The organism is Paraburkholderia silviterrae, from assembly GCF_004353915.1.
In the GTDB taxonomy this organism is placed as follows: domain Bacteria; phylum Pseudomonadota; class Gammaproteobacteria; order Burkholderiales; family Burkholderiaceae; genus Paraburkholderia; species Paraburkholderia silviterrae.
This window is the reverse complement of the sequence record NZ_SMRP01000024.1, coordinates 1-57,671: the sequence shown is the minus strand read 5'-3', so window position 1 is coordinate 57,671 and position 57,671 is coordinate 1. Positions and strand designations below refer to the sequence as shown.

General features: G+C 61.7%; 47 protein-coding genes and 1 riboswitch (1 of these 48 running past the window's edge). Of the genes, 36 read left to right on the top strand and 11 right to left on the bottom strand.

Translation table 11 applies throughout. The annotated features are described in order from the left end of the window. The 5 genes in view from pgaB to glmS are tightly spaced (at most 42 nt apart) and all read left to right on the top strand, a layout consistent with a single transcriptional unit that may run on beyond the window. Positions 1-1,961, top strand: partial view of a poly-beta-1,6-N-acetyl-D-glucosamine N-deacetylase PgaB gene (gene pgaB / locus EYW47_RS31790; RefSeq protein WP_133198778.1) — the 3' portion only. 127 nt of this gene lie to the left of the window's left edge; only the last 1,961 of its 2,088 coding nucleotides appear in the window; its start codon lies beyond the left edge, outside the window; its stop codon occupies positions 1,959-1,961. After that, positions 1,958-3,226 (top strand): poly-beta-1,6-N-acetyl-D-glucosamine synthase, encoded by a 1,269-nt coding sequence (gene pgaC / locus EYW47_RS31785; protein WP_133198777.1) that lies wholly within the window; start codon positions 1,958-1,960, stop codon positions 3,224-3,226. The genes pgaB and pgaC overlap by 4 nt, the downstream gene beginning before the upstream one ends. Next, positions 3,204-3,779, top strand: a complete 576-nt coding sequence (locus tag EYW47_RS31780; RefSeq protein WP_133198776.1) for a Biofilm PGA synthesis auxiliary protein PgaD — start codon at positions 3,204-3,206, stop codon at positions 3,777-3,779. The genes pgaC and EYW47_RS31780 overlap by 23 nt, the downstream gene beginning before the upstream one ends. A gap of 42 nt (positions 3,780-3,821) precedes the next feature. Beyond that, the gene (locus tag EYW47_RS31775) at positions 3,822-5,147 is read left to right on the top strand and encodes a hypothetical protein (RefSeq protein ID WP_133198775.1); all 1,326 of its coding nucleotides are present in this window, start codon (positions 3,822-3,824) and stop codon (positions 5,145-5,147) included. 11 nt (positions 5,148-5,158) lie between these two features. Next, positions 5,159-6,976 carry a glutamine--fructose-6-phosphate transaminase (isomerizing) gene (glmS, locus tag EYW47_RS31770; RefSeq protein WP_133198774.1) on the top strand — a complete coding sequence of 606 codons (1,818 nt, stop codon included), beginning with the start codon at positions 5,159-5,161 and terminating at the stop codon, positions 6,974-6,976. Between the two features lie 91 nt (positions 6,977-7,067). On the opposite strand, the gene EYW47_RS42735 is transcribed toward glmS, so the two are convergent. Next, complete coding sequence (locus EYW47_RS42735) at positions 7,068-7,355, bottom strand: DUF1330 domain-containing protein (RefSeq protein WP_133198773.1); 288 nt, start codon at positions 7,353-7,355, stop codon at positions 7,068-7,070. Between the two features lie 299 nt (positions 7,356-7,654). Here EYW47_RS42735 and EYW47_RS31760 point away from each other — a divergent pair, with 299 nt between their 5' ends. The 12 genes from EYW47_RS31760 to EYW47_RS31705 all read left to right on the top strand — a co-directional run bounded on the left by EYW47_RS31760 (position 7,655) and on the right by EYW47_RS31705 (position 24,985). Beyond that, positions 7,655-8,548: a LysR substrate-binding domain-containing protein gene (locus EYW47_RS31760; RefSeq protein ID WP_165976732.1), complete on the top strand. Its 894-nt coding sequence runs from the start codon at positions 7,655-7,657 to the stop codon at positions 8,546-8,548. A gap of 585 nt (positions 8,549-9,133) precedes the next feature. Then, the gene (gene leuC / locus EYW47_RS31755; RefSeq protein ID WP_133198771.1) at positions 9,134-10,552 is read left to right on the top strand and encodes a 3-isopropylmalate dehydratase large subunit; all 1,419 of its coding nucleotides are present in this window, start codon (positions 9,134-9,136) and stop codon (positions 10,550-10,552) included. Next, entirely contained in the window at positions 10,549-11,175 is a 627-nt protein-coding gene (leuD, locus tag EYW47_RS31750) for a 3-isopropylmalate dehydratase small subunit (RefSeq protein ID WP_133198770.1), read from the top strand. The genes leuC and leuD overlap by 4 nt, the downstream gene beginning before the upstream one ends. 46 nt (positions 11,176-11,221) lie before the next feature. Beyond that, entirely contained in the window at positions 11,222-12,289 is a 1,068-nt protein-coding gene (gene leuB / locus EYW47_RS31745; RefSeq protein ID WP_205710192.1) for a 3-isopropylmalate dehydrogenase, read from the top strand. Between the two features lie 48 nt (positions 12,290-12,337). Beyond that, positions 12,338-15,877, top strand: coding sequence for an indolepyruvate ferredoxin oxidoreductase family protein (locus EYW47_RS31740; RefSeq protein WP_133198768.1), 3,540 nt, complete (start codon positions 12,338-12,340; stop codon positions 15,875-15,877). Beyond that, positions 15,874-18,018 (top strand): 3-hydroxyacyl-CoA dehydrogenase NAD-binding domain-containing protein, encoded by a 2,145-nt coding sequence (locus EYW47_RS31735; RefSeq protein ID WP_240764000.1) that lies wholly within the window; start codon positions 15,874-15,876, stop codon positions 18,016-18,018. Before EYW47_RS31740 ends, EYW47_RS31735 begins: the two co-directional genes overlap by 4 nt. Beyond that, positions 18,015-19,199 (top strand): acetyl-CoA C-acyltransferase, encoded by a 1,185-nt coding sequence (locus tag EYW47_RS31730; RefSeq protein WP_133198767.1) that lies wholly within the window; start codon positions 18,015-18,017, stop codon positions 19,197-19,199. Before EYW47_RS31735 ends, EYW47_RS31730 begins: the two co-directional genes overlap by 4 nt. A gap of 154 nt (positions 19,200-19,353) precedes the next feature. Continuing rightward, positions 19,354-20,064 (top strand): dienelactone hydrolase family protein, encoded by a 711-nt coding sequence (locus tag EYW47_RS31725; protein ID WP_133198766.1) that lies wholly within the window; start codon positions 19,354-19,356, stop codon positions 20,062-20,064. Positions 20,065-20,156: 92 nt separating this feature from the next. After that, positions 20,157-21,596, top strand: coding sequence for an MFS transporter (locus tag EYW47_RS31720; RefSeq protein WP_133198765.1), 1,440 nt, complete (start codon positions 20,157-20,159; stop codon positions 21,594-21,596). Between the two features lie 454 nt (positions 21,597-22,050). Next, on the top strand, positions 22,051-23,238 hold the full coding sequence (locus EYW47_RS31715; RefSeq protein ID WP_133198764.1) for a porin: 1,188 nt from the start codon (positions 22,051-22,053) through the stop codon (positions 23,236-23,238). 181 nt (positions 23,239-23,419) lie between these two features. Further along, positions 23,420-23,899 carry a nuclear transport factor 2 family protein gene (locus EYW47_RS31710; protein WP_165976731.1) on the top strand — a complete coding sequence of 160 codons (480 nt, stop codon included), beginning with the start codon at positions 23,420-23,422 and terminating at the stop codon, positions 23,897-23,899. A 531-nt stretch (positions 23,900-24,430) separates the two neighbouring features. Then, the gene (locus EYW47_RS31705; RefSeq protein WP_133198762.1) at positions 24,431-24,985 is read left to right on the top strand and encodes a hypothetical protein; all 555 of its coding nucleotides are present in this window, start codon (positions 24,431-24,433) and stop codon (positions 24,983-24,985) included. A gap of 161 nt (positions 24,986-25,146) precedes the next feature. Here EYW47_RS31705 and EYW47_RS31700 read toward each other — a convergent pair whose 3' ends face one another. Next, positions 25,147-26,046 (bottom strand): LysR family transcriptional regulator, encoded by a 900-nt coding sequence (locus tag EYW47_RS31700; RefSeq protein ID WP_133198761.1) that lies wholly within the window; start codon positions 26,044-26,046, stop codon positions 25,147-25,149. Between the two features lie 811 nt (positions 26,047-26,857). Here EYW47_RS31700 and EYW47_RS31695 point away from each other — a divergent pair. From EYW47_RS31695 to EYW47_RS31620, 16 genes are all read left to right on the top strand, one after another. Beyond that, entirely contained in the window at positions 26,858-27,559 is a 702-nt protein-coding gene (locus EYW47_RS31695; protein WP_133198760.1) for an energy transducer TonB, read from the top strand. A 77-nt stretch (positions 27,560-27,636) separates the two neighbouring features. Beyond that, the gene (locus EYW47_RS31690) at positions 27,637-28,569 is read left to right on the top strand and encodes a MotA/TolQ/ExbB proton channel family protein (RefSeq protein ID WP_133198759.1); all 933 of its coding nucleotides are present in this window, start codon (positions 27,637-27,639) and stop codon (positions 28,567-28,569) included. Positions 28,570-28,583: 14 nt separating this feature from the next. After that, the gene (locus tag EYW47_RS31685; RefSeq protein WP_028220784.1) at positions 28,584-29,009 is read left to right on the top strand and encodes an ExbD/TolR family protein; all 426 of its coding nucleotides are present in this window, start codon (positions 28,584-28,586) and stop codon (positions 29,007-29,009) included. 20 nt (positions 29,010-29,029) lie between these two features. Next, positions 29,030-29,458, top strand: coding sequence for an ExbD/TolR family protein (locus EYW47_RS31680; RefSeq protein ID WP_133198758.1), 429 nt, complete (start codon positions 29,030-29,032; stop codon positions 29,456-29,458). A gap of 13 nt (positions 29,459-29,471) precedes the next feature. Next, complete coding sequence (locus tag EYW47_RS31675) at positions 29,472-30,677, top strand: tetratricopeptide repeat protein (RefSeq protein ID WP_133198757.1); 1,206 nt, start codon at positions 29,472-29,474, stop codon at positions 30,675-30,677. 247 nt (positions 30,678-30,924) lie between these two features. After that, positions 30,925-31,500: a cupin domain-containing protein gene (locus EYW47_RS31670; RefSeq protein ID WP_133198826.1), complete on the top strand. Its 576-nt coding sequence runs from the start codon at positions 30,925-30,927 to the stop codon at positions 31,498-31,500. A 243-nt stretch (positions 31,501-31,743) separates the two neighbouring features. After that, positions 31,744-34,539, top strand: a complete 2,796-nt coding sequence (locus tag EYW47_RS31665) for a TonB-dependent receptor (protein WP_133198756.1) — start codon at positions 31,744-31,746, stop codon at positions 34,537-34,539. A gap of 163 nt (positions 34,540-34,702) precedes the next feature. Beyond that, complete coding sequence (locus EYW47_RS31660; protein ID WP_133198755.1) at positions 34,703-36,589, top strand: extracellular solute-binding protein; 1,887 nt, start codon at positions 34,703-34,705, stop codon at positions 36,587-36,589. Positions 36,590-36,597: 8 nt separating this feature from the next. Next, complete coding sequence (locus EYW47_RS31655) at positions 36,598-37,650, top strand: microcin C ABC transporter permease YejB (protein ID WP_133198754.1); 1,053 nt, start codon at positions 36,598-36,600, stop codon at positions 37,648-37,650. Then, positions 37,604-38,716, top strand: coding sequence for an ABC transporter permease (locus tag EYW47_RS31650; RefSeq protein WP_133198753.1), 1,113 nt, complete (start codon positions 37,604-37,606; stop codon positions 38,714-38,716). Before EYW47_RS31655 ends, EYW47_RS31650 begins: the two co-directional genes overlap by 47 nt. After that, complete coding sequence (locus EYW47_RS31645; RefSeq protein WP_133198752.1) at positions 38,716-40,356, top strand: ABC transporter ATP-binding protein; 1,641 nt, start codon at positions 38,716-38,718, stop codon at positions 40,354-40,356. The genes EYW47_RS31650 and EYW47_RS31645 overlap by 1 nt, the downstream gene beginning before the upstream one ends. Next, the gene (locus tag EYW47_RS31640; protein ID WP_133198751.1) at positions 40,353-41,789 is read left to right on the top strand and encodes a TldD/PmbA family protein; all 1,437 of its coding nucleotides are present in this window, start codon (positions 40,353-40,355) and stop codon (positions 41,787-41,789) included. The genes EYW47_RS31645 and EYW47_RS31640 overlap by 4 nt, the downstream gene beginning before the upstream one ends. Further along, complete coding sequence (locus tag EYW47_RS31635) at positions 41,789-43,150, top strand: TldD/PmbA family protein (RefSeq protein ID WP_133198750.1); 1,362 nt, start codon at positions 41,789-41,791, stop codon at positions 43,148-43,150. Before EYW47_RS31640 ends, EYW47_RS31635 begins: the two co-directional genes overlap by 1 nt. 49 nt (positions 43,151-43,199) lie before the next feature. Beyond that, the gene (locus EYW47_RS31630) at positions 43,200-43,736 is read left to right on the top strand and encodes a GNAT family N-acetyltransferase (RefSeq protein ID WP_133198749.1); all 537 of its coding nucleotides are present in this window, start codon (positions 43,200-43,202) and stop codon (positions 43,734-43,736) included. Continuing rightward, complete coding sequence (locus tag EYW47_RS31625) at positions 43,733-44,296, top strand: GNAT family N-acetyltransferase (RefSeq protein ID WP_133198748.1); 564 nt, start codon at positions 43,733-43,735, stop codon at positions 44,294-44,296. The genes EYW47_RS31630 and EYW47_RS31625 overlap by 4 nt, the downstream gene beginning before the upstream one ends. A gap of 18 nt (positions 44,297-44,314) precedes the next feature. Next, complete coding sequence (locus EYW47_RS31620; RefSeq protein ID WP_133198747.1) at positions 44,315-47,473, top strand: multidrug efflux RND transporter permease subunit; 3,159 nt, start codon at positions 44,315-44,317, stop codon at positions 47,471-47,473. 69 nt (positions 47,474-47,542) lie between these two features. Here the strand turns inward: EYW47_RS31620 and EYW47_RS31615 are convergent, their stop codons facing one another. Together EYW47_RS31615 and EYW47_RS31610 are read right to left on the bottom strand one after the other, a co-directional pair. After that, positions 47,543-48,115, bottom strand: a complete 573-nt coding sequence (locus tag EYW47_RS31615; RefSeq protein ID WP_133198746.1) for a cupin domain-containing protein — start codon at positions 48,113-48,115, stop codon at positions 47,543-47,545. Positions 48,116-48,819: 704 nt separating this feature from the next. Further along, complete coding sequence (locus EYW47_RS31610; RefSeq protein WP_133198745.1) at positions 48,820-49,032, bottom strand: hypothetical protein; 213 nt, start codon at positions 49,030-49,032, stop codon at positions 48,820-48,822. A 435-nt stretch (positions 49,033-49,467) separates the two neighbouring features. On the opposite strand from EYW47_RS31610, the gene EYW47_RS31605 reads away from it, so the two are divergent. After that, positions 49,468-50,004: a Uma2 family endonuclease gene (locus tag EYW47_RS31605; protein ID WP_133198744.1), complete on the top strand. Its 537-nt coding sequence runs from the start codon at positions 49,468-49,470 to the stop codon at positions 50,002-50,004. 264 nt (positions 50,005-50,268) lie between these two features. Here the strand turns inward: EYW47_RS31605 and EYW47_RS31600 are convergent, their stop codons facing one another. The 3 genes from EYW47_RS31600 to EYW47_RS31590 all read right to left on the bottom strand — a co-directional run bounded on the left by EYW47_RS31600 (position 50,269) and on the right by EYW47_RS31590 (position 53,230). Next, a complete protein-coding gene (locus EYW47_RS31600; protein WP_133198743.1) occupies positions 50,269-51,144 on the bottom strand; it encodes an SDR family oxidoreductase in 876 nt (291 codons plus the stop codon). Positions 51,145-51,274: 130 nt separating this feature from the next. Next, positions 51,275-51,874 carry a short chain dehydrogenase gene (locus tag EYW47_RS31595; RefSeq protein WP_133198742.1) on the bottom strand — a complete coding sequence of 200 codons (600 nt, stop codon included), beginning with the start codon at positions 51,872-51,874 and terminating at the stop codon, positions 51,275-51,277. Between the two features lie 63 nt (positions 51,875-51,937). After that, positions 51,938-53,230: a D-amino acid dehydrogenase gene (locus tag EYW47_RS31590; protein ID WP_133198741.1), complete on the bottom strand. Its 1,293-nt coding sequence runs from the start codon at positions 53,228-53,230 to the stop codon at positions 51,938-51,940. A gap of 825 nt (positions 53,231-54,055) precedes the next feature. Here EYW47_RS31590 and EYW47_RS31580 point away from each other — a divergent pair. After that, positions 54,056-54,250, top strand: coding sequence for an Lrp/AsnC ligand binding domain-containing protein (locus EYW47_RS31580; RefSeq protein WP_133198739.1), 195 nt, complete (start codon positions 54,056-54,058; stop codon positions 54,248-54,250). 131 nt (positions 54,251-54,381) lie between these two features. Then, a riboswitch (SAM-I-IV-variant riboswitch) is annotated at positions 54,382-54,485 on the top strand. Between the two features lie 42 nt (positions 54,486-54,527). Next, positions 54,528-54,863 (top strand): hypothetical protein, encoded by a 336-nt coding sequence (locus tag EYW47_RS41100; RefSeq protein ID WP_165976730.1) that lies wholly within the window; start codon positions 54,528-54,530, stop codon positions 54,861-54,863. A gap of 291 nt (positions 54,864-55,154) precedes the next feature. Here EYW47_RS41100 and EYW47_RS31570 read toward each other — a convergent pair whose 3' ends face one another. The 4 genes from EYW47_RS31570 to EYW47_RS31555 all read right to left on the bottom strand — a co-directional run bounded on the left by EYW47_RS31570 (position 55,155) and on the right by EYW47_RS31555 (position 56,695). Further along, the gene (locus tag EYW47_RS31570; protein ID WP_133198738.1) at positions 55,155-55,496 is read right to left on the bottom strand and encodes an H-NS family nucleoid-associated regulatory protein; all 342 of its coding nucleotides are present in this window, start codon (positions 55,494-55,496) and stop codon (positions 55,155-55,157) included. A 116-nt stretch (positions 55,497-55,612) separates the two neighbouring features. Further along, on the bottom strand, positions 55,613-55,843 hold the full coding sequence (locus EYW47_RS42175) for a hypothetical protein (RefSeq protein WP_133198825.1): 231 nt from the start codon (positions 55,841-55,843) through the stop codon (positions 55,613-55,615). A 62-nt stretch (positions 55,844-55,905) separates the two neighbouring features. Continuing rightward, on the bottom strand, positions 55,906-56,211 hold the full coding sequence (locus tag EYW47_RS31560; protein ID WP_133198737.1) for a hypothetical protein: 306 nt from the start codon (positions 56,209-56,211) through the stop codon (positions 55,906-55,908). Positions 56,212-56,368: 157 nt separating this feature from the next. Then, entirely contained in the window at positions 56,369-56,695 is a 327-nt protein-coding gene (locus tag EYW47_RS31555; RefSeq protein ID WP_133198736.1) for a cyclic-phosphate processing receiver domain-containing protein, read from the bottom strand. Between the last annotated feature and the right edge of the window lie 976 nt (positions 56,696-57,671).

Here is a 57,671-nt window from a genome sequence, read left to right as displayed (position 1 = left end):
CCTTTCGCGTCATCTGCTTTCACGATGTGCGCGACAACCTGCGCGCGGAGTTCCATACGAACAGCATGATCGACCCGTATGCGGTCGACACGGGCACGTTGACATCGATTTTTTCGTGGCTCGATACGAACCACTACAACCCGGTGACGTTCAGTGCGATCGTGGCGTCGCGCAACGGCGGCGCGCCGTTGCCGCCGCGCTCGGTGCTGCTGACTTTCGACGACGGCTTCAAGAGCCATCATGACAAGGTGCTGCCGCTGCTCAAGCAGTTCAGGTATCCGGGTGTCATGGGGATTGTCACGTCGTGGATCGATACGCCCGCGAACTCGGGAATCCGGCTTTCGGACGCCGTTGTCGTGCCGCGCGACACGTTCATGTCATGGGACGACGTGCGCAATGTGGCGGCGTCTGGGCTCGTCGAGCTCGCGTGCCACACGCACGATCTGCATCACGGCGCCGTTGCCAATCCTCAGGGGAACGAACTGCCGGCAGCCACTTCGCATCTGTACCTGAAGGACCAGCAGCGCTACGAGACGGATGCCGAGTTCGAGTCGCGCGTGCACGGCGACCTCGGCAACTGCATACGTCAGGTCAAGCAGCAGACGGGCGTGACGATCCGCTCGATGGTGTGGCCTTACGGGGCGCAGAATCTGACCGTGCGCACCGTTTCGGCGCGTCTTGGCATGCCCACGCAGTTTACGCTCGAGTCCGGCCCGAATACGCCGGACATTCCGCTCGATCGCTTGCGCCGCATTCTTGCGACATATGACATCGACGTGGGCGATTTCGAGCGCTCGATGCGCGAGCCTGCGCAAAACCGCGGCGAAATCAATCCGGTGGAGCGGCCCGTCGTGGTCTCGCTCGACGATGTCTACGATCCCTCGCCCGACGCGCAGGAGAAGAAGCTAGGCGCACTGATCGAACGCATGTATCGATTGAAGCCGAGTTCGGTCTATTTGCAGGCCTTTTCAGACCCTTCGCGCTCGGGACTGGCGCGCGCGCTCTATTTCCCGAACCGGCATTTGCCGATGCGCTCCGATTTGTTCTGCCGCGCGGCCTGGCAGTTGAATACGCGCGCCAGTGTGGAGGTTTATGCCTGGATGCCGGTGCTCGCATTCGCGGTGCCGGAGAAGCTCAACGGGCGCGTCGAGTTCGTCACGGCGGCCGCGGGCAGCACCTTGCCGCCCGGCGCGTCGGGCGTGCGCCGGCTCAGTCCGTTCGATCCGGCGGCGCGCGCTTACGTGCGCGATCTGTATGAGGATCTTGGCAAATACTCCGCATTCAATGGCGTGCTGTTCGGCGAGGACGCGACGCTCAGCGATTTCGAGGACGACGGGCGGCACGCGCGCCAGACCTATGCGAGCTGGGGGTTGCCGGGCAATGTCGAGCAGATTCGCGCCAATCCGGAGATGATGAAGCGCTGGGGCGCGCAGAAGACCCGCTATCTGCTCGACTTCACGAAGGAGCTACGACAGATCGTACTCGACAGCCAGAACAGCGACGAAGTGCTGACCGTGCGCACGATCTTTCCCGATGTCTTGCTCGACCCCGGCAACGAGGCGCGCTATGCGCAAAACTATCCGACCTTTGTGAGTGCGTATGACTTCGTGGGGCTGCTCGCCATGCCGTCGCGACAGGGCATCACTTCGGTGGACAGCTGGCTCGACAAGCTCGGCCGGGTGGTGCAGGCCGTGCCGGATGGCCCGCGCCGGACAGTCTTTCTCCTCGAGGCAACCGATTCCCAAACGGGCGACAGTGTGCCGACTACGCGCCTGACCGATCAGATGCGCCATCTGCGCGAGGAGGGCATGGTGAGCTATGGGTACTACCCCGACAACTTCGCACACGATCTGCCGAATGCGGTCGCACTGACCGACGTCATGTCGACGCGCCAGCGCCTCGATCCCGCGTCTATCAATGTACTGCTCAAAGGCGCCCAGGCTGGAGGAGTACGGCAATGATGCATATCGTGATCAACCGGCTGCAGGACTTTATTTTCTTCTACCCGTTCTTCATGTCGTATCTGTGGATGATCGGGGGGGCAGTGCACTTCCTCGCGCTGGAGCACGGGCGGTCCCGTTCGCCGAATGCATTGAGAATGTCGGGGATGCCGAAGGTGGCCGTGATCGTGCCGTGCTTCAACGAAGAGATGAATGCGCGCCGCGTGTTTCAACATCTGGCGACACTCAAGTACCCCAATTACGAAATCATCGCAGTCAACGACGGCAGCCGCGACCGCACCGGCGAGGTGCTGAACCAGCTCGCCACAGAAATTCCGCATCTGACCGTCATTCACCATTCGAAGAACGAGGGCAAGGCGATTGGCCTGACCACCGCCGCGGCGCTCACTAACGCGCCTTACCTCATGTGCATCGACGGCGATTCGCTCCTTGGCGACGATGCGATCGAATGGATGCTGGAGCACTTCATATCCGACCAGAACGTGGGCGCGGTGACCGGCAACCCGCGCATCCGCACGCGCACGTCGCTGCTCGGCCGCATGCAGGTGGGCGAATTTTCGTCGATCGTCGGACTGATCAAGCGCACGCAGCAGGTCTATGGACGCATCTTCACGGTCTCGGGTGTCATCACGATGTTTCGCAAGAGCGCGCTCGCCGATGTTGGCTACTGGAGTTCCGACATGCTGACCGAGGACATCGACATCAGCTGGAAGCTGCAGTGCAACGACTGGCGTGTTGCCTACGAGCCGCATGCACTGAGCTGGATCCTCATGCCGGAGACGCTCAAAGGGCTGTACAAGCAGCGCCTGCGTTGGGCCAAGGGCGGCATTCAGGTGTTGTTCAAGTACGCGGGCAGGCTCCTGTACGGGCAGCGCCTGATGATGTGGCCGCTCTTCGTCGAGTACGCGCTCGGCATAGCGTGGGCTTATTCGATGGCGTTCATTTTGCTGCTCTCGGTTCTCAACGCGTTCTACACGTTGCCGCCGGACTGGCACGTCTCGCTGCTGCCGCACTGGCACGGCATGCTGCTGGTGGCGACCTGCGTGCTTCAGATCATCGTCGGCTGCGTGATCGACCGGCGCTACGACGAGAAGCTGCTGCTCTACGTGATGGACACCGTCTGGTATCCGCTTGCATTCTGGTTGATCAACATGGTCACCACTGTCGTTGCGCTGCCGACCATCGCCTTCGGGCGCCGCGGCAAGCGCGCAGTCTGGACTAGCCCTGATCGAGGTATTCAACATGAACAGCACGCCCGTCATTGACCTCTCCCTGCACGCCCCGCAACAGATCATCTCCGACAAGGGCATCGCTCGCGGTGTCCTGCTGGTGCTGTGGTTCCGGCTGCTGCGGCCGGCCTGCGTGGGTTCGATGTGGGCGGGCATTACGATCTACGCCTATCGATATCTATTGCCGTTCGAGGAAGGCGACCTTTCCTGGCCCGAATTGGTGTCGTATTTCGCGGCGATTGGCGCCATCGCCTCGGTTTTGACGATGTGGATGATTCTCGCGCGCGTGGCGCACCCGTTTGCTTCGAAGTCGCGCACGCAGCGTCTGCTGCGCCGCAAGGCTGGGCTGACGGTCGAGCCTGGGCCCTTCGCCGGGGCCGCTTCGCGCGAGCCGAACTCCGTAGCCCGGGTATTCGTGGCCTCGCATGACGCAAACGGGCTGATCGCGGCGCTGCGCGTGCTGTCCGTAGCGGGGCCGGCAGCGAGCGGTGCGGGCGAGCGCGAAGCCACGGGCGGCACCCACGGCAACGTGAAGCAGACGGTGTACACGTCTGCGGCCGCGCCGACGCGCCGGACGCCGCGGCATTGAGTTGACGGGCTGACGCAGCACCAGGGCAAAGCGGGCGCCGACATGGAGTGCATCATCGAGCGTGCTGGGCGCCGCCGCCGGTTCGGCTGGCTGGCGGTGCTCGGATTCATTCTCGCGGTCGCGGCGTATCCGGCGTCCAGCGGTCACGCCGGCGCGGTGGAGGTCAGTGCGCATCGGGCGCCGGCCGGGGCAGTTGTTGCCGTGCCGGCGCCGGGTCTCGGCGACGAGCGGCGCTTCATGCACGGCATCGGGTGGGCGAGCGCCAGCGGCAACAAAAGCTGGGTCTTCTTCAGCAGCTCGGGTTTGCCGCCACGCGGTGCGAATCGTGACGGCAGCTGGCCGCACGACGTCTATGTCGGCGCGTGGTCGCCGGGGCATCAGCGGCTGGCCAACGTTCATATTTTCATCAGCCGTCCGGAAGCGCAGGAGCCCGTGTCGGTCGCGCAAAACACACAGGGCAATATCTTTGTGAGCTTCGAGGACGGCTGGAATACGCCGAACGAAGTCAGCCAGCGGTACGGCGTCTATCGATCGAACCTGGTGCCCATCAAACCCTATCCGAACGATGTCGAGTCGGGCGGCCATTCCGGTCATGTGGCCGCGGTTGGCGAACACTTCGTCGTGTTCTATTCGGAAGACTGGGTGGACGGCGGCGGTGTCGACAACCTCGGCACCGGCAATGGCGTGTATGTGAAGGTCTACGACGGCTCAGGCAAGCTGTTGCGGCACGAGAACGTGGCGGCCCATGTTCGGGAGTGGTGGCCCATGATTGCGGGCTCGTCGACGAAGGCGCTCCTCGTCTGGCAGAAGTACATTCCCGGCGAGTTCGTCGCGCAACTGGAGTTTGCCGTGTACGACCCGGTGAGCGGCAAGCTCGAACGACCGGAGGATGGGGTCAATGTTTTCCGTGTGCAGTACTACACGTATGCCGCGGCCTGGGTGCCCGCCGTGAACCGCTTTGTTCTGGAGGCGACGCTGGAGAATGGGCGCACTTCGATCCTGCTGATCGACGAAGCCGGGCACGTCACGGCGAAACTCGAATGCCTGCCTGCCTCCGTGCGCGAATCGAGCATCGCGGTGGATGGCAGCGTCGCGTATGTGCCCACTCGCGACGGTCGTTTGATGGCGCTTGCGCTGACGGGAAGCACGATCGACTTGCGCGGCATGATGCGTGCTCCGTTTGCATGGGGCAACACGGGTGCGATCGGCATTCCGTATGGTCCCGGCGCGCTCCATTTTGTTTCGCTTTCGCCGGTTGGCTTGCGTGAAGCGAACTTCAACGTGCACAACGAGGTGCAGCCATCCGCATCGGATCGCTGCGGCCCCGAGAGTGCACAAAAGCAGTCGGACGTTTCGTCGAACGACTAAGGGAGGCGATCATGTGCGGAATCGTTGCGGGCGTGGCCCAGCGCAACATCGTTCCTTCGTTGCTGGAAGGTCTGAAGCGCCTCGAGTACCGGGGATATGACTCATGCGGCCTTGCGGTGCTCCAGCGCGGCGAAGCGCGCCGGGTACGCACGCTCTCGCGCGTGTGCACACTGGAGGCCGACGCGCGCGCGATCGATCTGGATGGCGTGACCGGCATCGCCCACACGCGTTGGGCGACACACGGCATGCCGGTGATCGACAATGCGCACCCCATCTTTTCCGGCGAGCAGATCGCCGTCGTGCACAACGGCATCATCGAGAATCACGAGCAGTTGCGCGAGTCGATGCGCAAGAAAGGCTATGTGTTCACGAGTCAAACCGATACCGAAGTGATTGCGCATCTGGTTCACGAACACTATTGCGGCGATCTTCTCACGGCGGTACACAACGCGACAAGGTTGCTGCAGGGCGCCTACGCTATTGCCGTGATGTGCCGTGATGAGCCCGGACGCGTGATCGGCGCGCGGCAGGGTTCGCCGCTCGTCGTCGGCATTGGGACGGAAGGCGTTTTTCTTGCGTCGGATACGTTCGCGCTCGCCGGTAGCGCCGACCGATTCATCTATCTCGAGGAAGGCGATCTCGTCGATATCGAAGGCAAGGACGTAAAGATCATCGACAAGGAAGGACAGGCCGTCTCGCGTCGGGAGATTGCCTTCGTGCGCCATGCGTCGGATGCGGAGCTTGGCGCCTACCGCCATTTCATGCAGAAGGAAATCTTCGAGCAACCGGTGGCCGTCGCGCGCACGATCGCGACAGTCACGGGGCGCGAAACGCATCAGGCGGGAATGCCGAGGCCGGAAGAACTGGCTGAAGTGACGAACGTGCTGATGCTCGGCTGTGGCACGAGCCATTACGCGGCGTTGACCGCTTGCGGCTGGTTCGAGCGCTTTGCCAACGTTGCCGCGCGAGCCGAAATTTCCAGCGAGTATCGATATCGCGATTATGTTTCGCCGGGTAATACGCTGGTTGTCGCGGTTTCGCAATCGGGCGAGACAGCCGATACGCTTGCCGCGCTGCGCTATACCCAGTCGATGGGCGAGCAGCGAACGCTGGCGATCTGCAATGTCGCGGCGAGCGCGATGGTCAGGCAATGCCGCTGGTCATTCATTACGGAGGCGGGCCCCGAGGTGGGTGTGGCTTCGACAAAGGCCTTCACGACTCAACTCGTCGCGCTCTTCATGCTGGCGATCCAGATGGGCAAACAGCGCGGGCGCGTGAGCGAGGACGAAGCTGCAAGCTATATACGTCAGCTCACCGCGCTGCCGGATGCGATGCGCAATGTGCTGGCGCGCGAGCCGGAAATCATGGCGTGGGCCGAAGCGCTCTATCAATCCGATCATGCGCTTTTTCTCGGGCGCGGCACGCACTATCCGATTGCACTGGAGGGCGCGCTCAAGCTCAAGGAGATTTCTTATATCCACGCGGAAGGGTACCCCGCCGGCGAACTCAAGCACGGGCCGCTCGCGCTCGTGACTGATGCAATGCCCGTGATCGTGACTGCGCCTAACGATGCGCTGCTGCACAAGCTGAAGTCGAATATGGAGGAGGTGCGGGCGCGAGGCGGACGCCTTTTCGTGCTCGCCGATTCGGACACGGGTTTGACGGTGGAGTCCGGCATGCGGCTGATCCACATGCCGGCCTGGTTCGGGGCGCTTTCGCCGGTGCTGCATGTGGTGGCGCTGCAGTTGCTCGCGTATCACGTGGCCTGCTTGCGCGGAACCGATATCGACAAGCCTCGCAATCTCGCGAAATCGGTTACGGTGGAATAGGGATTTCGGTTTTACGCTTATTGAGCGGTGCCCCACACGGCGGCACCGTCGCGGGCCGATTGTCCCGGCACCCAGGCTTTTCTTCAAACGGCTACGAGCCGGAAACCAAAATTGCCTGAAAACTCGCTGCCCCGATCCGATACGTCCGAGCCCGCTGGTATTCCGGAGATCGGTAGGAGCGGCGAGCCGCCTCCATGTCGTCGAATGCTGCAATCACCACACGACCCGGGCGACAGGCGCCTTCAAGCGCTTCGACTTCAGATCCTCGTGCGAGAAATCGTCCACCATTCTTCTGCACAGCCGGACCCGCGAGTTCGACGTACTTGCTGTACCCGTCGGGATCGGTGACATCGATAAGGCAAACAATATATGCGGTCATGTGAGTGAAGAGTTGATTGGCAGGCGGGGTTGGGCGTCGCTGGGGGGCATATCCAGAAGATGCCGGCGGCGAGCGCCGCCACAATTTGCTTAAGTCATGGAAATGGCCTCGTCGGCGTCCTGTTCCCGATCAGGAGGGCGTCACCGTTCAGAACACCTCAAGCTGAGTATACTGGTTGGCTCGGCCGCGCAGCGAGCGAGGTCCATGGACGCGGCGACAATAATTTGAGCCTTGACTCACAATTCCTTGCCCTTGGCGTACTAAACTTTGCCCAATCCTCAACTCCTTCATCCCTGAAAATGACTACTCGACGCAAACTTCCCCCTCTGAATGCAGTTAAAGCGTTCGAGGCGGCAGCGCGACTTGGCGGCTTTACTGCGGCAGGCGAGGAATTGTTCGTCAGCCCTGGGGCAATCAGCAGACATGTCGCGAACCTCGAGTCCTTTCTAGGGATCACGCTATTTAAGCGGGGGCATAACGAAGTCCGACTGACTCAGGAAGGGAGCGAATATCTGGCGAAAGTCGCCGGTGCACTGTCCGCAATCGAAGATGCGTCGCGACGCGCTTCCGCACCCAGTGGCACACAGAGTCTGCATATTCACGCGCTGCCTACTTTCGCTGAATTTTGGTTGCTGCCACGCCTGGGAGCGTTCCGGATGGCGCATCCGGATGCGCGCATTCAGTTGACCACTTCCATGGAAGAGACGGACTGGGACACGGATAGCGCGGACATCTCGGTTTATGCAAGCGAAGGGGGGTGGAACGAACGCGGTATCCACCTGTTTGATACCACCATTTCTCCGGTATGCGGGCCGCAATGGCGAGATGCAGCCGACCGCGACATGCGCATAAGTCCAAACGAGTTGGTTGACTGGCCGCTGTTGAGTTCAGTGAACAAGGCAGCAGATTGGTTGAGATGGTTCCACGCATGCGAGTTGCAGCCCGACTCTGCCAGACCGCAGTACCTTTTCGGGACGTCTTCCATGGCCTATAAGGCTGCGATGAATGGGCTCGGAGCCGTTTGCGCGGAACTGGCATTCGTGGGCCAGGCGTGCGCCGACGGGCAACTACTACGCCTCAGTACCGTGATTGCGCCGGGAAGCAGCTATTTTGTCGAGGCGCGACCGGGCAAGAAGGAGTCGGATCTGTCGCGTGCTTTCAAGGAATGGATTGTCGATCAGGCGGGTTCGTAGCCAGACCATAGAGCGGTTGCTCCAGGCTTCTCCTGCGCACGCAGGGTGACGATACTGGCCATGAACGCGCAGCGGAAATTGCCTTCGATAGTCGGCGATGCCGCCTGCGGCACCTTCGATGACCGAGGCGATATGGGTCGCTGGCTGTTCCAACGGCTTCAGCTGTAAGCGGTTGAGATGCTCTCCTTCCTCTCTCGCTACACCGTTGTATCTACTAATTAACTCGGATTCCTAATTTTTAGCGGCGAAACCTGCTTCGCTGAGAAATACCCGAAAGGGGCGCACGCTCTGGCCTCCCGCCTTGGGGGCCAAGCTCCATGCCAGAGCGCCGCTACGAATCAGACGAGGGAACTCACCTTCATCAGCCGGCGAGACAGTGGTTGAGCGGATCCTTGCCCTCACAACACCATGGCGCTGGCATCGCCATGCAAGCCTGTCCGCCGGCTTGGCATGCGCACGCAGAAGGACCTCAAGACGGCCTGCCAGCTGGGTCCGCTACGCGCAGCGAAGGAGGGCATCCTTTTCTCAGGCAACGCTCAATTTTAGTTTGTGTCCAACTTCCGTGTCCCTTCATAGAATGGGCACATGAACTCCTACTCTTCACCACTGACTCTATTCGAGAAGATCTGGAACGCACACGTCGTAGTGCAGAAAGGCGACGAGTACCTTCTCTACGTAGATAAACACATCCTCCATGAGGGTTCCACGCCGCTTGCTTTCTCGGGCCTTCGCGAGTCGGGACGTGAGTTGCGGCGACCGCAATCGATGATCGGCGTCATTGATCACACGATACCGACACGAGAGCGGCACCTGCCCCCGGCGGATCCACAGGCCCGGGCAATGATGGAGGCTTTTCATCGAGACACGTCCGAGCACGGCATTTCAATTTTCGATGAAAACGATCCGCGACAGGGGATCGTGCACGTGGTCGGACCGGAGCAAGGTTATAGCTTGCCGGGAACGCTCATCGTTTGCGGCGACAGCCACACCTCTACGAACGGCGCATTCGGTGCCTTCGCTTTCGGGATTGGCACTTCAGAGGTCGAGCACGTCTTTGCAACCCGGACGCTGTGGCGCAAAAAGCCTCGCAACATGCTTATCCGAGTAGATGGCGAGATGCCCGAAGGGACATCCGCCAAGGATTTGGCATTGCTGATCATTAATAGAGTGGGCATCGCAGGCGGTACGGGATATGTTGCTGAGTTTGCAGGTGCGACTGTCTACGGTCTCACGATGGAAGGGCGCATGACTCTCTGCAATATGGCCATAGAGGCGGGTGCCAGGGCGGGCTTGATCGCGCCGGATGACGTGACATTCGAGTATTTGCTCGGACGCCCCTTGGCCCCGACAGGGCCCGATTGGGATGCAGCCGTCGCATCCTGGCGTGCGTTGCGAACTGACGATGGCGCGCGCTACGACCGCATTGTGGATATCGACGCATCTTCGCTGCGGCCGATGGTTACTTGGGGGACGACACCCCAGGATTCGGTACCGATTAACGGATGCGTACCCGATCCCTCGGTTGAGCCGGACCCTGCACGTCGAACCTCGATGCAACGTGCGCTTGACTACATGGGCCTTCGCCCGGGTATGCCGGTCTCCGAGATTGAACTCGACTATGTGTTCATCGGCTCGTGCACGAACGGGCGACTGGAGGATTTGCGAGCGGCGGCCAATGTCGTACGCGGGCGTCGGGTGTCTTCGGGCGTAACGGCGATCGTGGTTCCAGGGTCCGGGCTGGTGAAATCCGCAGCCGAGGCGGAAGGTCTCGATACCGCGTTTCGCGAAGCGGGCTTTGAATGGCGTTCGCCGGGCTGTTCCATGTGCCTCGCCATGAATGACGACGTATTGGCACCGGGGCAACGATGCGCATCGACCTCGAATAGGAACTTTGAGGGGCGCCAGGGGCGTGACGCGAGGACCCACCTGGTGAGTCCGGCGACCGCGGCGGCAGCGGCGTTGACCGGTCGCCTGGCCTATCCGGATCTGGAGCAAGAGGAATGAAGGCGTTCAACGTATTGCGAGGGGTGGCGGTTCCTCTGCTCAAGGACAACATCGATACCGACCAGATTTGTCCGAAACAGCACTTGAAGCGGCTCGTGCGGACAGGTTTTGATCGAGCGCTCTTCTCGGATAGGCGCTTCGATGCGCAAGGATCCGAACGTCCGGACTTCATATTGAATCAGGATCCCTGGCGCAAGGCAGCGATCCTGGTTGCGGGAGAGAACTTCGGGTGCGGGTCGAGTCGCGAGCATGCCGTCTGGGCGCTCGTTGAGTTCGGCATACGCTGCGTGATCGCACCGAGCTTCGGCGACATATTTTTTCAGAACAGTGTGAATAGCGGTCTCCTGGCGGTGAGCCTGCCTCTTGAGCATGTTCAAAAGCTGGCCAGTGAAGCACAAGCTGACCCAGGAGCGGAATGGACTATCGATCTTCCGAACCAGAAAATAAGCACTGCTGATGGAGAAGCTATTGAGTTCGACATCGATCAATCACGGAAGTCTCGATTGAGTGAAGGGCTGGATGAGATCGGGATGACCCTTCTACACCAGTCTGAGATTGAGGCATTTGAAGTGCGTCAGCGCAATGTAGCCCCCTGGCTCTGGTATCCCGCACATCTGAAATAAAGCGAACTTTCAAAGGAGACATATTTTGCAAAAGAAGCGATTGCTCATGTTGCCGGGGGACGGCGTTGGCCCCGAGATCTTTTCCGCACTGAAGCCGGTAGTCGCCTGGTTGCAGTCGAGCATGGATCTCGATGTCAAAGAGGCGGTATCGGGATATAACGCCTATCTGGCGCACGGCGTGACTCTGCCTCGCGATACATTGTCCCTCGCACTTGATTCGGACGCGGTGCTCTTCGGGGCTGAAGACAATGAAGCCTTTTCCACGCTGCATCCTGCCGAGCGGCCGTCTTCCGCGCTCCTCGAGCTTCGTCAGAAGCTGGGCGTATTCGCGAATCTCCGGCCCGTGCGGATCAACCCGAGTCTCGTCAGCCGTTCACCTTTGAAGCCTGAAATTATCTCAGGGGCAGACTTCATCGTCGTGCGAGAGTTACTCGGAGGGCTGTATTTCGGTACCCCGAGAGGGATAGAGACTTTGCCCGATGGGAAGCGCCGTGGGGTAGACAGCCTGGTGTATTTCTCCGACGAGATTGAGCGGGTCGCACGCGTGGCTTTTGAACTGGCGCGCAGCCGGCGCAACAAACTGTGTTCCGTCGACAAAGGCAACGTGCTGGCCACCGGTGCACTTTGGCGCGATGTCGTGTCATCGCTGGGAAGGTCGGAGTATCCCGACGTCGAACTGAGCCACATGTACGTGGATAACTGTGCAATGCAGCTGGTCCGTCGGCCAAGCCAGTTCGATGTCATCGTGACGGAAAACACGTTCGGCGACATTCTCTCCGATTGCGCCGCAATGATTCCGGGGTCGATTGGCATGCTTCCGTCGGCATCGCTGTCCCAGCAGGACGAGTCTGGCCGCAGGCGGGGTCTGTACGAGCCCATTCACGGTTCGGCTCCGGATATCGCGGGCAAGAACCTGGCGAATCCGATCGGTACGATTCTCAGTCTGGCGATGGCGCTGGAGCATTCGCTTGGCACTCCAGAACTTGCAAAAAGGCTGGAGCAGGCGGTGGAAGAGGTCCTTGAGACGGGCAAGCGCACAAGCGATCTCGGTGGCGATGGGACATCGGGGACCAGGGAAATGGCCCAGGCGATCGCTGATCGGCTGCAAGCGTAGTGAGTCTGAACCAGAAGGCCAAGGTGGCGAAGGAATCGGGAGCGAAGTATGACTGAAGAGAAGCCAGTGGCTTTAAGAGCTGGGGAGTTGCGCGAGCAGGGCCTGGCTGCACGCTACGACATCAACGAAGCGGAGGTCCTCATCAATGGGTCACAAGCTTTGTTGCGCGTGCTCTTGGCTCAACGCGAGATCGACCGCCGTGCTGGATGGAACACGGCCGGATATGTGTCGGGATATCGGGGCTCGCCTCTCGGCGGGTTCGATCTTGCACTCTGGAAGGCATCAGGCCAGCTCAAGCAAGCGAACATCGTCTTCCAGCCGGGGATCAACGAAGAACTGGCGCTGACCGCTGTAGGCGGCACACAGCAGCTTCAAACCTATGGGGCAGCGCGCGTCGAGGGCGTTTTTGCCATTTGGTATGGCAAAGGCCCGGGCGTAGACCGCGCTGGCGACGCCCTGAAGCACGCGAACTATGCCGGTACGCATCCGAGAGGCGGCGCGTTGGCTGTCTTTGGCGATGACCACCCAGGAAAGTCTTCCAGTGTCGCGCATCACAGCGAGCAGGCGATGGCGGCGCACAGCGTGCCGGTCCTGTATCCGTCCAACGTTCAGGAGAGCATGGAGTTCGGGCTTCTTGGCTTCGCGATGTCGCGTTACAGCGGCTCCTGGGTGGGCGTGAAGATGGTAAATGAGACCGCCGAGCAGACTGCGGTCGCACACCTCGACCTGGACACGTTCAAGCCGACGCTTCCTCCGAATGACGATCTGCTGCCGCCGGCGGGCGTTCACTACAGAGGGGAATATGCGCCGCTTCTGGATGAGGAGATCGTGCACAAGCACCGGCTACCGCTGGTGGCGCGTTTCGCGCGTGCCAATGGCATCGACACGGTCGCGGTGGGGGCGGAGGGGCCTCTTGGCATCGTCACTGCCGGTAAGGCCTATCAGGATGTGCGCCAGGCGCTGCGCATGCTCGGCCTCAGTGATGAGCGAGCACGGCAATTGGGGCTGGCAGTCTACAAAGTGGGGATGATCTGGCCACTGGAGGCGTTGGGACTAAAGGAATTTGCAGTGGGGCGAAAGGAGTTGCTCTTCGTTGAGGAGAAAGCAGCCTTCATGGAGCTCCAGGCGGCTACGGTGCTGTACAACGATTCGCAACGCCCAGCTATCACAGGCAAGCTGGATTTGCAGGGCCAGCAGTTAATCCCTTCGGAAAAGTCACTTGAGCCGGTGGATGTGGCGTTTGCAATTGCTGCACGGATGGATGCCCTTGGCTTGAGTGACGCCGCGCTGGCGGAAAGGGTCCGGGGTCTGCGTTCGTACAGAGGGGCATTAATCAGCATTGTTGAGGATGCGGAGAAGCGGCTGCCGTATTTTTGTTCGGGCTGCCCGCACAACGCGTCGACGAAGCTCCCCGAAGGTAGCGCAGCGATTGCCGGTATTGGATGTCATGGCATGGCGATGTGGGCCAAGCCACGCACGCACCTGAGCACGCAGATGGGCGGGGAAGGCTTGAACTGGGTGGGGCTCCAACCATTCACGGAGACACGTCATGTGTTCCAGAATCTCGGCGACGGCACCTATTTTCACTCCGGATCGCTCGCCATGCGCGCCGCGATCGCGAGCGGTGCAAATATCACCTTCAAGGTTCTTTTCAACGACGCCGTGGCGATGACGGGCGGTCAGCCGGTTGACGGTCAGCTAAGCGTTGGCCGGCTCGTTCAACAGGCGTTGGCGGAGGGCGTGAAGCGTGTTGTGGTGCTCACGGAAGATCTGGCGCGGTACGGGAAGAATAGCGGACTGCCGGCTGGCGTAGACGTGTTTGACCGAAAGGAACTGCAGCGGGTGCAGAAGGAGTTGCGGGACCAGCAAGGCTGCACGGTGATGGTCTATGACCAGACGTGTGCGGCGGAAAAGCGTCGTCGGCGCAAGAAAGGCACCTATCCGGATCCCGAGAAACGCGTATTCATCAACTCGGACGTATGCGAAGGGTGTGGCGACTGTTCCGCGCGCTCAGGTTGCGTCAGTATCGAGCCGCTCGAAACCCCACTGGGTCGCAAGCGCGTGGTGAACCAATCCAGTTGCAACAAGGACTTCAGTTGTGCAGAGGGTTTCTGTCCTTCGTTCGTCACCGTGCACGGTGCGCAGCTGAGAGGAAGAGAGCAGATCGAGCTTCCTGCGCAGCTTCTGCAGGAATTGCCGACTCCGGAGGTGGCGAAGATCGTGGACGGCTCATACGGCGTAATGATGGCCGGAATCGGGGGCACCGGGGTTGTTACGGTCAGTGCCGTCCTGGCGATGGCCGCATACCTCGAACACAAGGCTCCGTCGTCGTACGACATGACGGGCTTATCGCAGAAGAATGGCGCCGTGTTCAGCCATCTGAGAATAGCTAACCGCCCAGAGGACATTCACAGCCAGCGGCTCGGTCAAGGCGATGCGTCACTTATCCTGGCCTTCGACCTGGTAGCGGGGTTGGGGGATGAATCATTTCGAACGACCGGGAAACAGAGTCACTTCGTCGGAAATCGCGGGGTACAAGAGACCGCGAAGTTCGTCGCCGATCCCGATGCCCGGGTGGATGGGGACTTGCTCCAGAGGAAAGTGCTGCAGCGCATTTCCGCCCAACATTGTGCCTTCGTCGATGCCACGGCCCTGGCGCAGGCGCTGTTCGGCGACGTGATTGCGGCCAACATGTTCCTGTTGGGCGTCGCTGCGCAGCGTGGCTGGTTGCCCGTCGGGATCGCTTCTTTGGAGCGGGCAATAGAGCTGAATGGGGTTCAGATCGATTTCAACAAGCGCGCGTTTCGGGCGGGGAGATTGTGGGTCGCGCAGCCCGAGTTCAAGTTGACCGCAGCGGCAAAGTTTGACCATCGGCCCACTTCGAGCGAGTCAACCCTGGGCGAGATCGTGGCACACCGTACCGCTCTGCTGACTGACTATCAGGACGCACGCTATGCGCGCCGATATCAGGCGCTGGTGCAGCATGTCACCAAAGCAGAGGAGTCCGTGGTGCCTGGAAGTCAATCGCTGGCTCGCGCGGTGGCGAAAAACTTTGCGAAATTGCTGGCTTACAAGGACGAGTACGAAGTTGCCCGGTTGTACAGCCGACCCGAATTCATGCAGAAACTCGGACAGGAGTTTGCCGGGAAACTGCGCATTGGCATCCACCTGGCTCCGCCGATCTTCGCTCGCCGTGATGCAGAAACGGGGCTTCTGCAAAAGCGGGAGTACGGTAGCTGGGTACTGGTTGCAATGCGTGTACTCGCGAGATTCAAATGGCTTCGTGGTACAAAACTCGACCCGTTCGGCAGGACTACGGAACGTCGCGCTGAACGCGCGCTCATAGACCAGTACGAGCAAACGATGAAAATGGTCGTCGAGAAGCTCCGGCCGGAGAACCTCGCCGAAGCGGCAGCGCTTGCATTGCTTCCCGAAAAAATTCGCGGATACGGCCATGTGAAGGAAGCTGCCATGGTGGTTGCAGCCGCCAAGCGCAGCGCGCTTCTTGAGGACTTTCAGGCCGCAGGGTCGGCGCTGCGCCGTCCGGCAGTGGCTGTCCAGGCGGTCACCTCGGGGAGGTCTGCATGATGATGCCGTTGCAGAGCGCGGCCCCAGTTCACGCGAAAGTGAGGTTGGAACGGTATGGCGAACTGGCGGTGGCGGTCATCGACAATCAACCGGTCAACGCGCTCTCGCGGGATGTCATTGTCGACCTTGACCGCGCCATTACCTCGTTTGAGGCGGATCGTAGTCTGCGAGCCTTGATTCTGATGGCCGAGGGACGAACCTTCGTGGCTGGTGGGGACATAGGGGCGTTCGACGAGCCTGGCTTTTCGACAGAACCTTTTAATCGCGTCCTCGAGAGGATCGAGGCGTTGGAGCGGCCGGTAGTTGCTGCGTTGCACGGCACCGTGTTGGGTGGGGGCCTGGAACTTGCACTGGCGTGCCATTGGCGCGTTGCCACCGAAGGTGTGCAACTTGGTTTTCCCGAGGTGAAGATTGGCCTGATTCCGGGATCAACCGGAACACAGCGACTGCCGCGTCTGATCGGTGTGGAAAAGGCGCTGGAGATGATTTCCAGTGGCCGCAGCATCGACAGCAGGGTGGCGCTGCGCGAGGGACTTGTTGACGTGGTAACCGGCGCCTCGCTCAAGGATTCCGCCTTTGCATTTGTGCGGGATCTGCTTGCGCGGGGCGCACGAGTGCCACGGTTGAGCCAGCTACCCGTTCGTTTCGACGCCGTGCCCGACGGCCTTTTCGCAACGGCGTTGGCCAGGGCACGCAAAGAGCGGGCAGCTTACCCGGCGGCTGTAGCGGCCGTTGAGGCGGTGCTCGCGTCCAGCCTGCCTTACCCGGACGGTGTGGAAGTGGAGGCACGTCTATTCGAGGCGCTACGGCATTCGCGCCAGTCCAGGGCACTGCGACACCTTTTCTTCGCGCGGCGCGAAGCACCCAGGATTCCCGGCCTGCCCCGGGACGTCGAACCACGCGAGATCCGGTCGGTAGGCGTGATCGGTGCAGGTACGATGGGGCGCGGCATCGCCGTGAACTTCCTCAATGCGGGAATGCCCACGGTACTAATCGAGACGTCCCAGGCCGCGCTGGATTTGGCGTTCGAGAGAATCGGCGAGCTCTACCTGGCGAGCGTCGCCAAAGGTAAGCTCACCCAGGCGCAAATGCAGCAGCGTATGCAGTTGCTGTCGGGCTCGACGTCTTATACCGCGCTGACTGGCTGCGATCTCGTGATCGAGGCGGTGTATGAGGACATGGCGCTGAAGAAGCAGGTGTGTGCGCATCTTGGTGCGGTTTGCGCTCCCGGCGTGATCATCGCAACCAACACGTCGACGCTCGATGTCGATGCGCTGGCGAAAGCAAGCGGCCGTGAGAGCGATTTCATCGGAATGCACTTTTTTTCGCCGGCACATGTAATGAAACTGCTGGAGGTCATTCGCGGTGCGCAAACGTCGGCGCAGGTGCTCGCGACGAGCATGCAGCTGGCCCGCCGCATCGGCAAGACTGCTGTTGTGTCGGGCGTGTGCTACGGCTTCATTGGCAACCGCATGGCCGAGGTCTACATGCGGGAGGCCGAGTTCCTCATGATGGAGGGCGCCTCGCCAGCACAAGTCGACGCTGCGGTGGAAGAACTCGGAATGTCTATGGGGCCGTGCCGGATGCTGGACATGGCCGGGATAGACGTTGGCGCCAAAACGGTGATCGAGTGCGGCTTGGTTGGCGGCTTGCCGCCGGATGCGGGCTATCGGGCCCTTGTGCGCCGTCTGTTTGAACTCGGTCGCTATGGTCAGAAGACAGGTGCGGGTTACTACCGCTATGAAGGGCGCACGCCGCTCCCCGATCCGCAGACGCAGCGGATTGCTCGCGAGCTGGCCATCGAGCACAACATCCCACAGCGAACCGACATCGGTTCCCAGGAGATCGTCGAGCGATTGCTCTACCCCATGATCAATGAAGCCGCCAGGATCCTGGAGGAGGGAATCGCATACCGGCCCGGTGACATCGACGTGGTGTGGACCGCCGGATACGGCTTTCCAGACCATCAAGGCGGCCTGCTGTTCTACGCGGATGAAATTGGCATTCGCACGGTTGTGGCGAGACTGGAGGCGTACGCGCGCAAACTCGGCAATCGCTTTGGCTACTGGACCCCCGCAAATCTGCTGGTGCAATTGGCCTCCAGCGGCAACAGAATCACAGAGTGGAGGCGCTCGTCATGAGAGAGGCCGTTATCGTATCTACCGCCCGTACAGGCATCGCTAAAGCGTACCGTGGCACGCTGAATTGCACAAAATCTCCGTCGATGCTGGGCCATGTAATTGCCCACGCTGTTGAACGAGCCGGTATCGAAGGATTCGAGGTGGACGACGTGGTAATCGGCACGGTACTCGCAGCGGGGACGGCCGGAATGAACGTCGCACGCAGCGCTGCGCTTGCCGCTGGGCTGCCACCCTCCGTGGCCGCGCAAACTACGGATCGTCAATGTGCGTCGGGATTGATGGCGATCGCGACAGCTGCGAAGCAGATTGTCGTAGACGGTATGGACATTGTGGTTGGCGGTGGGCAAGAAAACATCAGCGCGGTGCAAAAGCGCTATTTCGAATGGGCCTCTGCTGAACAGGATCCCGAAGTTATCGCTCGCGCCGCGCATGCCTACCTCCCCATGCTCCAGACCGCCGAACTGGTGGCGGCGAAGTATGGGGTGTCCCGCGAGTCACAGGACGAATATGCGTACCAGTCGCAGCGCCGCACGGCGCTGGCGCAGGCGACGGGGCGCTTTGACGCCGAGATTGTTCCATTCGAAACGACCATGTCTATCCGGAATAAGGATACCGGTGAGGTTGAATATCAAAAGAAGCTTCTATACAGAGATGAAGGGAACCGGCCAGAAACGGCGCTCGACGACCTGGCAGCGTTAAAACCCGTGGTGGAGCGCGGCACGGTCACGGCGGGCAATGCGAGCCAGCTCTCGGATGGAGCGTCGGCCTGTGTGCTAATGGAGGCGAGGGCCGCCTTGCGGCGTGGTCTACAACCCCTCGGTTTATACCGGGGAATGGCGGTAGCCGGGTGTGCTCCTGAGGAGATGGGAATTGGTCCCGTTTATGCCATCCCCAAACTGCTGAGGCAACATGGATTGCATCCCGACGACATCGATCTGTGGGAGCTGAACGAAGCATTTGCGTGTCAGGCGATCTATTGCCGCGATCGGCTCGGTATCGATCCCGAGAAGTACAACGTCAATGGTGGTGGAATTTCAATTGGGCATCCTTATGGAATGACCGGATCCCGCCTGGTCGGACATGCCCTGATCGAAGGAAAGCGCCGTGGCGCGAAGCGTGTCGTCGTGACCATGTGCGTGGGTGGGGGTATGGGCGCGGCCGCGCTCTTCGAGGTTGGGTGAGTGCCGGTGTCCAGCGACGAAGCTGGAAGGCCAGGGCGTGGCCAGGATGGCGAACCGGACGTCTGCAAAGGACAGGCCGGAGTGCCCGCATCCTTCATTTTGATCTCAACGCGGTGTTGGAGTCTCCGGTTGCTATTCGCGTAAGGAAAACGATATGGGCGATGTCTCGATTCCGACCCAGCATCACCAGCTCAAAGCGTATCTGGCCACGCCGGCGGGGCAGGGACCGTGGCCTGGCGTCATCGTGCTTCATGACATCTTCGGCCTGACGGACGTGACGCGCGGCCATGCCGACTGGCTGGCGCAGGAAGGGTATCTCGCGGTGGCGCCTGACCTGTTTTCATGGGGTGGACGCATCCGTTGCATCCGTGCCTTGATGCAGGATCTGGCGGCACGCAGGGGGGCGGCGTTCGACGATGTCGACGCCGTGCGACAGTGGCTTGCGGATCGCTCCGATTGCGGCAGCAAGATCGGCATCATCGGATTCTGCGCGACGGGCGGCTTCGCGATTCTGTTGTCGGCAGGTCACGGATTTTCGGCGGCGGCACCCAACTATGGCCAGGTTCCAAACGACATCGATGCGATCCTGAACGGCGCCTGTCCGATGGTCGCGAGCTACGGCGGTCGCGACAGGACGCTCAAAGGCGCCGCAGCGCGGCTGAGCGGTGCCCTCGAACGGCGCCAGATCGAGTGCGACGTCAAAGAGTACCCCAACGCCGGGCATTCCTTCCTCGACGACCACACGGGCCTGATTGGCGTGCTCGGTGCCGTCCTCGGATCGAGCTACAGGGACGAGGACGCGGCTGACGCGCGAAGCCGCATCCGGACGTTTTTCGCGCACCATCTCGCGCCGTCGACAAGTTGACAGCGCCGTGAACGCCATGGATCTGGCGGCAAGTCCACAACCGTACAAAAGCGAACACACCGGAAAACCGGTGTCATACAGGAGACACTCAGATGCAAACGAACATCACGGCGGACTCGCCCCCGCGTGCCACTCCCAGCCCGGGGGCCGATATCACGCTCGGGCCACAGATTTCCGCGCGCATCGATCGACTACCGGCCACGCGGCACATGTGGATGCTGGTATTGCTGATCTCCCTGGGCGGTTTTTTCGAGGTCTATGACCTGATATTTACCGGTTATATCGCGCCGGGAATGGTGAAGAGCGGATTGCTATATACCACGACAAAGGCTTTCTTTGGCATGACGGGTATTGGCGCGTTCATCGCTGCGACCTTTGCCGGGCTGTTTGTCGGGACGTTCGGGCTGAGCTGGATGCCCGACCGATACGGACGTCGCGCTGTCTTTACTTTCTCGCTGCTTTGGTATTCGGTCAGTTCGGCGATCATGGCATTGCAAACCACGTCGGATGGATTGCTGCTCTGGCGATTTATCACGGGCATTGGCATGGGTATCGAAATGATTACCATCGACACCTACGTGACAGAGATCGTGCCGCAGCAGATGCGCGGGCGCTCGATCGCCTTCAACCAGATGGTCATGCTGGTTGCCGCGCCGGTTGCCGCGATCCTTTCGTGGTGGCTCGTGCCTCAGACGGTTTTCGGACTGGATGGATGGCGCGTGGTTGTGTTGGCGGGTTCGGTTGGTGCCGTCGTTGTCTGGTTTATCCGGCGCAAGGTGCCCGAGAGCCCGCGCTGGCTCGCCGATCATGGCCGGGTGGCTGAAAGTGAGCGGATCATCAGCAAGATGGAATCGACCATCATCAAGCAGTCGGGGTTGCCGCTGGCGCCGCCCAGGACCGTCAGTGTTCAGCCTGCGCAACAGCCCATTACGCTGGTCGGCTTGTGGCGAACGCCTTACCGCTCGCGTTTGATCATGCTGACCGTATTCAACCTCTTCCAGGCGATCGGATATCACGGCTTCGTGAATTGGGTTCCAACGCTGCTTATTGCTCAAGGCATTACACTGACCAAAAGTCTCCTGTATTCGTTCATCATCGCCTTTGCGATGCCTGCGGGGCCTTTGCTCGGCATGCTGTACGCGGACAGGATACAGCGAAAATACCTCATCGTTGGCAGCGCGCTGGCCATCAGCATTTTCGGAATTGCATTCGGCCAAATCAGATCGACGGTTCCGCTAGTTCTCTGCGGCATCCTGATTAGCCTTGCTGCGCAAACGATGGCGGTCTCCTTCCATGCCTACCAGTCCGAGCTGTTTCCGACCGCTCTGCGCGGACGAGCCAGCGGGATTGTCTATTCGGCGAGCCGCATTAGTGCGATGTTCTCGGGATTCATTATTGCGGCCCTGCTGAAGGGGTTCGGCGTCAGCGGCGTGTTTGTTGGCGTTACGGCTGCAATGATTGTCGTTGTTATCTCTATCGGGGTTTTCGGCCCAAAAACCAATGGCGTTTCGCTTGAGCATTTGAACCCTTGAGCAACCGGGCGCGTCGCCCATTTCCGGAGCGCGAGACAGGGCGGTGGTGTGCTGTGCCACTGCCTTGGCACGGAGCTACGGATTTCGGGCCGGTGGGGTGAAGGCTTGTCACGCTGATCGGACGAATCCAGTCCTCGCGGAAAGTCCGCTGGCGCACTCGCCTTCATGACGGCACCGATTGCCGGGATCGGGTCGGTTGGAAGGGGCATTTTTGTCAAGCTACGCTCAACTTTAGTTTGTGTTCAGCAGGCGTGTCCCTTTCTAGAATGCGCACATGAACTCCCATTTTTAAAGGAGGTGAGCCGGAAAATGTTGTTGTGGTTGTAGATGTCACTGCATTCGTGAGAGCGCTGTCCTATTCCGGTCAAATCGCCGTTCTGCAGGTCAAGAAAAATACTGCGGCGACCGGCCAGGAGATCTGGCATTAGTCTATAAAATACTAAGGAATACTGATATGGTTTGGAGACAAGGCAGGAATATTCTGGGTGGGGCTGTGATCGGCGCGCTGTCTATTTCCGCGCAGGCCCAATCTAAAGTTACCCTTTATGGTCTGATCGACGAAGGCATCATGTATCAGAGCAACGTTGGGGGCGCGACCGGTGGGAAGAAGTTCTCTCTCGATGCGGCGAGCGGCATCCAGGGAAGCCGCTGGGGCATGTCGGGCGCGGAGGATCTGGGTGGCGGCCTGAACGCGGTCTTTACGCTCGAGTCCGGAGTGAATATCAACAACGGCGCGTTTGGTCAAGGTGGTACAGCATTCGGACGACAAGCCTTTCTTGGCGTTAGCAGTTCACGATACGGCAGCCTGACACTCGGGCGGCAGTACGACATGATCTTGTACTTTGGCCAGCCCTATACGACAGCTGGCATGGTGGGATCGGTCCTCTTCGACCATCCCGGCGATCTCGACAACACAGGCAATTCGATACGGGCGAACAACGCGGTTCGGTACATGAGTCCAGACTTTAACGGGCTTACGTTCGGCGGCGAATATAGCGTCGGCGGTGTGGCTGGCAACGTCACGGCCAGTAGCGGCTATTCGCTTGGTACGGCATACGCACGAGGGCCTCTCTCGGTAGGGGCCGCGTTTTCCTACTTCAAGAACCCGACATCGGCTACAGCAGGTGGGGGCTTTTTCACAGATAACGCCAATGGCGCGACGACGCTTGCCTATTCGCTGAACAGGGGCTATGCAAGCGCAAACGCCTATCAGGTGGCCGTCGTCGGAATCAAGTACACAATCGGGTCGGTCGAACTCGCCACGTCGTACTCGAACACCCAGTATGGGAATCTGGGGCCGTCTCTTCTGGGTGGCACAGCACGCTTTAACAATGTCGACTTCTCCGTTAAGTACACCTACGGACCGTCGCTGTTCCTTTCCGCAGGTTACGACTATCTGATCGGAAAAGGCGTCACCACGGCAAACGGGAGAACGGTTGGCAATCAACACTACAACCAGGTCAGCCTGATGGCGGATTACTTCTTGTCCAAGCGCACCGATGTCTATGCCGGAGCTGCATGGCAGCGTGCTTCGGGAACGTCTTCGACAGGTGCGCCAGCTGTTGCGGATATCACGAACCTGGGTGATTCGTCGAACAACCACCAGATCGTGGTGCGCGTGGCAATGCGTCACAAGTTCTGAAAGCGAGGCGAACCGGGGTCACTTGCTGACGGAGGCAATTACGCGTGGCGCCGGCGTCACGCGCGTGCTCCGATAGGTTGCTATGCGAGGGCATTTGGCCATTCGTTGGCGTTTAGGAGCATGACGAAGACAGCCAGCAATGCGCCTCCGTGGCGCGCATGCGATGACTCAGGAGATTGAAATGGCATTCAATTTAGAGGCATTAGAACAAATCCGGCAACGGAAGGCGCAATACTGTCGTTATCTGGATACGAAGCAATTCGATGCGTGGGAAAGCGTCTTCAAGCCCGACGCAAAGGTCATCTTCTACAGTCCCGATAGCTCCGTGATAGCCGAATTCAATTCGATCGCCGAGCTATCAGCAGTATCCCGCAAGCTCTTCGCCACCACGCAGACAATCCACCAGACCCATAATTCCGAAATTGACTTCAAGTCCCCCGTCGAGGCGAGCGCAATCTGGTCAATGGAAGACTGGCACGTCTACGCGCCCGAAGGCGACAATCCATCGAAGACCATGCACGGCTACGGGTTTTACTACGATACCTGGGAACTTGTAAGCGGCGAGTGGAAGATCGCCCGTCTGGAGCTTCGCCGCAATATCGTGATGTACGGTCGACTGCCAGGCAACGGGACTGGGACGCACGGGCTCGGCCAGAGTTGAGGGTCCCGGCCATTCCTGCGTGATAAACAGCAACGAGGCTAACGTGCGTGCCTTTGCGCTTCCCAGCTTTGGGGAGGTCACAACATCAGCATGAATTCAGTGTCGGTGATCGCCAAGATCGACTCAGGAGATGCCAACGTATACAGCGACGAGAAAAAGGTGACGCTCACCTGCGAGTTCTCAGATTCACCTGCCGACCTTACCTTGGACGTAGGGAGGGCAACGACGCTCGTGGCAGAGTATTGTCAACGGCCGCCGGCACTCTGAAGATCTGGAAGGTTTTCGACTGCAAAGGCAGCAAGCCGACCGAGGACGCTAGAGCTGTTGGCGCACCATCCAACGGCGTTTGGCGTGGAAAGCCTGCTCGACCTTAAGGAGAGGATCTGCAGGCACTGCCCATCCTGCGGTGAAATATCTGCAGATGAGGGGTATTGTTAGCAACTCTGTTGCAAGCAATGTACTTTTCCCTCTCCGTCGAAGTCCCCGGCTATTCTGAATGCTGGTTATCAACTTTACTGTCACGAATCACTTATGAAGCCGTTGATTGCAGCAATCGCGACCTGTCTCGCACTGTCAGCCGGTGGGGCCTTGGCTGGAACTGTCGACGTCGACTACAGGAATGCAACCTTCCGCATCGACAACGAAGAGGTGAAGTTGTCGAACGGCGAGCGAGCAGTGCCGGCTGCGCCTGGCTCGGCGATGCAGCACGTGACGCGTGTGTTCGGCAAGCCCGTCGGTGGCCGGCCGGACTCGAGGCCTGCTACTGCGGTATTCCTGGCGGACGAACCAGGTGGTAGCGGCATCTTTTACTACGTTGCGGTGGCGTCCAGTGACTGCAGCAAGACCAACGCTGTCTTCCTTGGCGACCGCATCGTGCCGCGGTCGATTGTGTTCCATGGCCGCTCCATCGTCGTCACCTACCTGGACCGAAAACCGGACGAACCCATGGCTGCCGTACCCAAGGTGACGAAGAGCATGACGCTTGGCTTTGATTCCAAAACTTGCCAGCTCGCCGAATACGAACACGGAGGCCAGCAGACTGGAGCAAATCATGTAAGCGGGGCCGGCCGTCAGGCGCTCCGGTAACCGCGCGCGAACCAGCCTCCCTTGCGGGAGGGGCGGGCTCTTGCGCCTCCTGCTGTCGCGTCGCTTTTCAATGTCTGCGACGGTTTCGTCGTCTCCTCAAATAAACCCCCAGGTGCTCACGCTCGCTGACCCGCCTGGAGCCGTCGATATGCGAGCTAGCTTCAGTCGGCAAGGTGAGCCGAATACAGATCGACTAACCAGTCGATAAAAATGTCTACCCGCTTTGGCTTGGTTCGATTCGGCAAATACACGATGGACAGAGGGCGGGGACTCAATGGATAGTCCCTCAGAACTTTGCGTAATCGGCCGGCTCGCACATGAGCGTCGAGTATCAAGGTGCTTCCTTGTATCAAACCAATGCCCGCAAGTCCGCATGCCACATAGGCATCCTGGTCGTTCACCAGGACCGTGCTCTTCAGCGAAACTGAACGTACCTCGTTGTCCTCAAGAAATTCCCAATTTCTGATGCGGCCTGACTTCGTGACGTAACTGATGCCGATGTGATCGCGGAGGTCCTCCGGCGTGATGGGCTCGCCATGGTGCTGGATATAGTCGGGTGAAGCGAACGTTAGTGTTTTGTAAAGTCCCACTGTTTTCGCGACCAGTCCAAGATCGCTCACAGGTCCCACGCGCAGGGCGCAGTCCAGCCCTTCTTCAACCAGATCGGGGTGCTGATCGGCAATGCTGATGTCCAGCCGAATATCTGGATTACTGGCGAAAAATTTTGGCAGTTCCGGGATAACGCTCGACTTCGCGATTAACGCCGGCATGCTGACGCGGACTATGCCGCTTTGGCTTCCCCTGGAAGCCTGAACATCGGCATCCATTTCGTCTAAATCCCGAAGAAGCGCCACGCAACGCTCGTAGTAGCGAAGGCCGGCATCTGTCGGCCTGCTTCGACGAGTCGTGCGGTTAAGCAGCTTCACGCCGAGATCCTGCTCAAGAGCTTGAACCATACGGGTCACGTGAGTTGTCGACGCGTGCAGTACTTCGGCGGCTCCGGTGAAGCTGGTCGCTTCGACTACCTTCACGTACACCTTCATTGCGGAGATCTTGTCCATGGCGTTGTGGTCTTGTCGCGGTCGTAGATTGCATGCTGGGCTTTACTCACATTCTCGACTATCGCCTGTGCCGAAGTGTCCTCGTTGGGTCATTTGAAGCTCAGGCTCGCCGTTCAGCGGATAAGTGTAAGGTCCCTGGCTCGCCCAGCGGCCTGAACGGTACATAGGCGATGCTGGGCGAGGGTGTCGACCAACGGCTCGTCACTCGCGATGCTTTGCGCAAACCGGCAATTGTCGGGAATCTTGCAATTTCGATGGCCTTTCACCGCGAATCTATAAATTTGAAATAAACAGAAATGATCTGTAAATAAATCAGTTATAGATTTGTAATTTATGTGCGTTTGCACCATTTTGACTAATGATGCAGAAGCGCTGGAACCATTGTGGTGCTGGGTCTTCAGGCTTTAGAGTTAATGCTCTAAACAACGTTTTCTGACATCAAAAAAAGTTTGCTTAACTGCTTTTTGTTTTGCTATCTTTCGATGCGCTGAAACAAAAATGAAACACGCCACTGCTTGTCCGACATCCAGCGGGATGTTTCGACAGGCAATACGGGCTTATTGTTTGGCCGGATGATACAGAGCGTGCACGATATTGAATTAGTAGAACTACTTATATCGTGCCGCTCGGCAAGGCTGCGTGCGTCGCGCAGTAGCCCCGCCGCTTTCACGTGGGGTTTTTACGTATATGGTTCGTAGTCCGATTGAATTTAAGGCTTTAACCGGTTCTGTCAGGCGGACGGTCATGCAATGACACGGATTCGCTGCGGCCACGATTTGGGCGCGCTGCGCCCGAGGGAGCGAAGGTGGTGATGAAAGTGCAAGTGGAAGTGCCAGCCGGTGGCGCGCGCTCGGGTGGGCCTGGCCGTCCGCGCGAGTTCGGACGCAAGCAGCAAAACCCCATGCGCCGCTACGGTGGGATTGGGGCAGTCGTGGTCCTGCACGCCGTGCTTATCTACGCGTTGGTCAATGGGCTCGCCACCAAGGTCGTGCAGGTCATCCAGCATCCCATTGAAACGAAGATCATCGAGCCGGTGAAGCCGCCGCCGCCTCCGCCGCTGCCCACTGTGCAGTTGCCGCCGCCTAAGTTCGCGCCGCCGCCCCCGCCGTTCGTGCCGCCGCCCGAAGTGCCGGTGCAGGCGCCGCCGCAGGCGACCATCACGCATCAGGCTGCACCCGTCGTGAGCGCGCCGGTCACCGCGCCGCCCGCGCCTCCCGCACCCGTGCAGGCGAAGCCCGTGAGTCACGAAGTCGGCGTCGTGTGCCCGAACTCGGACGAGATCCGTTCGTCGATTCGCTATCCGAAGGAGGCACAGGAAAACGGCGTGACCGGCGACGTGCTTATCGAATTCGTCGTGGACCCGCAAGGCCACGTGACGAATGAACGCGTGGCGCAGTCGGCCAGCGACGACAGCCTCGACGCTGCCGCATTCAACGCAGTGAAGAGGTTCAATTGCATTTCGCAGGGTCAGCCGGTGCGCGTGCAAGTTCCGTTCTCGTTCAGTCTCAACTGATACGCACGGACTTCACGTAACGGATGGCGAGTCACTACCCAAGGTTTTAGAAGTTCAACGGATGAACTGGAGCAGGCATGAAAAAGCGTTCCTACGCCGCACTGGCGGCCAGCATGTTGATCGCCGTAGCCACGGTCGATACCTTTGTCGCTCCGCAGCTTGCCAACGCGCAGGCTAGCGACGCCACTGCCGCCGCGTCGGCGAGCGCGATCGCCGCCGCATCGGCGCCGGCCATCGCGGCGCTAGCGGCACCGGCATCCGCCGCGGCCGCGGACCAGCCCGCACCGCCGCCCGCACCGGCGACCTCCGAGACCGTCACGAACCCGTATGGCCTCGGCGCGCTCTGGAAGAACGGCGATTTTGTCGCGCGCTTCGTGCTGTTGCTGCTCGTGGTGATGTCGATGGGCAGCTGGTACATCATGATCACCAAGTTCTTCGAGCAGTTCCGTGCCAATCGCCGTGCGAAGCGTGCGGATGAGCAGCTCTGGAGCGCGTCGTCGCTCGCCGATGGCGCGAAGCAGCTCGAGGAATCGTCGCCGTTCCGCTTCATCGCCGAAACCGCGATCGAGGCCGGTGCGCATCACGACGAAGCGCTGCTCGAAGCCGTCGACCGCAATACGTGGATCGACGTCTCGGTCGAGCGCGCCATCACCAACGTGTCGAACCGTATGCAGGACGGCCTCGCGTTCCTTGGCACCGTGGGCTCGACCGCGCCGTTCGTTGGCCTGTTCGGCACGGTTTGGGGCATCTATCACGCGCTGACCGCCATCGGCATCGCGGGCCAGGCTTCGATCGACAAGGTCGCGGGCCCGGTGGGTGAAGCACTCATCATGACGGCCATCGGTCTGGGTGTGGCCGTGCCGGCCGTGCTCGGCTACAACTTCCTCGTGCGTCGCAATAAGGCGGTGATGGAGCGTGTGCGCGGCTTCGGCGCGCAACTGCACACGGTCCTGCTGGCCGGCGGCAAGCGCGCCGCGCGCACCGCACCGCGCGCCGTGATGGCCGACTGAGCGAGGGGCACGCCATGGCCATGAGCGTTGGAGGGGAAGGCGGCGACGACGAGGTGATCTCGAGCATCAACACCACGCCGCTCGTCGACGTGATGCTGGTCTTGCTGATCATCTTCCTGATCACGATTCCAGTGGTCACGCACACCGTGCCGTTGCAGTTGCCCAAGGAGACGGTGCAGCCGCTGCAGACAACGCCGAAGAGCATCGAGATCGCAGTGAACCGCGATGGCGACTTCTTCTGGAACGAGACGCTGGTGGATGGTCCGACGCTGCTCGCGCGCCTGAAGTCGGTCTCGGAGCAGCAGCCGCAGCCTGAGGTGCACGTGCGCGGCGACCAGGGCACACGTTACGAGTTCATCGGGCGCGTGATCACGTCCTGCGAGCGCGCCGGGATCGCGAAAGTGTCATTCATTACGGAGCCGCCTGCGCGCGGCGGTTAAAGGGTAAAGAGGGGGCGGTTATGGGCATGAATGTATCGTCGGGTGGCGGCAGCGAACCCGAAGTGATGGTGGATATCAACACCACGCCGTTGATCGACGTGATGCTGGTGTTGCTGATCATGCTGATCATCACCATTCCGATCCAGATGCACGCGGTCAAGATGAATCTGCCAGTGGGCAACCCGCCGCCTCCGGCCGTACAGCCGGAGGTGGTGCAGATCGATATCGACTTCGACGGCACCACCACCTGGAATGGCACCCTCGTACCGGACCAGGCGGCGCTCGAGCAGCGCTTCGCGCAGGTCGCGGCTGAGCCCGTGCAGGCGGAGATCCACCTGCGTCCGAACCGGCTCGCGCCGTACAGGGACGTGGCCGAAGTCATGGCGGCGGCGCAGCGCGAAGGCGCAACGAAGATCGGCCTGATCGGCAACGAGCAGTACATGCAGTGAGGAACACAAGGCGATGAGCATTCCTGATCGATTCAAAAGAGTGGCGGTCGCATTTGCAGTGAGTGGCCTCTCGGCGCTGGCCGTGCTGCCGGTGGCGGCGCATGCTGCGGACACACTGCGTCCCGACGTGGCCAGGCCGCTGAACGATGCGCAGAACCTGTACCGCGCGCACCACTACGACGAGGCGCTCAGCAAGATCGCGCAAGCCGCGGCCGTGCCGAACAAGACGCCGTACGAAACGTACATGGTCGAGGAGATGCGCGGCGCCGCAGCCATGGCGGCGGGGCAGAACGGCGTGGCGGCGCAGGCGTGGGAGTCGCTGCTTGCGAGCGGCCAGCTCAAGGGCGAGGACGAGCAGCGCACGACGGCGGCGCTCGCGGGTATCTACTTCCAGCAGAAGAACTATGCCCAGGCGATCAAGGTCGCGCAGCGCTACCAGAAGGCGGGCGGCGGCGATCCCCAGATGGCCACCTTGCTGGTCGAGTCGTACTACCTCTCAGGCGACTACGCGAGCGCTGTGCACCTGCTGAATGCGAGCGCGGACGCCCAGGTGCGCAGCGGACATACGCCAGACGAGGCTCAGCTGCAATTGCTGGGCACCTGCGCACAGCATGCGAACAATCAGGTGGCTTATCGCGGCGCGCTCGAAAAGCTCGTCGCTTATCACCCGAAGCAATCGTACTGGGACGACTTGCTGCACGCGATCCGCAGCGAGCCTGGCTATTTCGGTGCGCTCGATCTGGATACCTACCGCCTGCGTCGTGCGACGGGGTCGCTTGCCAGCGCCAACGACTACATGGAGATGACACAGCTGGCGATCGTTGCGGGATCGACGGCTGAAGGCAAGCAGGTGATCGACCAGGGCTTCGCATCGGGCGCGCTGGGCCACGACGCCGGCGCCGATCGCGAACACCGCCTGCAGGCGCTCGCGGCGAAGCGCGCGCAGGCCGGGCCCGATCCGGCCAACCCGGTCGCGCCGTTCGACGCCGCCTTCAATCAGGTCTATGCGGGTCAAGCAAAGCAGGGGCTAGCGACGATGGAAGCGCTCATCGCGAAGGGCGGCCTCGATCATCCGGATCTCGCACAGCTGCGCCTCGGCGAGGCGTATTACGCCGCGGGGCAGAAGGCGCTTGCCGTACAGGCGTTCAAGGCAGTCAAAGGCAGCGACGGCAGCGCCGATCTCGCCCAACTCTGGATTCTGGTGGCATCGAAGTCGTAGTGCATGAGCGTGGTGCGCGGCGGCACTTCGGCCGCCGCCGGGGGAGGCGCCACTGGAGGTGTCGCTTGAGGTGCCGAAAAGCACGAAGTTGGATAAGGACTCCAAATCGACCGCGGCAGCGTGCCGGTCGGAGCATTTCCGTCATGAGGCGTCGGCCCGAGAAGTCGAGCGGTGGGGGCGTGTCGTGCCTGGGGGAAAACAATTTGGCGATATCAAACTCATTTTGACGCGTGATTTCTCGCTTGCTATGGTTTCGCCACTCGATAACAAGGCCGTTGTAGCAGCAACAATAGGAAACAGGATTCGGGGGGTGCGCCAGCGGCTCCAGCTCACGCTGCAGGACCTGGCAACAGCGTCGGGGGTCTCGAAGCCGTTCCTTTCACAGGTAGAGCGCGGGATGGCGACGCCCTCGATCGTGACGCTGTCGGGTGTTGCCAAAGCGATGGGCGTCACGCTGCAGTATTTCGTCGAAACGCAGGACGAAGAGCAGGCCGTTCTCAAGCGCAGCGATCTGAAATTCTTCGGATTCGCGGGCTCGGCCAACCAGTTCGGCCGCCTCACGAACGCAGGCACGAACCGGTTGCTCGACGCGCAACTCGTCCGGATGCCGGCTGGAGAAACGACGGCGGCGGTGATGACATCCGCCGTGGAGGAATTCATGTACGTGATGAGCGGCGAGGTGTCGCTCACACTGGAAGGCAGGACATTTGTCCTGCAGGCCGGTGACACCGCGCACTATGAGTCGTCGGTGCCGCATGCGTGGGTCAATACCGCTGATGAGGAAAGCGTGTTCGTGTGGGTTGGCACGCCGAAGCTGTTCTAGCTGGATTGCGTAACGCGGTATTGCGTGCGAAGCAAGGCATTTTGTTAGGTATGCGAATAAAGAAAAAATATGAGGTTCCGCAGGGCAGGGCTCAACAGGGGCGGATGTTGCAGTAGTGAAGTGGCTGAAGGCGGGGAAAAACCGGCGCGGCGCGACAGCGTCGTCAAATCGAGCGGCGGGGTTCACGAGACCTTGCTTCGCGTAACCGAAGTGGACGTGACCGACGAGTGAGAAGGGGAAAAAGTGAAACAAAGGGCATTGGCGCTAGCCATTCGAAGAATAATCTGGGCTGAACTGGCGTTGTCGGCGGCCATCGCAGTGCCGGCTTTTGCGCAGAGCCAGCCGCCGGCCAACGTCGGCACGGCTGCTGTGCCGGAAAGCGCTTCGGCGCCGGCGGCGACCTCGCAACCCGGCAATACTGCGCCTGCGGCAGCCGCCGCCGGCGCGGGCGCGGCGGCAGCCGGCCCGGCTGGCGCTGCGGGTAACGCGGGCGCCGCGGGCACGGCTGGCACCGGGCCCGTGAAGCAGTTGAAGAAGTTCGAGGTGACCGGTTCGCTGATCCGCCAATCGGACAAGACGGGCTTCCAGCAGGTGCAGACCGTCACCCAGAAAGACATCCAGAATAGCGGCGCGACAAGCGTGGCCGACTTCCTGCGCACGACCACGGCCAACTCGGCCAACAGCTGGAGCGAAGGCCAGGCCGGTAACTTCGCCGCCGGCGCGGCCGGTATCGCGCTGCGCGGCTTGAGCGAGAAGTACACGCTCGTGCTCGTCGACGGCCAACGCGTGGCGCCGTTCGCCTTCTATTCGAACAGCACCGACAGCTTCTTCGACCTCAACACCATCCCCCTGAACGATATCGAGCGCATCGAAATCGTCAAGACGGGGGCTGTGTCGCAATACGGCTCGGACGCTATTGCGGGCGTGGTCAACATCATCACGAAGCACGATTTCCGCGGCCTTCAGCTCGACGGCAGCTACGGCAGCTCGATCAGCGATGGCGCCGGCAACGGCACGACCAAGTTCAGCGCGCTGGCAGGCTTTGGCGATCTCAACGCGGACCGCTTCAACGTCACCGCATCGGCGAGCGTCTATCACGATACGGGCTCGACGCTGGCCGACCGCGACTCCACCTCCGCGCAGGACTTCACGAACAGGCCGGGTGGCCTGTCGCTGCTCGCGCCGTCCTACTGGCAGACGAGCCCGAACACGGCGCAGGCGTTGAGCGGCTGTCCGTGGGGCGGTGCGGTCCATCCGGCCGGGAGCAACTTCCTCGGCGCGGCGGCGGGCCTGGGCGGCACGGTTTGCAGCTTCAACACGGCCAACGGCATGTCGATCGCGCCGGAGACCACGCGCGCGAGTGCGAAGGTCCACGCCGACTTCAAGATCGACGATACGACCACGGCCTTTGCCGACTTGTGGGAAAGCTACAACCAGACGACCACCAACGACGGTCTCTGGAACAATATCGTCGGCAGTCCGCAACAGCCGACGCTGGCGTACACCCCGGGCGTCGGCCTGACGCCGTTCAACAACACCGTGCCGGCCGGCAGTCCGTACAACCCGTTCGGGGTCGCGACGCCGCTCACCTACGCGTTCCCGAACACCGTGACGGAAAAGACCGACGCGAATTACTGGCGCGCTTCCACGGGGATTCACGGTTCGTTCACGGTGCCGAAGGCCGGCGACTGGGACTGGTCGGCTTCGTACAGCCACTCGCAGAGCAATGTTTCGAACACCTACACGAACCAGCTCAATACGGCGGCGCTCAATAACATCTTCCAGAACGGCACGTTCAACTTCGCCAATCCGTCCTCGACGCCCAATGGCCTGAACGGCCTGTACCAGGACGCGAACAACCAGGGCATCTCGAAGCTCGATACGGTTGACGCAACGCTAGCCACGCCGAACCTGTACCATCTGCCCACGGGCGATATCGGCATTGGCTTCGGCGCGCAGTTCCTGCACGAGAGCGAAGTCGTCAACCCGGGTGCGGAGTATCTGGACGGCACGGTGCTCAACCCGAATCTGGAGACCGTCAACGGTCAGCGCAACGTCGCGGCGGTCTACTACCAGGTCGACATTCCGATCATCAGGAACCTGACGTTCAGCCAGTCGGGCCGCTACGACCACTACAGCGACTTCGGCGGTGCGTTCTCGCCGCGCTTCGCACTGCGTTACCAGCCGATCCAGCAACTGACGATGTACGGCTCGTATAACCGCGGGTTCCGCGCGCCGACGTTCGTCGAGAACAGCAATTCGCAGACGCTTGGCATCCAGCAGTTGTCCAACGGCACGGTCACGACGATCACGCAAGGCAATCCGGACCTGCAGCCGGAGCGCACGCGCAACATCAACCTTGGCTTCCAGACGTCGCCGACGCGCACGACCGATTTCGGCTTCGACTGGTACAAGATTCGCGTCGACCACGTCATCGGCGAAGCGGCTAGCCCGTCGTCGGTGGTGACCAACGCGCAGGGGCAGATTCTCTACGAAACGTTCCCGTACGAGAACCTCGGCTACCTCGACACGAATGGCTTCGAAGGCACGTTCCGCCAGGCGCTGCCGACGAAGCTCGGTACGTTCTCGCTGCTGGGCGACTGGGCTTACGTGAATCAGTTCAAGCTCGGTCTTCCTTCGGGCCCGATCAACGGTGCGGGCAACAACTTCACGCTTTCGCAACCGTTCGGCGGCAGCTTCCCGCGCTGGAAGGGCAATACGACGCTGAACTGGGCCTACCACGGCTGGAACGCGGCCCTGACTTGGGAGTTCACGGGCCCGTATACGGAGACGCTTACCGCAGCCGCGCCCACGCTCCCTTCCGGCAAAGTGGGCTCGTACAGCCAGTTCAACCTGATGGTCACCTATACGGGCATCAAGCACTGGACGATCTACGGCGGCATCAACAACATCTTCAACCGTACGCCTCCATTCGATGCGGTTTTTGCGAGCAGCGCGCTCAACCAGACTGGCTACGATACGTCGCTGTACAACTATATCGGCCGGTTCGCGCAGATTGGAGCGACGTACAAGTTCTAATCGGTAGGTGATGAGCAGTGCGTAGTACGCGAGTCAGGCGGCGGTGGCGGCCTGACTCGCATGTGTCCCCTGGTAGCGAGCGACGCCGGCACACCCTTGCCGCGTCTAACCAAAGAACCGTGCATCGGCCACACGCCGGCGCGCGTCCTCATGCAGACAGACGATGAGATTGAAGAAGTTGAGGTTGTTGCGATGCTCGCTCGTAGCGCCCGCACTGGCCGTTGCCATCGGCACGCTCGCGGCGGCCCAGACGCCGGCCCTCGCCGCGACGGCGCTCGCGCAGTACGACCAGCCGAAGTATCCACCCGGCTTCACGCATTTCGACTATGCGGATCCTCACGCGCCAGCCAACGGCACGCTGAATTTCCAGAACTACAGTCAGTTCACGAGCTACGATTCGCTGAATCCGTTTCTCGTGCGCGGCACGCCGGCGCCGGACATCCAGAACCTGATGTTCGACACGCTCATGCAGCGCAGCTGGGACGAGCTCGCGTCCGAATACCCGCTGATTGCAGATAATGTCGAGGTTGCGCCCGACCAGACGTCGGCGACTTTCCATATCAACCCGGCCGCGCGCTTTTCCAATGGCGATCCGATCACGGCGGCCGACGTCAAGTATTCGTTCGATATGCTGACGAGTCCGCAGGCCTCGCCGCTCTTCAACGCGCAATTCTCGGTGATCAAGCGCGCAGTCGTTGTGGACCGGCAGACGATCCGCTTCGAGTTTCGCCGGGCCGAGCGCGACGCGCCGCTGATCGCGGGCGACTTGCCGGTGTTCTCGCCCAAATGGGCACGGCGCGCGGACGGTACGACGATCCCCTTCGACCAGCTCTCGAACGTGCCGCCCATTGCGAGCGGTGCGTATCTGATTGCCGGGCGCAAGAACGACAAGCAAATCGCGTATCGCCGCAACCCCAGCTACTGGGCTGCAAATCTGCCGACGCGACGCGGCATGTACCGATTCGAGCACATCACGTTCAAGCTCTACGTCGACCTGTACACGCAGCTCGAAGCCTTCAAGGCCGGCGACGACGACATCCACGTCGAGTACAGCGCCACGCAGTGGGCGCGCAAGTACGTGGGCAAGAACTTCCGCAACGGCTTGCTCAGGAAGGGCGATTTCGCGGACGGTCCGGCACAGATGCAGGGCATGCTCTTCAACTTGCGCAAGCCGATGTTCGAGGACGTGCGTGTGCGCCACGCGCTGTCACTGGCGTTCGACTACGACTGGATGAACCGCATGATGTTTTACGGCCAGTACGTGCGCCTTCACAGCTATTTCGAGCAGAGCCCATTCCAGGCCACGGGCAAGCCGGGAGATAAAGAGCTGCAGCTGCTGGCGCCGTACCGCGCGAGCCTGCCGTCCGCGGTATTCGGGCCGATGCTCGAGCAGCCGACGACGTTGCCGCCCGATTCGCTGCGCGGCAACTTGCGCGAGGCGCGCGATCTGCTTGCGCAGGCCGGCTGGCGCTATCGCGACGGCGCGCTGCGCAATGCCGAAGGCGAGCCCATGAGCATCGAGATCCTCGACGACCAGCCGGGCATGGACCGCGTGATCCTGCCTTATACGCAGGCGCTCGCCACGCTCGGCATAAATGCGCACCTGCGCGAGATCGACAGTGCGCTGTACCAGAAGCGGCTCGACAACTTCGAGTACGACATGACCACCTGGCTCTACAGCCCGGTGACGATTCCGGGCGCGGAACTCGAGCGCCGTTTCGGCACGGCGGCAGCGTCGCAGGTGGGCTCGGAGAACTATCCGGGCGTGCGCTCGAAGGCCGTGGACGCGCTCGTGGCTGCGGTCCAGGCGGCGAATACGCTCGACGATCTCGAAGCGGCCACGCGCGCGCTCGACCGGGTGCTGATGAACGAGTATTACCTCGTGCCCGAGTATTACGCACCCAACGCGCGCATCGCCTACAAGACCACCTTCGCCTACCCGAAAACCATACCGGTAACGTACGGGGCCGAGGACTGGACCATCGACTACTGGTATCGCAAGCCAGCATCGGCACAGCCCACCCCGGCCGTGCAAGCGTCAGCCCACTGAGGAGTGCCATGTTTGCCTATATTTTCCGACGACTGTTGCTGATGGTGCCGACCTTGATCGGCGTCGTCACGCTCACGTTCGTCGTGACGCAATTCGTGCCGGGCGGGCCGGTCGAGCAGATCATGGCGCAGTTGCGCCACGGCAGCGCGCACGGCGGCGAGGGCGGCTCGGGCGGTGGCGGCTATCACGGCAGCCAGGGCGTGGACCCGCAGCAGATCGAGCAGATCAAGAAGCAGTTCGGCTTCGACAAGCCACCACTCACACGCTACTTCGTCATGCTGAAGAACTATGCGAGCTTCGATCTGGGGCAGTCGTACTACCAGCATGACAGCGTCTGGAACGTGATCCGCTCGAGGCTGCCGGTCTCCATCACGCTCGGCTTGTGGACGGTGTTGCTCACCTACCTGATATCGGTGCCGCTCGGCATTGCGAAGGCGGTGCGCAACGGCTCGCGCTTCGACACGGTGACCAGCGTGCTCGTGCTCGCTGGCTACGCGGTGCCGGGCTTCGTGCTGGGCGTGCTGCTTCTGATGCTGTTCGGCGGCGGCACGTTCTGGCAGGTGTTCCCGATGCGCGGCCTCACGTCCGATAACTTCGCCGACCTGAGCCTCACGGGCAAGCTGTTCGACTACCTCTGGCACATCGTCTTACCGGTGACGGCCTCTGTGGTGGGCAACTTCGCGATCGTCACGATCCTCACGAAGAACACCTTCCTCGAGGAAATCGGCCGCCAGTATGTGCTCACGGCGCGCGCGAAAGGCGCGCCCGAGCGCGACGTCCTGTGGAAGCACGTGCTGCGCAACGCGGCGATTCCGCTCGTCACGGGCCTGCCCGCCGCATTCGTGGGCGCATTCCTGAACGGCAACCTGCTGATCGAAACACTGTTTTCCTTGAACGGCATGGGGCAGCTCTCATACGACTCGGTGATCCGCCGCGATTACCCCGTCGTGCTCGGCTCGCTGTTTCTGTTCACGCTGATCGGCCTCATCACCAAACTCATTGCTGACGTCTGCTATGTCCTCGTCGACCCCCGCATCCAGTTCCACCGCCTGGACCGCTGAGTCCTCCGCCGTTGCACATGCGCCGTCGGTTTCGCCGTGGCGGCGCACCTGGCTGCGCTTTCGCGCGCAGCCGCTCGGCTTCTGGAGTCTCGTCATCTTTGTCACGCTGTTCGCGATCAGCCTGTTTGGCGAGGTGCTCGCCAACGACCGGCCGCTCGTGGTGCGCTACGAAGGGCACTACTACTTCCCGATCGTGAAGGACTACCCGGAGACGATCTTCGGCGGCGACTTCCCCGCGAGGACCAACTATCTCGATCCGTATATCAAGCAGCGGCTCGAGTCGAACGGCAACTTCGCGGTCTATCCGCCCAATCATTTCCATTACGACACGATCGACTATTTCGCGGCGCAGCCGTATCCCTCCGCACCCTCGGCCAGCAACTGGCTCGGCACCGACCAGTTCGGCCGCGACGTCCTCTCGCGCCTGCTCTACGGCTTCCGGCTCTCGGTGCTGATGGCGCTCGCGCTCACGGTCTCGGGCGTCGCGCTGGGCGTGCTCACGGGCGCGGTGCAAGGTTTCTACGGAGGACGAACGGATTTGATCGGCCAGCGCATCATCGAAATCTGGAGCTCGATGCCGGACCTGTATCTGCTCATCATCTTCGCCTCGATTTTCGAGCCCACGCTATGGCTGCTGTTCATCCTGCTTTCGATGTTCGGTTGGCTCGTGCTCTCCGATTACGTGCGCGCCGAGTTCCTGCGCAACCGCTCGCTCGATTACGTGAAGGCCGCACGCACGATGGGCCTATCGAACTGGCAGATCATGTGGCGCCACGTACTGCCCAACAGCCTCACGCCGGTCATCACGTTCCTGCCGTTCCGCATGAGCGCGGCGATTCTCTCGCTCACGAGTCTCGACTTTCTCGGGTTGGGCGTGCCGCCGCCCACGCCTAGCCTTGGCGAATTGCTGCAGGAGGGAAAAAACAATCTCGAAGCGTGGTGGATTTCGCTTTCGGCTTTTGCGGCACTCGTGATCACGCTGCTGCTGCTGACCTTCATGGGCGATGCGCTGCGTAACGCCCTCGACACGCGCCGTAAAGGCTCGGCATTCGGCGGAGGCAAGTGATGAATCGTCCTTTGCTGGAAATCGAGCGCTTTGGCGTGCGCTTTGGCGAAAAGGTGGCCGTGCGCGATCTGAGCCTCTCGATTGCGCGCGGCGAGCGTGTGGCGCTCGTGGGGGAGTCGGGCTCGGGCAAAAGCGTGACGGCGTTGTCGATCCTGGGTCTCGTCGATCATGCCGAGCTTTCGGGGCGCATACTGCTCAATGGCGAGGATCTGCTGCAAAAGACCGAGCAGCAGATGCGCGGCATACGCGGCGCCGATATCGCCATGGTGTTTCAGGAGCCCATGACGGCGCTTAATCCGCTTTATACGGTGGGCAAGCAGATCGCCGAAAGCCTGCGCCTGCATGAGGGTCTGAGCGCGCGCGCGGCGCGCGAGCGCGGCATCGAACTCTTGCGCCGCACCGGCATTCCCGAGCCCGAGCGCCGCATCGACAGCTTCCCGCACCAGCTTTCAGGCGGCCAGCGCCAGCGCGCGATGATCGCGATGGCGCTCGCGTGCCGCCCGCGTCTGTTGCTCGCCGATGAGCCCACGACGGCGCTCGACGTCACCGTGCGCCAGCAGATCGTCGATCTGCTGATCGAGTTGCAGGAGCAGGAGGCCGCCGAGCGCGGCATGGCCGTGCTGCTCATCACGCACGACCTGAACCTCGTGCGGCGCTTCGCGCAGCGCGTGGCGGTGATGGAGAAGGGCGTGCTCGTGGAAACGAATACGACTGAGGCGCTGTTCTCTAACCCCCAGCACCCTTATACGCGGCGCCTGCTCGACAGCGAGCCGCGCCGCGAGGTGGCGGCAATCGAAGCCGGCGCGCCCCCCATTCTTGAAGTGAAGGGTTTGGCCGTGGACTACCGGACGGCGGCCAAAGGCTGGCGCTCGGTGTTCGGCAGCGCAACGTTTCGGGCCGTGCACGAAGCGGACCTGAGCTTGCGGCGCGGCGAAACGCTCGGTATCGTCGGCGAATCGGGCTCGGGCAAGTCGACGCTCGCGGCCACGGTGCTGGGCCTGCAAGGGGCGGCGGCGGGCGAGATCCGCATCGACGGAATCCCGCTCTCGGAGCAGCGCACGGCGCGCGCGCGGCGCGAGCTGTACTCGCGCCTGCAGGTGGTGTTTCAGGATCCGTTCGGCTCGCTTTCGCCGCGCATGACGATCGAGCAGATCGTGGGCGAGGGGCTTGCCGTGCATCGCCCCGAAGTCGAAGGTGCGGCGCGGCGCATGCGCATTGCCTCGCTGCTCGAGGAAGTGGGCCTGCCGGCCGATTCGCTGCAGCGCTACCCGCACGAATTCTCCGGCGGCCAGCGCCAGCGCATCGCCATTGCGCGCGCGCTCGCGGTCGAGCCCGAGCTGATGGTGCTCGACGAGCCCACCAGCGCGCTCGACGTCTCGATCCAGAAGCAGGTGCTGGCGCTGCTCACGAGCTTGCAAAAGAAGTACAAGCTGAGTTATTTGTTTATCACGCACGATCTGGCCGTGATGCGCGCGATGGCGCATCGGGTGATCGTGATGAAAGCGGGCCGTATCGTCGAGCAGGGGGAAACGCTCGACGTGCTGCATGCGCCGTCGCATCCTTACACGCAGTCGCTGCTGGCTTCCTCGATGCTGCAGGAGCCACCCCAGCCGCCGGACCTCAAGGAGAAGTTCGCATGATCGATGAACGCTGGACGCAGGCCGCGCGCGCGCTGAAGAGCGGCGCCGACTTCTGGTCGCTGCGCATCGTGGATGAGCAGATCGAGAACCACGCCGTGCGCAACGACGTCGTGCAGCCGTTGCACGCCGTGCACGAGCGCGGCGCCATGGTGACTGCATGGGCCGGCGCGGGCGCGGGCTATGCCGCCACGGCCGACTTGAGCGCAGCGGGGCTGCAGCGCGCGCTCGACGTCGCCACGGCGCGGGCGCAGGCCAGCGCAAACTTCTCGCTGATCGACCATCGCGAGCTTGCCCGGCCTGCGGCGAGCGGCAGCTATGCCTCGCCGAACCTGGAAACGCCGCTGCCCGCGCGCAGCGAATGGCTGGACCGCCTCGCGCAGCAATGTACGGCCGCGAATCTCGATGCGCGCATCGTGGAGCGCGTGGCGAGCATGCACGTCGCGCACGCGGACCAGCTCTACCTCACGTGCGATGGCGTGCGCATCGAGCAGCGCTTTCGCTACCTGATGCCGGGCCTGAGCGTGGCCGCGCACGCCAACGGCGACACGCAGGTTCGCACGCTCGCGGGCGACCATGGCGCGCTCGCACAGGGCGGCCTCGAGATCCTCACGCGCCACGGATTCGAAGGCGCGGGCGCGCGCGTGGCCGACGAGGCGCTGCAACTGCTCGCGGCGCCGAATTGCCCGTCGGGCAAGCGGGATCTGCTGCTGATGCCGGACCAGATGATGCTTCAGATCCATGAGTCGATCGGGCATCCGCTCGAACTGGACCGCATTCTCGGCGACGAGCGCAACTTCGCGGGCTGGAGCTTCGTGAAGGCCGAGATGTTCGGCAGCTACCAGTACGGCTCGGAGCTGCTGAACGTGACGTTCGATCCCGAGCTGCGCGAAGAGGCCGCCACCTACGCGTTCGACGACGATGGCAGCGCGGCGACCAAGCAATACCTGATCCGCAACGGCAGGCTCGAGCGGCCGCTGGGCGGGGCGCTCTCGCAGCAGCGCGCGGGGCTGCCTGGCGTGGCGAACTCGCGTGCGGCCAACTGGAATCGTCCGCCCATCGACCGCATGGCGAACCTGAATATCGAGCCGGGCTCGCAAACGCTCGACGCGATGATCGCCAACATCGAGAACGGCATCCTGATGACTTCGAATACCTCATGGTCGATCGACGACCATCGCAACAAGTTCCAGTTCGGCTGCGAATACGGCCGGCTCATCGAGAACGGCAAGCTCACGCAGGTCGTGAAGCGCCCCAACTATCGCGGCATTTCGGCGAGCTTCTGGCGCAGCCTCTCTGCGGTGGGTGACGCAAGCACGCGCGAGGTCTACGGCACGCCGTATTGCGGGAAGGGGGAGCCCGCGCAGGTGATCCGCGTAGGGCACGCGTCGCCCGCGTGCGTATTCAGCAACGTCGACGTGTTCGGAGGCGCCTGATGAGCGACAGACTTTTCTCGAGCGCGCGCGCGAGCGTGGACTGGCATACGCATTTCATGATGCTTGCGGGCGAGATCGACGCGCTGTTGCTCAAGGGCGAAACGGTGCTCACGTCGTTCGCGGGCGAGCAGTCGGATTTCATCCGCTTCAACGGCGGCAAGGTCCGGCAGACGGGCCAGGTCTCGCAGGGGCGGCTCACGCTGCGCCTGATCGACGGCGCGCGCCAGGCGTATTCCACGCTCGACATCTGCGGCAACGCCGGGCAGGACCTGCGCGAGGTGGGCGCAGCGCTGCAGACGCTGCGCGCCGGCCTGCGCGACGCCCCGGACGACCCGCACCTGCTGTACGAAACGACGTCGTGGCAGCGCACCACGCGCCGCGCGGGGCGCCTGCGCGATCCACACGCGCTCGTGCACGTGGTGGCCGAATGCGCGCGCGGGCTCGATTTCGTGGGCTTTTACGCGGGCGGGTCGGTCTCGCGTGGTTTCGCGTCGAGCGGCGGCAGCCGCGGCTGGTACGAAGTCGAGAATTTCTGCTTCAGCTGGTCGCTCTATCATCCGGGCGGACGCGCGATCAAGACGAGCTACGCGGGCGAGAACTGGGACGACGCGGTGTTTGCCCGCAAGGTGCAGGAGGCGGCGGCGCGCTTGCCGGTGCTCGCGCTCGCACCGCGTGCACTGGGTCCGGGCCAGTACCGCGCGTGGCTCGCGCCAGCGGCGCTCGAAGAGCTGCTGGGCGTGACCGCGTGGGGCGGTTTTTCGGCGCGCGCGCACGCGACTTCGCAGAGCCCGCTCCATCGGCTGCACGGCGGCGAGGTCGCGCTCGACGCGCGCGTCTCGATTGCGGAGGACCTGGAGCTCGGCATCACGCCCGCCTTCAACGACGACGGCTATCTGCGCGCGAGCGTGCCGCTCGTGCGCGAGGGGCGCAGCGTCGCGCAGCTGACGAACGCCCGCACGGCGCGCGAGTACGGCCTGACGCCCAACGGCGCGCTCGCGAACGAGGCGCCTGCGTCGCTTGCGATGGCGGGCGGCGATCTCGCGGAGGAGGACGTGCTCGCGGCGCTCGGCACCGGGCTCTATGTGGGCAACCTGTGGTACGTGAATTTTTCGGACCGCATGAGCTGCCGCCTGACCGGCATGACGCGTTTCGCCACGTTCTGGGTGGAAGAGGGCCGCATCGTTGCGCCTGTGGATGCCATGCGCTTCGACGACAGCCTGTACGGTCTGCTGGGCGAGCGGCTCGAGCGCCTGGGCGCGCAACCCGAGCTGCGCCTCTCCGACGATACATGGGGCCAGCGCGCGACGGGCGGCATGAAACTGCCGGGTGTGCTGGTGAGGTCGTTCGAATTGACGCTGTAGCCCGCGCCAGCCCACGCCCGGCGACTCGAAGAACAAGAAGGAAACAACAATGCAGTCGAGCTTACCCGAGGGGCTCGTCGTGCGCGCACTGCGCCCCGGCGATGCCCAAGCGTTCCATGCGTTGCAGCACGGCCCGTCCGTGTTGCGCGGCAATCCGCACGCGCCGTACCGCTCGCTCGAACAGACGCGCGAGTGGATCGCCGGCGTGATGTCTCCCGCGCTTGCCATCGGGGCGTGGGTGGGCGAGACGATGGTGGGCGAGGCCGAGCTGCATCCTCAGAAGCTGCGTCGCGCGCATGTGGGCCGGATCGGCATCAACGTGCATGACGGCTGGCAGCGGCGCGGCATCGGCGCCCATCTGATGAGGCAGATTCTCGATTTCGCCGACAACTGGCTCGGCCTGCGCCGGCTCGAGCTCCATGTCTTGACCGACAACGCCGCCGCGATCGCGCTCTATCGCCAGTGCGGTTTCGAAGTCGAGGCGCGCTTTCGCGGCAGCGTGTTGCGCGAGGGGATGCTCATCGACGCTTTCCTGATGGCGCGCATGCGTGAGGCGCTGCCGTTCGCTCAGGAGTGCTGCGCATGAACAACATGACTTCTTCGCACGCGTTCGCGTCCGCGTCTGCCGGCGCCGTTCGCGTGCGCACCTGCGAGCCGTCCGATTTCGACGCGCTCGTCGACATGATGAACCAGCCAGGCGTGCGCCACGGCACGCTCCTGAGCGGCTGGCGCACGCCCGAATCCTTGCGCACATGGTACGAGAGCCGGCCGCCGGGCTGCATCACGATCTGCGCTGAAGTCGACGGCCGCGTCGTCGGCCAATCGCATCTCGAGATCGCGAAGCCGCGCCGTTCGCACTGCGCGTCGCTGGGCTTCGCCGTGCACGACGCGTATCAGCGGCGCGGGGTGGGCAGCGCGCTGATGGCGGCGATGCTCGAGTGCGCGGACCATTCGCTGGGCCTGCGCCGGGTCGAGCTTGAAGTGTTCGCCGACAACGCGGCGGCGATCGCGCTCTATCGCAAGTTCGGCTTCGTGGTGGAGGGGCGCTCGCGTGGCGCCGCAACGCGCGACGGCCTGCTTGCCGACACGCTCCACATGGCGCGTTACGCGGACGCACCGCCGTTCGCGATTCCCTCAACCTCATAACCGCGGACCGACAAGCGCGTGCCCTTCTTCTTCATCGACAGGCCGGTCTTCGCGTGGGTTATCGCGCTCGCCGTGATGGTGGCGGGCGTGCTCGCGATTCCCATGCTGCCGGTCGCGCAGTATCCGCGGCTCTCGCCGCCACGCATCGTGATCTACACGCAGTATCCGGGCGCGTCGCCGGAAGAGGTGGACGCCAATGTGGCGAGCGTGATCGAGGAGAGTCTAGACGGCATTGAAGGTCTGCAGTACTACGAAACGACAAGCGACGCGCTAGGCAACCTCGAAATCGACGTGACCTTTGCGCCGGACAGCAATCCCGACATCGCGCTCGTGGACGTGCAGAACCGTCTGAAGCAGGTGGAGGCGCGGCTGCCGCAGCCGGTGGTGCAGCAGGGCATCGACGTGGAGAAGGCCGCCAACACCTTCCTGATGCTCGTCGCGCTCACCTCCACCGACGGCACGCGCGACTCCGCGCAACTGAGCGACTACCTGAACCGCTTCATCCTGCGCGACCTCAAGCGCGCGCCGGGCGTGGGCGCGGCGGAACTCTGGGACTCCGACGAGGCCATGCGCGTCTGGCTCGATCCCGTGAAGCTGCGCGAATACGGTTTGACGGCTGCCGAGGTCAACCTGGCCATCTCCGCGCAGAACGCGCCCGTGACGGCGGGCACGCTCGGCAACGCGCCGTTCGTGAACGGGCAGCAGACCACCGAGTCGGTGAGCGTGAAGGGGCAGCTCGACACGCCCGGGGAATTCGGGCAGATCGTGCTGAAGGCGAAAACGGACGGCTCGCTCGTGCGGCTGGGCGACATCGCGCGCGTGGAGCTCGGCCGCGCCGATTATTCATTCTACTCACGGCTGAACGGCCGCCCCGCGGCGACGGTGGGCATCCAGCTCGGCCCGCGCGGCAACGCGCTCGAAACATCGAACGCGATCCGCGCACGGCTCGCGGCGCTCTCGAAGCACCTGCCGCCCGGCGTGGCGATCGAGATCCCGTTCGATACCGCTTACTTCGTGCGCGTGGCGATCCACGAAGTGGTGATCACGCTCATCGAAGCCGTGGTCCTCGTGTTCGCCGTGATGTGGCTGTTCCTGCGCGACTTGCGCTCGACGCTCGTGCCCACCGTGGTGATTCCCGTCACGCTCATGGGCGCGTTTCTCGCGCTCTACGCGGGCGGAATGTCGATCAACGTGTTCACGATGTTCGGCCTCGTGCTCGCGATCGGCATCCTCGTGGACGATGCCATCGTCGTGGTGGAGAGCGTGCACCGCGTGATGCACGAGCGCGGTCTCCCGCCGCGCGAGGCCACGCGCGCCGCGATGAAGCGCATCGGCGGCGCGATCGTCGGCGTGACGGCCGTGCTCACGGCCGTGTTCGTGCCGATGCTGTTCTTCAACGGCAACGTGGGCGGCATCTACCGGCAGTTCGCCGTGGCGATGATCGCGTCCATGCTCGTGTCGTCGTTCATGGCGCTCTCGCTCACGCCGGCGCTGTGCGCTAATTTGCTAAGGATGCCGAAGCCTGCCCGCAAGCCCGAGCGTGGCCTTGCAGCGCAAGCGGCGCGGGCCTCGCGCGGCTATCGTGCGCTCGTGTCCGCGCTGCTGCGGCGCGGCCCGCGCGTGCTTACGATCTACGTGGTCCTGTGCGCGGTCGGGGCGCTGCTTTACTGGAAGCTGCCGCAGGGCTTCCTGCCGAGCGAGGATGAAGGTCAGCTGCAAGTGATGATCCAGTTGCCCGCGGGCGCCACCCAGGCGCGCACGCTCGACGTGGTCAAGCGCGTGGAGGCGATGCTGGGCAAGCAACAGGCGGTGGGTAACGTGACGAGCGTGGTGGGCTGGAGCTTCGCCGGCAGCGGCCAGAATGTGGCGATGGCGTTCGTCGAGCTCAAGCCATGGGGCCAGCGCGGCAAGCAAGAAAAAGACGCGCAGACGCTGCGCGACGCGCTCAACGAGCAGTTCGCAACGATCCTCGACGGCGACGTGCAGGCCACGCTGCCTTCGGCGGTGCCGGGCATCGGGCACGCCGAGGGTTTCACGTATCGGCTGGAGGATCGCGGCGGCACGGGGATGGACGCACTGAAAGCCGCGCGCGATCAGCTGATCGACGCTGCGGGCAAGAGCCGCGTGGTGGCGCAAGTCCATTCGGAGGACTTGCCCGACGCGCCGCGCGTGGAGCTCGACGTCGACCGCAACAAGGCCTACGCGTACGGCGTCTCGTTCGACCGCATCGCGGACGTGCTGGGCAGCACATTCGGCTCGAACTACGTCGACGACTTTCCGGCGGGCGGCCGCATGCGCCGCGTCATCGTCGCCGCCGACGCACCCACGCGCATGAGCGACAGCCAGCTGCTCGATCTGCCGATGCAGAACTCGGCGGGCGGCACCGTGGCGATGTCGTCGATCGCGGCCACGCACTGGACGCTCGGCCCCGTGATGCTGAGCCGCTACAACGGCTATCCCTCGCTCGACGTGACGGGGCGCGCAGCGCCGGGCCATAGCTCGGGCGAAGCGATGGCGGAAATGGAGCGGCTCGCGCTCGCGCTGCCCGAGGGCGTGTCCGGCGAATGGACCGACGCCGCGTTCGAGGAAGCGCAGGCCGCGCGCCAGACGCCGCTCCTGCTCGGCCTTTCGCTGCTGGCGGTGTTCATGGTGCTCGCGGCACTCTACGAGAGCTGGATCACGCCGCTCTCGGTGCTGCTGGTCGTGCCGCTCGGCGCGGTGGGCGCGGTCAGCGCGATGCTCTTGCGCGGGTTGCCCAACGACATCTATTTCAAGGTGGGCATGGTGACCGTGATCGGCCTCGCGGCCAAGAACGCCATCCTGATCGTGCAGGCCGCGAACGTGCGCCGTGCGCGCGGTGTGCCGCTCGGCGCGGCGGTGGTGGGCGCGAGCGGCGAGCGCCTGCGCCCTATCGTGATGACCTCGGCGGCGTTCCTGCTCGGTGTCTTGCCACTCGTCATCTCACAGGGCGGCGGCGCGGAGAGCCGGCACTCGATCGGCACGGGCGTGTTCGGCGGCGTTATCGCGGCTACGCTGCTCGGGCTCGTGGTCACGCCCGTGCTCTATTACACGGTGGTGTCGCGCACGCGTGCCAGGCGCACGCGAAGCGAGTCGCCGCGCCATCGTGAGCAAGGCTTGCCGCAGACGGTGGAAGACAGTGAAACGCAAGCGCCTTGAAACGTCCTTGAAGCGCCGCCAGTGAATTGTCCATGAAGCTGCCGCTGCGCAACGGTGGGCAGCGCGGTTTCAGAAGATACGCGGCGTACCCACCCAGACGAGCACGGTTTCCTGATCCGACGTGTTGCTCCAGGCGTGCGGCACGGTCGATTCGTAGTGCGCACTGTCCCCCGCGCGAACCACGAACGACTGGCCTTCGAGCGTGAGCGTCACTTCGCCCGAAAGCACGTGCAAGAATTCCTCGCCGGCGTGCGTGGTGACTTCGCTCTCGCGCTTGCCGGGCGGCATGCGCACGAGAATGGCCTCGAGCTGGCGGCCGCCGGTTGGGTTGGTGAGACGCGCATAGAGGTTGGCCGAGTCGGCGAAGCCAAAGAACTTGAGATCCTGGCCGCGGCATACGCAACCCGCTTCGGTGGGCGCATCGACGAAATAGCTGACCGGCACGCCGAGCGCCTTGGCGATGCTCACGAGCGATGTAATGGAGGGGCTCGCGAGATCTCGCTCGACCTGCGAGAGAAACGGTTTGGAGAGCTGCGCCGCCGTGGCGATGTCATCCAGTGTGCGGCCTTGCCGCTGGCGCAGTCCGCGAATCTTGCTGCCTACGGAGACGACGTTTTGTGATTCGACGGCTTTCGAAACCATGGCGGAACTTTGTTGTCTGATGAATGTGCTTTGCCCCGGACCTCGTGCCAGCCAAAGTACCGGCCCATGGCGCGATTCATTGGATGTCCAATGGCTGCTGATATCCGTGAATGCCTCATATAGGCATCTCGCGGCTTGCAGCGGAAAAGCGCTGCGAAACGCCAGATGTCCCTGAGGATTCAATTCTAATTGTCGCGTGTGGAACTGCGATCATGGGCCAGGTTCGGTGTCCATGAACGATAAGCTGCAGGTCGCAGCATAACACTATTCAATGACCGGCTAAAAATCACCATTTGCTTCAAGTGGGCAGCACGCGGGTCGGCGTGTGGTGCGCCAGGCTGGGCGCCTGCGCTCAACGCCGCTTCATCGCGCCGATGCTGGCATTCTGGCCCGGACGTCGATTCGATACGGACCGTTTATGGACGGCCGCGCCGGTTTTACCGCTATTTTTGGGGGAAATTCATACTGGCTTAAAAATCTCAGAAGACTGTCCGAACGGCTGAGGCCATCGTCGGGCTCGATTCCGAATCCAGCCATCCTGCGGCGCAGGCAGGCCGCTATTTTTTCGCATTTTCGTTCGTATATCTAATTGTAATTCGCTCTGAATTCAATCCTTTAGCAGATAAATGAAAGTCGTATGCCACCAGGATGGCACAGCTCGAATGGGTGTCTTCGAGGGTGGCCGACAAGGGCGCAGCAAGTTGTTATTTTTGCGGCTCCCGCACGTTGAGGCTTGCTTGCGCGGTCTCGTCAGGATGCATGGAGCGGTAAGCGTCGAACAGGGTCGCGCATAGTTGTGCGAGTGCCGCGAGATTCACCGCCTGGTCCGCATGTTCGACTTCGCCGGCGTTGAGTATGTCGTCGAGGACCGGGGCGAGACGGCGCAGTTGCCGGAATGTCTCCGCATCGAGTTCCATTTCACTTCCCGTGTTCAGACAATAGAGCGCCCTTGGGCCGGATGGCTCCACGGCCGAGCTGCCATCCAATTCTTGAGGGCTTGGCTGCCGGTCGGCGTCTGTGTCCAGCGCGGGGAAGAGAAGCACGCCAGTCGACTGGCCAAACTCACAACCTGGCACTTCCGTAAAGCGCCCGCAGAATCTGATTTCGTGTAATGGCTCTTGGCTTCCGAATTGTGGTGCGACGCACAATAGACGTCAACAAAATTCAGACTTGGCCACTGAGTCGTCATCGCACAAGGGTCACTCGGGCTCATGATGTGGCCCGATAACGGCCGAAAAATCAAATCGACGCGCGTTGCCTGGTCTGATTGTGCGATGCACATAAATATTCGCTTTTCATGCGCCGACAAAGGGAATACCCTTAATGTGTTTCCCTATTGGAGGCTTGTCGTTGTGTCTACTCTTCTCGAGCGGGACGGACTCGTCGCGACTTGGCGCCGGATTCACCCCAACCCTGATTTCGGGTTGTGGGAATGCTGTGAACTGGATAGTCGCGGTGAAGCGGTGCCGCATCCTCATCCCTCAGCAAGGCGCCAGATTGTTCTGACCGACGTCTACTGTCAAATCGCCGAGCAGATTGGCCACGTGGCGGCGATGTCGGTCGCCGTGACAACACCGTCATTTGGCATCCGCGTACCTGACGTCGTCTGGATGCCACCCGAAAAGTGGGAAGGGTTTGAGCGGGAAGGCCCAATCCCGTTTGTGCCGGACTTGTGTGTCGAGGTGCTCCTCGACCGCAAGTTGCCACATGACATCGGCCCGAGAGTCAGGGCTTACCTGGAAGGCGGCGCTCGGGAAGTCATTATTGTTGGCCAGCGCGGAGAACTGCAATTCTGTGGAGTGAACGGGCCGCAGCAATCCTCAGTATTCGGAATAACGCTCTCACTTGAGCGGATGTACTTCGAAGAGTTTGCCCCGTCTTCCCACTAAGACACGATATAAATCGTGTTTGTCATACCTGAGGAAGCACAGCCTGCATGGCGTGGACGGGAGAGCGCTGGACCCAACAGCGCCTGTAGCGACTTCGTTGCGACGCTCAACGCGCACCGAGCAGGTGACGCCATCTTCCTCAGCATTTTCGCCCGTGCTTAGAGTCCAGGCAACGCTTCAGCGGCAACGCTGTCTGGAGTAGCGCGATCGTGGCGCGGAGTCCGTTGAGCCTCGCTGCCGGATTCTCCTCGTATAACCGCTACCTCACAGGCCCGGCTTCGCCTTGATCATATTGTCCGAGCGCAGCATGCCGGGCAACGCCTCAACGAAGAAGTCCGCCTGCAATGGCGCGCCCGCCTGGATGTCGTATTGAGAGAAGTCCCGGACACCCGCCGCCAATAGCACTTCATCATCGAGAAAGAAATTCCCCGAGCACTTCCTCGACGGGCGGGTCAGGATAGAGTGGGCCGCGTCAGCGACTATCTCCGGCTTGCGACACGCCGCAATCATATCTGTACCGCCAATCTCGTTTCGCACGGCAGCAGTCGCAATCGCGGTTCTTGGCCACAGCGAATTCACGGCGACGCCACGGTCCTTGAACTCGCCAGCCAGCGCGAGAGTGAAAAGGCTCATCGTGTACTTTGCGATGGTATAGGCCGGGAAATCCTTGAACCACTTCGCGTCGGTGACCAGCGGTGGCGACAGCGTAAGGATGTGTGGATTCGGCGCATTGAGGAGGTGGGGCAGGCAGGCCTGGGCACAAACAAACGTGCCTCTCCCGTTCACCCCATGCATCAGGTCGTACCGCTTGACGGGCGTATCCAGCGTTCCCGTCAAGCGGATGGCGCTGGCATTGTTCACGAGTATGTCGATGCCGCCGAACACTTCAACGGCTTGGGCAACCGCAGCCTTTACGCGTTCTTCATCGCGAATGTCGACGACCAGCGCAAGCGCCTTTCCGCCTGCAGCTTCCACAGCCGCCGCCGCCGTATGTATCGTGCCCTCGAGCCGCGGGTCCGGGTCGGCCGTCTTCGCTGCAATCACAATGTTCGCGCCGTCGCGTGCCGCCCGGAGTGCAATGGCAAGTCCGATACCGCGGCTGCCCCCTGATATGAATAGTGTCTTGCCAGCGAGGTTCATGGTCGTCTCCTCAACATTTGGTCTGGTATACGGTTAAGTACGAAACGCGGCGTTGCCAAGAGTCAAAACAGCAAGACTGAAGTGGAACGCCGTTGCTGCGACGGCGAGTTGAACGATGGCGGTGCGGCTCTCAAGGCTTCTTGACTGGAATGACCTGTCCCGTGATGTCCTCGACCAGGCTTCGCTTGTACGCCTGGGCTACCACCGCGGCGGGAGTGCCTGCCGAATAAGCTTGCCCCATCGCGGCAAGCGTTTCTGAAACCCAGCCCGGGCTGACGACATTAACCCGGGCCTTGCCGTGCAGTTCGAGCGCTGCGGACCGGACAAACGCCTCGACCCCCGCATTTACGATGCCCACCACGGCACTGCCTGTGACCGGATGCTGCGAGAGAATACCGCTGGTTAGCGTCACGGACCCACCTTGTGCGATGTGACCGACCGAGCACCGGACGAGATTGACCTGTCCCATCAGCTTGTTCGTCAGACTGAACGTAAAGTCTTCTTCGGTCAGCAATTCAAGCGGTGCAAATTTCGCTGCACCTGCAGCGCAAATCACGGCGTCAACGGTTTCGAGTTGCCGGTACATTGACACGATGGACGCCTTGTCTGCGAGGTCCACCGACAGGTCCGGGCCGTTGCGGCTCGCGCCAATGACTTCATGGTCGGGCGAGAGCAGGCGAAGGATCTCCTTGCCGAGCAGTCCGGTTGCGCCAACTATCAGAATGCGCATAGGTCCTCCTGATCCAGAAGCGTAAGGCCAGCGCCGAGCGAGGCATCACACGTGGCGCAATGCCTAGTTCAGTTGAAAATCGCGTGGTGCTTCCGGCTCTTTGTCGTAGCGAAAAACATTCAGGTCTTCATACTGGATGGCGGGCTTCTTTCCAGATATAAGGTCTGCGAGAAGCTGCGCCGAGCCGCATGACATGGTCCAGCCGAGCGTGCCGTGCCCGGTATTGAGGTAGAGGTTCGGCACTGCGGTGTGGCCGACAATCGGCGTCCCGTCCGGCGTCATAGGACGCAACCCGGTCCAGAAGGTCGCCTTCGATGTATCTCCGCCGCCAGGGAAGAGGTCGTTGACGCACATCTCGAGGGTCTCGCGGCGCGCCTCGCGCAGACGCTTGTCGAAGCCAACGATTTCAGCCATGCCGCCGACGCGGATGCGCTTTTCGAAGCGTGTGATGGCAATCTTGTACGTCTCGTCGAGAACTGTTGAAACCGGTGCGCGAGCTTCGTCGACGATAGGCGCCGTGATGGAATAGCCTTTGAGGGGATAGACCGGAATCTTGACTAGGCCGGACAGGAAGTTCGTGGAGTAGGACCCGAAGGCGACAACGAATGCATCCGCATGGATGAGCTTGGCGCCATGGCGCACACCGATGACTTTGCCGCCCTCGACCACAAGACCATCGACCTGCGTGTTGTAGCGGAAGGTCACGCCCGCCTGCTCGGCCAGCGCAGCGAGTCGCGTCGTAAACAGTTGACAGTCGCCTGTCTCATCGCCGGGCAAGCGCAGTCCGCCGGTCAACTTGTGCGAGGTGGCAGCAAGTGCCGGCTCTACACGAGCGAGTTGGTCTCGGGACAACAACTCATACGGGACATTCGCCTCTTTCAGAACCGCGATGTCCTTGGCGGCACCGTCAAACTGCTGTTGCGTCCGGAATACCTGCAATGTGCCACCCGTGCGACCTTCGTACTGAATTCCCGTTTCGGCTCGCAGCGCCTTCAGGCAGTCGCGGCTATATTCCGCGAGTCGAACCATGCGGTTCTTGTTGATGGCGTAACGCTCGGCGGTGCAGTTCTGCAACATCTGCCACATCCATTGAAGCTGGAACTGCTTGTCTTCGTCGTCCGGACGAATTGCAAGCGGTGCGTGCTTCTGGAACATCCACTTCACCGCTTTAAGCGGCACGCCCGGCGCAGCCCACGGCGCTGCGTAGCCAGGCGAAATCTGCCCAGCATTCGCAAAGCTCGTTTCGAGCGCAGGACCCTGTTCCCGGTCGACGACAACGACATCATGTCCCGCACGCGCGAGATAGAACGCGCTTGTCACCCCAACAACTCCACTGCCCAGTACAAGGACTCGCATATCAGTCGACTCCGCCGCCAGAGATATTATTAATTACACAAATAAAATCTGACAAACCGCGAGAATCTCAGCGCATTGGCGAATCATATTCTCTTATTGGTAGTTTACGGTGGGTCAGTTACCTGGCCATCGCGTCGATTGCTTTGGCTTTATGCTGTGCGGCGGCCAACTGCTTGCGGCACGCGCAAACATCTCGTGAGCATCGTTTGACGACTCCATTGAGTGCATCGACCGAGCTGAAGCTGTTGCACTGCACCACCGTTTGGAGGATATTTGAGTTGCACGCACGCCGTAACACCAGCGTCGACCCAGCGGCCCGCTCATCTGGGCCATCTTTTCCATTCGGCTCCCCTCAGGGCGCCGGCGGCGGAGGATTGCCATGGAACTCTGTGATGTGTGCAACAGCCTTGATGGACGCTCGTCGAGTTTCGCCAGCAATGACGAGATGACTTTGGTTGGAGTGGGCCAATGCGAAGGTCGCGTTGCCCTTGAGCACTATCGTTGCCGCAGATGCGGTGCGCTCATGGTCCGACAACTGTGCGGCGAGTCCTCAGAGCAGATCTGGATGGCTCTCGTGTAGCCGCCGTCTTGGTGCGCGTTACGTCGTCTTGCCGCGCGCACCACTCCGGTGCGCCAGTTGTTGCATCTGCTGCGTGCTCGAGAGCGCTGTACATACATCTCCCGGCGCAGAATCCACGTGCCCATCTTTGCGATCCATGCATTCAGCCAGTGAGTGGCGTGATTCGACGCGCCCAGCACGAAGCTATTGCGGTGGGTCCGCCACTGAGCAAGTAGTGCTTAGCGCGCGAAAGCGTAGACGCTCTCGTGGGCATTGCAGAAATCACTTTGGCCGAGCGCCTCTTTGGCGAGCCCGACTACATGCTGTATGTCGTCACGCAGGACTTGAAGGCGTTTCAGGTACTGTGCGACCGCCGGTTGACGGCGCTGCCTTCGGTATTGAAGTTGACGTCGACTCTCGTCATGAAAAGCATTTTTCACGACCGGCCGCTTCCATTGTGATTGCGAGTGGCAACTCGGGGAAAGCCGGTTTCGTGTGACGAATAAATAGTCGGCTTCCAGGGGCGTCTTGTTCAATGGCGGCGTTTCGGTATAATGGATACGAGTTCGAAATACCGAACAGAATTTCAGAAGTAGAGCATCCAGAGTCGGACTATCCGACGCCAACCTGCCCGCCCGGGCAAGGTGGACGCCTTTGAGGCGATGCGGCCGATTCACGGCAACGAAACGGGAGCAGCATGGCTAGCACCGGTTCGATCAACACTCATCCGGAGCAACTATGCGCCAAGACACCTCTACCTCCTCCCCAGCAGTCTGTAACGACTGGTCGCACATCCTTCCGGGTTTCACGTTGACGCATACGATTCATCTCGTGTCGGGATTGGATCTGGGTATTGTCTCGACAGCAGCCGCCATACTCGAAGGTGAAGCAGCCGCCGTTGACCGTTGGGCTGTCAACCGGTGCGGTGACGTTCTCAATCAAAAAATCGTTCTCGGCGAAATGACGGAAGGGCAAGCGGTTCGACTGCGGGAACAACTTGCCGCGCTCGATGGCGTGTTGCGCACAAGGATGGAGCATCATTTCATTCGCCCATCAAATCGTGCTCCGCGCTGAATGCGACTCTCGAGCAGACAAGTGCAGGTCGCATGCCGCCAGGATGCGGTAAGGCTGGAGGAGCAAGCTGGTGTTGACGAGCGGCGGAAAGCCTCTCGCCTGCGTGGGCGCGGAGGTGAGTTGACCAGCCTGCAATTTGGACGGGGCTCGGCAAAAAATTTACTCGTTCCACGGAGCGCTATTATTTTGAGCCGCCAGGCACTTGTTCGCTTGAAATGAAAGCTTGCCGTGGCGCTCGTGAGAGTCGTTCCCTGATGGGCATGACACGCTCTAAAAGACGGTTCAGGCGTCTCAGCCGGCTCCGAGGCGCTCCGGTTTGATGGTCGCGAGTTTGGTACCCGCAAATGGGTCATTGCGCCAGTCAACGCTATTGCGTTTCACTGGCTCCTGTGCCGTGGTTCCGCCAATTGCAAAATGCTCGAGCGACTGTCCAGCGCTGGTCGCCTGAATCACCCACTGTGGGGCATCGCCTTTGCCGTCCCAAGTGTTGCCGATGGCGTCGCGGTATCGTGCCGCTCGCAACTGCTCCTGGTCTGCTGCAATGGACGCGGCGATATCTTCTGGTTCAATTTCAAATTCGGCCATCCGGCGCCGCAGGTAGGCCACTATGCTTTCGCGTTTTCGTTCGTCCATCTCGTTATGCTCCGCTCCGAATGCAACTCTTGAGCAGATTACTGCAAGTTGCATGCCGCCAGGATAGCACAGCTCCAATGAACGTCCTTGATAGCGGCCCGCAAATACCCAGTCGGTCAGCCCGTGGCTAGCTGATGCGCACGGTCTGCCTGATGTTGTGCGGCTCGTTCCTCCGCCTGCTTTTTCGCAACGTGACGCCCGACAATGCAGCCTCCGACCGCGCCCACGACGGCGTGGTGACCCGCGTAGTGGCCGGCTACACCGCCCACTACTGCGCCTTTGAGGCATCCGGATGCATTTGGTGTTCCGGCTGCGGTTAGTCCCAGAACGGTGGCCGCGACGAGCATCGTGATTCGATGATTAACTTTCATGACGGGCTCCCGTTTGATATTGGGTTATTGGCATGGGTTCAATAGTCCCGGTGGTCATGGTCGTGCCATTCCCGCTCATGCCACTGGCGCTCGCGCCATTGGTGCTCACGCCGTTCGTGTTCGCGCCATTCGCGTGCGCGCCAGTCATCGTCGCCACGCGAGGCCATCATGACCGGAGCGGGCGCATACGCCAGAGGCGGCGCGGCAACGTAAGCCGGTTGAGCTGGGGCGTAGGCTACGCCAGGCATGTCAACGCCGACGGCTACATCAACGTGCGCGCTTGCCGCCGTCGAGGCAGCCAATGCAACTGCACCCAGTACCACGCCGAGAATCGTCTTGTTCATTTCCTTTACTCCTCCGCACGTTGCGTGCGTTCCTGGTGAGCACGGATCGGAGTGTGTGCGGCGCAATCGGACACAGGTGCAACGGCGTTGCGAGATTGGTAACAGCGAGTTATTCAGAAAGTTGTCGGCCAATCGGCGAACTGGCGGCGCTGTTCTTTTAGTGCCGAGTGGCACGCTGATTTAGATAGGACTGCAATGTTAGGTGAATGTTTTCTTTTCCGGCAGGGTTGGCGCCATGCGCAAAGAATTTGAAGTCTTCGGGAATGAATCTTCCGTCGGAATCCAGATCCGTCTCGATCAGTTTCTTGACGACTGCCATTGCCGTATCGTCAGCCCTGAGGTCATGATCGAACGAAATCTCATAGGGGCACCCGTGCAATTCCAGCAGTGAGATCGCTTCGCTCGACGTGCGAGCGACGACCCATGTCGATGACGCCGCTTCATGAAGATCATCGATGAGCAGGCGATAGCGGCTATGTGTCATGTCGGCCAGCGTCTTCGAGCCTGGACCCGTTGGCCCGGTAGAACGGAAATGGGAAATGTTGCTAGCAGGACGGCCGCTGCATATGGCTGCGTTGACTGGTGGCAAGTTACTGTCTGGTGGCAGGTCAAAGCCGGTATCGACCGTATGGAGTGCGCGGAATTTGACATATCGCGCAGACTCGGTGGTTCTTGGTCTGCGGCAATTGCCCCGCGTAAGACGGCCTCAGATTCAATGCGACTTGCGCGCTGGAAATAGCCCGGTGTCCGGGCGGCGCAACCGGAGAGGGTGTCGGCGTCGGTGGCGTGCATGGAGGCGGCGACTATAAGTACATCGCGGGAGATGACTTCCTGTGCGTCGTTCCAACCGATGTGCACGATGTGATTGGCCAGTGCGACAGTGAGAATGGCGGTTACGGTGGATGTTACGCCGGTGGACATCGTGTCGTGGTAGCAGGCCAGGATAGCGCCGCATTCATGCGGGCCGATGGGAATGGCCGAGTCTACGCGCACGGAGATACAACCCTTGCGCGTTCTGTTCCAGGGTGACATTCGGCCGGGCTACGTGCAAGCCTGATGCTCAATCCGTCCGTCTCCGGCGGACAGGGTCTCGTCGACCTTGGCCACTGGACGCTCCCGTCGAAGGGCGGGAGCACCTCGAGCGGCGCGTTCCAGAAGCCGTGCGGGTCGATGAGTAATGCCGGCAGCGGATGTCATGGCCGCGCGGTTCCGGTCCTGCTCGGGAGTGTCACGTCGGGTCGCCAGGCTTCGGACTGGGTTCGCGGGCAGGTCAGCGAGCACGAAATATGGCCCGAAAATCTTTTTTCGCAAATGCGCTTGACGGCTTTGCGAATGACCCGCATAATTCGCCTCCTTCGCTGATCGCTGCGAACGAAAACGAAGCGATTAAGACGAATTGCTCTTTAAAAATTTACAGCCGATAAGTGTGGGCGCTTGATGGATTCAGCGGCCTGACCGGT

Coding starts and splice junctions, on each gene's coding strand:
- pgaC (WP_133198777.1), top strand. CDS start 1,958: ATGATGCATATCGTGATCAACCGGCTGCAGGACTTTATTTTCTTCTAC.
- EYW47_RS31780 (WP_133198776.1), top strand. CDS start 3,204: ATGAACAGCACGCCCGTCATTGACCTCTCCCTGCACGCCCCGCAACAG.
- EYW47_RS31775 (WP_133198775.1), top strand. CDS start 3,822: ATGGAGTGCATCATCGAGCGTGCTGGGCGCCGCCGCCGGTTCGGCTGG.
- glmS (WP_133198774.1), top strand. CDS start 5,159: ATGTGCGGAATCGTTGCGGGCGTGGCCCAGCGCAACATCGTTCCTTCG.
- EYW47_RS42735 (WP_133198773.1), bottom strand. CDS start 7,355: ATGACCGCATATATTGTTTGCCTTATCGATGTCACCGATCCCGACGGG.
- EYW47_RS31760 (WP_165976732.1), top strand. CDS start 7,655: ATGACTACTCGACGCAAACTTCCCCCTCTGAATGCAGTTAAAGCGTTC.
- leuC (WP_133198771.1), top strand. CDS start 9,134: ATGAACTCCTACTCTTCACCACTGACTCTATTCGAGAAGATCTGGAAC.
- leuD (WP_133198770.1), top strand. CDS start 10,549: ATGAAGGCGTTCAACGTATTGCGAGGGGTGGCGGTTCCTCTGCTCAAG.
- leuB (WP_205710192.1), top strand. CDS start 11,222: ATGTTGCCGGGGGACGGCGTTGGCCCCGAGATCTTTTCCGCACTGAAG.
- EYW47_RS31740 (WP_133198768.1), top strand. CDS start 12,338: ATGACTGAAGAGAAGCCAGTGGCTTTAAGAGCTGGGGAGTTGCGCGAG.
- EYW47_RS31735 (WP_240764000.1), top strand. CDS start 15,874: ATGATGATGCCGTTGCAGAGCGCGGCCCCAGTTCACGCGAAAGTGAGG.
- EYW47_RS31730 (WP_133198767.1), top strand. CDS start 18,015: ATGAGAGAGGCCGTTATCGTATCTACCGCCCGTACAGGCATCGCTAAA.
- EYW47_RS31725 (WP_133198766.1), top strand. CDS start 19,354: ATGGGCGATGTCTCGATTCCGACCCAGCATCACCAGCTCAAAGCGTAT.
- EYW47_RS31720 (WP_133198765.1), top strand. CDS start 20,157: ATGCAAACGAACATCACGGCGGACTCGCCCCCGCGTGCCACTCCCAGC.
- EYW47_RS31715 (WP_133198764.1), top strand. CDS start 22,051: ATGGTTTGGAGACAAGGCAGGAATATTCTGGGTGGGGCTGTGATCGGC.
- EYW47_RS31710 (WP_165976731.1), top strand. CDS start 23,420: ATGGCATTCAATTTAGAGGCATTAGAACAAATCCGGCAACGGAAGGCG.
- EYW47_RS31705 (WP_133198762.1), top strand. CDS start 24,431: ATGAAGCCGTTGATTGCAGCAATCGCGACCTGTCTCGCACTGTCAGCC.
- EYW47_RS31700 (WP_133198761.1), bottom strand. CDS start 26,046: ATGGACAAGATCTCCGCAATGAAGGTGTACGTGAAGGTAGTCGAAGCG.
- EYW47_RS31695 (WP_133198760.1), top strand. CDS start 26,858: ATGAAAGTGCAAGTGGAAGTGCCAGCCGGTGGCGCGCGCTCGGGTGGG.
- EYW47_RS31690 (WP_133198759.1), top strand. CDS start 27,637: ATGAAAAAGCGTTCCTACGCCGCACTGGCGGCCAGCATGTTGATCGCC.
- EYW47_RS31685 (WP_028220784.1), top strand. CDS start 28,584: ATGGCCATGAGCGTTGGAGGGGAAGGCGGCGACGACGAGGTGATCTCG.
- EYW47_RS31680 (WP_133198758.1), top strand. CDS start 29,030: ATGGGCATGAATGTATCGTCGGGTGGCGGCAGCGAACCCGAAGTGATG.
- EYW47_RS31675 (WP_133198757.1), top strand. CDS start 29,472: ATGAGCATTCCTGATCGATTCAAAAGAGTGGCGGTCGCATTTGCAGTG.
- EYW47_RS31670 (WP_133198826.1), top strand. CDS start 30,925: ATGGTTTCGCCACTCGATAACAAGGCCGTTGTAGCAGCAACAATAGGA.
- EYW47_RS31660 (WP_133198755.1), top strand. CDS start 34,703: ATGAGATTGAAGAAGTTGAGGTTGTTGCGATGCTCGCTCGTAGCGCCC.
- EYW47_RS31655 (WP_133198754.1), top strand. CDS start 36,598: ATGTTTGCCTATATTTTCCGACGACTGTTGCTGATGGTGCCGACCTTG.
- EYW47_RS31650 (WP_133198753.1), top strand. CDS start 37,604: ATGTCCTCGTCGACCCCCGCATCCAGTTCCACCGCCTGGACCGCTGAG.
- EYW47_RS31645 (WP_133198752.1), top strand. CDS start 38,716: ATGAATCGTCCTTTGCTGGAAATCGAGCGCTTTGGCGTGCGCTTTGGC.
- EYW47_RS31640 (WP_133198751.1), top strand. CDS start 40,353: ATGATCGATGAACGCTGGACGCAGGCCGCGCGCGCGCTGAAGAGCGGC.
- EYW47_RS31635 (WP_133198750.1), top strand. CDS start 41,789: ATGAGCGACAGACTTTTCTCGAGCGCGCGCGCGAGCGTGGACTGGCAT.
- EYW47_RS31630 (WP_133198749.1), top strand. CDS start 43,200: ATGCAGTCGAGCTTACCCGAGGGGCTCGTCGTGCGCGCACTGCGCCCC.
- EYW47_RS31625 (WP_133198748.1), top strand. CDS start 43,733: ATGAACAACATGACTTCTTCGCACGCGTTCGCGTCCGCGTCTGCCGGC.
- EYW47_RS31615 (WP_133198746.1), bottom strand. CDS start 48,115: ATGGTTTCGAAAGCCGTCGAATCACAAAACGTCGTCTCCGTAGGCAGC.
- EYW47_RS31610 (WP_133198745.1), bottom strand. CDS start 49,032: ATGGAACTCGATGCGGAGACATTCCGGCAACTGCGCCGTCTCGCCCCG.
- EYW47_RS31600 (WP_133198743.1), bottom strand. CDS start 51,144: ATGAACCTCGCTGGCAAGACACTATTCATATCAGGGGGCAGCCGCGGT.
- EYW47_RS31595 (WP_133198742.1), bottom strand. CDS start 51,874: ATGCGCATTCTGATAGTTGGCGCAACCGGACTGCTCGGCAAGGAGATC.
- EYW47_RS31590 (WP_133198741.1), bottom strand. CDS start 53,230: ATGCGAGTCCTTGTACTGGGCAGTGGAGTTGTTGGGGTGACAAGCGCG.
- EYW47_RS41100 (WP_165976730.1), top strand. CDS start 54,528: ATGCGCCAAGACACCTCTACCTCCTCCCCAGCAGTCTGTAACGACTGG.
- EYW47_RS31570 (WP_133198738.1), bottom strand. CDS start 55,496: ATGGACGAACGAAAACGCGAAAGCATAGTGGCCTACCTGCGGCGCCGG.
- EYW47_RS42175 (WP_133198825.1), bottom strand. CDS start 55,843: ATGCTCGTCGCGGCCACCGTTCTGGGACTAACCGCAGCCGGAACACCA.
- EYW47_RS31560 (WP_133198737.1), bottom strand. CDS start 56,211: ATGAACAAGACGATTCTCGGCGTGGTACTGGGTGCAGTTGCATTGGCT.
- EYW47_RS31555 (WP_133198736.1), bottom strand. CDS start 56,695: ATGACACATAGCCGCTATCGCCTGCTCATCGATGATCTTCATGAAGCG.